This window comes from Nonlabens arenilitoris, from assembly GCF_002954765.1.
GTDB classification, from domain to species: Bacteria; Bacteroidota; Bacteroidia; order Flavobacteriales; family Flavobacteriaceae; genus Nonlabens; species Nonlabens arenilitoris.
The window spans coordinates 3,122,029-3,179,699 of record NZ_MTPW01000001.1; the positions used below are offsets into that span (position 1 = coordinate 3,122,029).

A 57,671-nucleotide genomic window follows, 5' to 3' on the forward strand; every position below is an offset into this window, starting at 1 on the left:
ATCTCATAAAAACATCTCTAGTAATGCCATCACTAGTGCGACTAGATTACCTATTGATTTAGGTAAATCAAAAGCGCTTAGTTTCTTACCTGTATGTCATATTTATGAACGCATGTTACAATATATGTATACCTACACAGGTACAGGTATTTATTTTGCAGAGTCTATAGAAACGATATCAGACAACTTAAAAGAAATTCAACCAGAAGTGATGAGCGCCGTACCGCGCCTACTCGAGAAAGTATACGATAAAATCATCGCAAAAGGTACAGATCTTACTGGAATTAAAAAGAAACTTTTCTTCTGGGCTGTTGAACTAGGTCTAGAATGGGAACCTTATGGAGCAAATGGTTGGTGGTACGAGAAAAAACTAGGATTAGCAAAGAAACTCATCTTTTCAAAATGGCAAGAAGCATTAGGAGGTAACCTTAAAGCAATCGCTAGTGGTAGTGCTGCACTACAACCACGACTGGCTAGAGTCTTTAATGCAGCAGGTGTTCCAGTTATGGAAGGATATGGACTTACTGAAACATCACCTGTTATATCTGTCAATGACTTGCGTGATGGTGGTTTTAAAATAGGAACAGTAGGTAAAATTTTACCTAATACTGATGTGCAAATTGCCGAAGATGGTGAAATCATCATCAACGGACCACAACGCATGATGGGCTATTATAAAGATCCTGAAAAAACTGCCGAGGCCATCGATGAAAACGGTTATTTCCATACCGGAGATATAGGAGAAATAGATAGCCAAGGTTTCCTTAAAATTACAGATCGTAAAAAAGAGATGTTTAAAACATCTGGTGGTAAATACATCGCACCACAATTAATTGAAAATACAATGAAACAAAGTCGTTTCATAGAACAAATAATGGTGATAGGTGAAGGAGAAAAAATGCCAGCAGCATTTATACAACCTAACTTCGAATTTTTGGCAGATTGGGCACAACGCAAAGGTATAGTCTATGACGACTGGAAAGACTTATGCTCTCAAGAACGTATCATTAACAGATATCAAAAAGAAATAGATTTCTATAATACTAAATTTGGTAACTGGGAACGCATAAAGAAATTTGAGTTAACTCCAGAAGAATGGACCATTGAGGAAGGGCACCTCACTCCTACTTTAAAACTTAAAAGACGTGTTATAAAAGCACGTTATAAAGAATTGTATGACCAGATTTATGGTAATTCAAAAATATAACAGTCATATTTAAAATTGAAGAGCTGCGCCATGTGTGCAGCTCTTTTACTTTCAACTCACAAACATTATATCCATTTGTACGCAATAGTAGATGTAGAAACTACAGGAGGAAAATTTAATGAAGAAGGCATAACAGAAATTGCCATCTATAAATTTGATGGGCACGAAATTGTAGATCAATTTGCTAGTCTTGTAAATCCCGAAAAAGAAATACAACCTTTTGTTGTAAAATTAACAGGTATCAATAATAAAATGCTGGCACGCGCGCCTAAATTTTATGAAGTCGCAAAACGTGTGATTGAAATTATGGATGGTGCCGTATTAGTAGCTCATAACGCTAACTTTGACTATCGCATGTTGCGTATTGAGTTTGAACGGTTGGGATATGATTTTCATACTCAAACCTTGTGCACCGTTGAATTAGCACAAAAGTTAATGCCTGAAGAAGACAGTTACAGCCTGGGCAAATTAACACGATCACTGGGTATTCCTATTACAGATAGACATAGAGCAACCGGTGATGCTCTAGCTACTGTAAAACTTTTTAAAATGTTAATGACTAAAGATATAGACAAAACCATCATATCCACCAGTCTTAAATCAGAAACACGTAAAAAAGTAGAACCCAATCTTAAAAAATTAATAGAAAAATCTGCTTCAACAACAGGTGTCTATTATCTATATAATCAGGATAATGATTTGATTTACTTAGGTAAGAGTAAAAATATTAAAAAGAGAATAACGCAACTTTTTACAAGCTCACAGCCCAAACAAAAAAAAATGCAAAATCTAGTTGCAGATATTTCATATGAGAAAACCGGCAATGAGTTAATTGCATTATTGAAAGAAAATGTTGAGATTAAAAAAAACAAACCTAAATTCAACAAATCATTAAGAAAAAAGAATTTTTCTCATGGCCTCTATTCATTCATAGATCAGGATGGATATATCAACCTTAAAGTAAAAAGTATAGGAAAAGATATGGGTTATATTACCAGTTTCAGTTCTATGAAGTCTGGTAAGAACTTCTTAGAGAAAACAGTCTCGCAACATCAATTATGTAAAAAATTAGTAGGTTTAGAAAATCCAGAAACACATTGCGAAAACTACTCTACTGACAGATGTTCAGGCGCTTGTATAGCTCAAGAAGATATCGATGCTTATAATAACAAAGTGCAAGAAGTAATTAGCATGCACAGCTTTATCAATAAAAATATTATTATAGTAGATACTGGTCGTGAAACTACAGAACGTAGCGCCATTATGATAGAAGATGGAGTTGTCCTAGGATATGGGTTTGTGGACCTACAATTTCAGGTAACGCATCCGCAAGTTCTTAAAAAAGTGATTACTCCACTAACTAATGAATTAGATACCAGACATATCGTACAAAGTTATTTAAGACATAAAAGAGTTAAAAGAATTATAGAGTATTAATATTACGCTTTCGCGAAAGCGTATTGAAAATCATCACCATGGATAACAAAGGAAAATTATACCTTATTCCAGTTACATTAGGAGAAATTAATCCTTTTGAAGTATTACCACTATCTATAAAAAAAGTGGTAGAAAATGTGAATCATTATGTAGTTGAAAATGAAAAAACAGCACGTAGATTTATAAAGAGTGTCGTGCCTTCAAAACCACAACCAGAACTTATTTTATTTTCTATTAATAAGTATACTGACCCATCAGAAATTCCTAGCTTTTTAGAACCATGTTTACAAGGACATGATATGGGTGTAATGAGTGAAGCTGGTGTACCTGGCGTTGCTGATCCTGGAGCTGATGTTATAAAGATAGCTCATCAAAAAGGTATACAAGTAGTACCTTTAGTAGGACCTAGCTCTATATTAATGGCAGTGATGGCTAGTGGACTAAATGGCCAGAATTTTGCATTTTGCGGTTACCTACCTATAGATAATATGGAACGACGTAAGAGAATAAAAGAGTTAGAAAATCGTTCATTTATTGAACAACAATCACAATTATTTATTGAAACTCCATATAGAAATAATAAAATGATGGAAGAATTGCTTCTACAACTTCATCCTAGTACTGAGGTCTGTGTCGCTTGTGATATTACCTTGCCTACAGAGTTTATTAAAACTATGTCAGTGGATTTATGGAAAAAGCAAGTACCAGATTTACATAAAAGACCTACCATATTTATGATACATAAAAAGAACTAAAAAAATAAAATAGATGACGCAACCTTTTAACTAATAAGACATCTATCTATCAAACATAATACTAACTAACTGAATTAAAACAGGAAAATTAATATGTTGATAAGGTCGTGACAAATCCTTTTAACGATGATTTTATAGGTTCATAGAACTCATAAAATTAACTTAATTTCCCAACCTCAAAACTTACTCTTATGAAAAAGATTTTACTCGCTTTTTTATTTATTCTACCGCTTTTATCAAACGCCCAAGGTGAAGCTTCTTGGTGGTTCTTTGGCCATAATGGTGGAGTAGATTTCAATTCTGGTGTACCATTAGGAAATGGATCAGGTTCTTTATTCACATTTGAAGGTTGTTCAACTATATCTGATGAATGTGGTAACCTGTTAATGTACTCTGATGGTTCTACCGTATGGAATAGAAATCATGTATCTATGCCTAATGGAACCGGACTTTCAGGAAATTCAAGTAGTGCGCAATCTGCCATTATAATACCTGATTTACAAGTAAGTAATGTTTACTTTGTTGTAACCATTAGCGCAGGTGCTGGTTTACAATATAGTATCGTTAATATGAATTTAGATGGTGGTTTAGGAGATGTTGTTCCTGGTCGTAAAAACATTCAGATTCAACAAAATACTCAAGAAAAAGTAACCGCTACATTGAACGCTAACGGTGATAGATACTGGATTGTAACTTTTGATGACCCAACTTATACCGCTTACCAAGCTGGTGGTGGTCTTATAGACACTAACCCTACTCGTGTTGTTAGTTCAAGTATTCCAGTAACAAGTGCTTTAACAGATGCTAGAGGATATATTAGATTATCACCAGATGGATCAAAGATAGCTAATACTTCAATAGGTAATGCTGGTAGTGCCTTTTTATGTGACTTTAATAATGCTACAGGTGTTGTTAGTAATCCTGTTACTTTAACAAATGGTTCTAGTGGATCTAATCGTTTTTATGGTGCCGAATTCTCACCTAATTCACAACTTCTTTATCTTAACGCTAATAGTCAAGATACAGGTAACGGTTGCGGAACTTCTAATGTTAGAGAAGTAATACAATATAACATTAATGGTCCAGCAGGATGGCAAACTTCTCCTGTTGCATTAGGTAATGTAACTGGAACAGCAACGGGCCGTGGTGGATTACAATTGGGAATAGATGGTAAAATATACCAAGCAAGAACTTGTCAACCATGGCTAGGTGTAATTAGAGATCCTAACTCGCTAGGAACAGGTGCTAATTATGTTGATGATGGTGTAGCCCTAGCGCCAGGAACGACCTCTAGAGAAGGTTTACCTCCATTTATTACTTCCTTCTTTGAGCCTTCTTTCTTAGCTACTGATGCTAACATGGGTTCTGGTGGTGGAAACAATAACCCAGAAACTGATTTCTGTGATGGGACTCCTATTCAGTTTGACTCTAGTGGTAGTGGTCTTTGTGCTACAGCGACGGTAAATTGGGATTTTGGTGATGGTACTACAGATAATACATTTAATCCAGTACACACATTTCCAGCTCCTGGTGATTATACTGTAACACTTACAGTAACTAGCGGATTCTATTCTAATACAGCTGTTGATGTAATTAGTATTTATGAGATTCCTACCGCAAATCCTGTGAATAATGTGTTTTTATGTGATTCTGATATGAATGGATCTGAAGACAGAGATCTTTCCTCATCAGAAACATCACAAATCATAGGTGCACAGACTAATCCTAATTTTGTGGTTACATATTATTTAACTCAAAACAATGCAGATAATAATACAGGTGCAATAACTTTACCTTACACGTTTAACGTAGGTACAACAACGATTTATGCTAGAATTACAAATGATTTAAATGCAGCTTCTAGAGAATGTTTTGAAACTACCTCTTTTGATGTTATAGTAGCAAATGGTTCTGGTGCCACTGCGCCTGCAGATTTAGTAGTTTGTGATGATGACAATGACGGTTTCTTTACATTTGATTTAACATCTGTAGAAACTGAAGTATTGAACGGTCTGCCAGCAGCGCAGTTTACCATCACTTATCATACAACATTAACAGATGCACAAAATGGCACAGCAAACATCCCTAATCCTGCTAGTTATGTAAATACTATAGCAAATGGTCCTGAAACTATTTTTGTAAGATTAGAAGACATGAATCCAGGTGGATGTAATTCTACTACCGATTTTGATATCTCAGTATTTGATACTCCTACAGCAAATGTTGTTCCTGATTCCGCTCTTTGTGATACAGGAAATGATAATACAGAAGATGTTACTTTAACCTCTTTTGACAGTGATGTTCTATTAGCTCAAACAAATACTAACTATGTAATCACCTACCACTTAACACAAGCAGATGCTGACGCAGATACAGCAGCACTTACTTCTCCTTACAGCATGGTTGGAACAACTACCTTTTATGTGCGTATCGATAACTCGAGTAATGAACCTTGCTATGATACGTCATCTTTCACGATTACATTAGATGCACAGCCAGTTGCAAATGCAGTTACAGAATATCGCTTATGTGATGATGTATCAAATAATGGTTCTGAAGTATTTGATTTATCCACTAAGGATATTGAGGTATTAGGATCTCAAAATCCAGCAGACTTTAACATCATGTATTTTGTATCTCAAGCCGACGCTGATGCTGGTATCGCTGGTGGAGCCTCACCGGTAATGCCTAATTATAGTAGTGCTGGACAGACGATGTATGTGCGTATTGAGAATGCAAATAATGCTTCATGTTATGAAACAACAACATTTGACTTAATTGTAGATGATATACCTGTAGCAGCAGCACCTATGACCTTAATCGTATGTGATGACACCACAAATGATGGTGTAGAAGATATTACCTTATCTCAATTTGATACAGATGTGTTAAACGGTCAAACGCAAACTACTTTTGTCGTTAGCTATCATGGCTCTCAAGCAGATGCTGATAATGACGCAAGTCCACTACCAGCAGTTTATCAGGTAAGTTTAGGTACAACAACCGTTTATGCTCGTATTGACAACTCAGAAAATGAAACATGTGCATCAGTTGTGTCTTTTGATATTATCTTAAATGAGCAAGCGATTGCAAACACAGTTACTGAATATAGAATTTGTGATGATGCTTCAAACGACGGATTAGAAGACTTTGATCTTTCTACTAAAGATGTAGAAGTATTAGGAGCTCAAACAGCAGCAAACTTTAATATAGAATACTTCACCTCTCAAGCAGACGCTGACTTAGGTTCTGTAGGTGGTGCGACACCATTGACAATTCCTTACAATAGTGGCGATGATACCATCTTTGTTAGAATCGAGACTATCGCAAATGCAGACTGTTACAACACCACAAGCTTTGACATCTTTGTAGATGAATTACCTATAGCTGGTACACCAGCAAATGTGATTGTTTGTGATGACCCTTCAAATGATGGTGTTGAAGATGTGAACTTAGCACAGTTTGATGCTGAAATTCTAAATGGACAGACTAATCCTAGTTTTGTAGTTTCTTATCACGCATCACAAGCAGATGCTGACAATGATGTCGCACCACTAGCGAGTCCTTTTACAGTAAGTACCACTACTCCTAACCTTTTTGCAAGAATAGATAATGGAGATAATAACGATTGTTATACAACGACTAGCTTCCAGTTTGTAATCAGCCCTACACCTACTGCAAATACAGTTCAAAATATGATAGCTTGTGATGACGCAGGTAATGATGGTTCTGAAATATTTGATCTATCTATGGCTGATGCTCAAGTCCTTAATGGACAAAACGCTGCTAGCTTTAATATAACCTATCACCCATCACAAGCAGATGCTGATGCTAATACAGCGGCGCTACCTACTTCTTACGCAAGTAGTACGACCACACCAGAAACGGTATATGTAAGAATAGAAAGTAATACAAATACTCAATGTTTTGATACGACTAGCTTTACGCTTACAGTAAGCGTACAACCTACTGCTGGAGTAGCCTTAGATCAACGTGGTTGTGACGATGCTAGTAACGATGGAATTGAGGAATTTGATTTCAGCAATGTAGATACAGAGATATTAAATGGGCAATCTGCTTCAGACTTTACGGTTACTTATCACACCTCACAAGCAAATGCAGATAGCGGTGCTAATGCTCTTACATTCCCATACACTAACGTATCTCAATCGCAAACAATCTATGCAAGAATCGAGAACAATTTAAACACTGATTGTTATGATACCTCTAGTTTTGGTATTGAAGTATTTGCTAGACCTGTAATTGCAAATCAAGGACCTATCACCATATGTGCTGGTATAGATGAAGTACTTGACGCAGGTGCTGGTTATACTAGTTACTTATGGTCTACAGGAGAAATGACTCAAACCATTACCGTTAATCAAGGTGGTGATTATGACGTGACTGTTTTTAATGCAGACGGTTGTGATTCTACAGCAACTATTACAGTAATCGAGTCTGATGTAGCCGTGATAGAACGTATCGATATCGGACAATTTGAAGTAAACACTAATCAACTTACAGCTATCGTGACAGGTAGCGGTGATTATGAATATTCACTAGATGATTTTGTATATCAAGACAGTCCTAGATTCAACAATCTATATCCTGGATACTACACGATTTATGTTAAAGATAAAAATGGCTGTGGAACTGTATCAATGGATGCTGTAATCATAGGTGGACCACCTTACTTCACACCTAATCAAGATGGATACCACGATACATGGCAAGTAATCGCTATAGAAACTGTTCCAGATGCTAACATTTACATCTTTGACCGTTACGGCAAATTGATTAAGCAAATCGATGCACAAGGAATAGGCTGGGATGGAACTTATAATGGAAACCCAATGCCTTCTAGCGACTACTGGTATTTAGTTGAACTAAGCGATGGACGTAGCTTTAAAGGTCACTTTGCCCTTAAGAGATAATCCATTATTCTATAAGAAAAAAGCGAGCTCAGGCTCGCTTTTTTTATAAAGCTAATTATAAACACGCTTTCGCGAAAGCGATAAAATCATAACTAACAATTCCATATTTTTATAGGTGTGAAAAAGAATCTACTCTATATCTGTTTTCTAATACTATCTATAAACACCTATGGTCAGAATCAAGCAAACTGGTGGTTTTTTGGGAACAATGCAGGATTAGATTTCAATACAGGCATTCCCATACCTACTACCATAGGACAATTAAGCACTAATGAAGGTTGTGCATCCATAGCAGATGCTTGTGGTTCCCTACTCTTTTATACAGATGGAATTACAGTATGGAATCAAAATCACATGGTAATGCCTAATGGGATGAATTTGTTAGGTGATCCTTCTAGCACACAGTCTGCATTAATAATACCACAACCAGATACACCAAATATTTACTACATTTTTACAGTAGGTGATTTTAATCCTATGACCGGTCTCAATTATAGTGTAGTTGATATGACATTGGATAACGGTCTAGGCGATGTTGTTCCTGCACAAAAAAATATAAATTTAATAGCAGACAGTACAGAGAAAGTAGCTGCTGCAGTTACAAATAATGGTGATGCATGGATTGTCACTTATGCAGAAGAGATAATAGGCTCGGGTTTATTTGATACTTTTTATGCCTTTAAATTGACCTCTAGTGGAATGGATTTAAGTGCTACCGTAACATCTACATTTAATAATGTACAGGCAGATGATCGTCGCGGCTATTTAAGAATCTCTCCAGATGGTTCTAATATAGTTATGATGACACAGCTGCCCGTAACCACAGGAACTGTAGGTCAGACCGGTCGTGGTGCATGGCTATTTGACTTTAATAATAGCACTGGAATGGTCAGTAATCCTGTTAGACTTCATTTTCCCGTGACACATCAGGCATATGGTGCTGAGTTTTCACCAGATTCTAGAAAAATTTATGTAGATATCAACACACAAAGTAATGGAAATGACGGTGATCGTATTTTATTACAATATAATCTGGATGCCCTTAATTTTGCAAATACACCTTTGACTATTTATAATACAGATCCAGCAGACATTACAGATAACGTAGCACGAGGTGCTTTACAAATAGGTCCAGATAATAAAATTTACTATTCTCGTAAGTCCACTCAATGGTTAAGTGTCATCAATAATCCTGATCAAATAGGAGCTGCAAGCACTTTTATACTCAATGGTGTACAAGTGGCTACAGGGACACAGGTTAATGAAGGTTTACCACCTTTTTATAATGCTTTTTTTAATCCATCTTTCTCTTTTATAGAAGCTTGTGAAACAAATGCAACTCATTTTTTTGCAGACGATATAGCAACCTGTCCTGGTAGTAATGTATTATGGGATTTTGGCGATCCTGCAAGTGGTGTTGATAACACATCATCACAACCAGATCCTTTGCACATATATAATACTGCTGGAACCTATATCGTGACATTGAGCATCAACACTATCAGAGGCAATTATACAACCAGTAAAGAAATTACCATAGTCCCACAACCTATTGCAAATACTGTCAATGATATAGAATTATGTGATGACGTGAGTAATAATGGCATAGAAGCAGTAGATTTCACAACTACTATGTCAACTGTTTTAGGCTTACAATCTAGTTCAGATTATCAGGTAACCATACATGAAACACTAACAGAAGCACAAAATGACTTTAATGCCCTACCAGTCAATTATAACGCGGTCAATGGCACCTATTATGCTAGAATAGATAGTAACGTTTCAAACGGTTGCTATGCTATTACAGCATTCGATATTATTATCAATCCTCAACCTATAATTAATAATATAGATGATTTGTACTTGTGCGATATAGATAATGATAGTGTAGAAAATTTTGACCTTAATATTGCCGGTTTACAAGCACTAGGAACTCAAGACCCTATAGTATTTGATATTTCTTATCACAATAGTATGGGCGACGCAATGACTAATTCAAATTCGATTAACTCATTTTATGATAACAATACGATCAATGAATCAATATGGTTAAGAATTGAAAATGTAAATAATACGAACTGCTATGCCATAGATAACTTTACCATTAACCTAATACAACAGCCAGAAATTATTCCTTTAAATGATTATGAATTGTGTGATGATGAAAGTAATGACGGAATTGAAAGTTTCAACCTACCTACCCTAAATGCGCAAGTTTTAGGTAATCAACCATCAACATTCAACATCAGCTATCATAGTTCTAGTATAGATGCAAATCAAAATATAAATTCATTACCTAATAATTTGAATACGGGAACAACAGTCATATGGGCTCGATTAGAAAATAATCAACAACAAGTTTGTTTTACTATAGAACCTATACAAATTACTGTTTTTCCACATCCGGTTATTGAATTACCTGAAGATATCAACAAATGTATAGATGATATTGTAACCATTACTGCTCCAGCAGGATTTAATCTATATAACTGGAGTAATGGAGAAACGACACGCAGTATACAGATAGAAGCTGCAGGTGATTACACCGTTACAGGGACAGATAGTAATGGATGCACTGCTGCAGATACAATTACCATTTCTAATTATGAGCCTACCATATTTACAAGTATTGAAGTAAGACAATTTACCTTAAGAGACAACCGCATAGAAGTTAGCGTTTCTGGTAGTGGTCCATGGGAATATAGTATCGATGATTTTTTCTATCAATCTTTGCCAGTATTTAGCGATTTATTACCAGGTTTCTATAACATTAATGTACGTTCTTTAAATGGCTGTGATCAATTAACCATACCTACAACTATTATAGCAGCGCCTAATTTTTTCACACCTAATCAAGATGGATTTCATGATTACTGGCAAGTGATAGCGATAGAAACAGAACCAGATGCACAGATTTATATTTTTGACAGATTTGGTAAACTATTAAAACAGCTTTCTCCTACAGGCATTGGTTGGGATGGTACATATAATGGAAACCCTATGCCTAGTACAGATTATTGGTTTAAGGTCATACTCAATGACGGTCAATCTTTCAGAGGCCATTTTAGTCTTAAAAGGTAAGTTTTTAACTTCGCTTTCGCGAAAGCAGAATTCAAAAAATCTTATTTTTACAACACATGAAATTTAAGATACAATCAGAATTTAAACCTACAGGCGATCAACCTAAAGCGATCAAATCGTTAGTAGAAGGAATTAATAATGGTGATAAATACCAGACACTTTTAGGTGTTACGGGAAGTGGTAAAACGTTTACAGCTGCAAATGTTATACAAGAAACACAACGACCTACATTAATCCTTTCACATAATAAAACTCTAGCGGCTCAACTTTACTCTGAGATGAAAGCTTTTTTCCCAGATAATGCTGTTGAATATTTTGTGTCTTATTACGATTATTATCAGCCAGAAGCCTTTATCCCTAGTAGTGGTACTTATATCGAGAAAGATCTTTCCATTAATGAGGATATAGAAAAGATGCGATTAAGCACTACATCTGCCCTATTATCAGGTCGTCGTGATGTAATCGTGGTAGCATCTGTGTCGTGTCTGTATGGTATAGGTAATCCAGTAGAGTTTCAAAAAAATGTAATAAGACTTAAACGTGATCAAATCATAGCGCGCACCCAATTGTTACATCAACTGGTTCAAAGTTTATATTCTAGAACTACCGCAGATTTTAATCGCGGTAATTTTAGAATCAATGGAGATACCATAGATGTCTTCCCTAGTTATGCCGACTATGCGTTTAAGATTCATTTTTTTGGTGATGAGATCGAATTAATTGAAACATTCAATCCAGTTGATGGGAGATTGATGGAACAATGGAAAGAGATTACTATATATCCTGCAAATATGTTTGTCACATCGCCAGATGTTTTACAAAATGCAATACACAGTATTCAAGAAGATCTAGTTAAACAAGTTGAATATTTTAAAGAAATAGGGAAACCACTTGAGGCTAAACGACTGCAGGAAAGAACAGAATTTGATTTAGAAATGATTAGAGAATTAGGTTATTGTTCTGGTATTGAAAATTATAGCCGTTATCTAGATGGTAGATTACCAGGCACACGTCCATTCTGTCTATTAGATTATTTTCCTGAAGACTTTTTAATGGTCATAGATGAAAGTCATGTGACCGTTCCACAAGTAAGTGCTATGTATGGTGGTGATCGGTCCCGTAAGGAGAACCTAGTAGATTACGGATTTCGTTTACCAGCAGCAATGGATAACAGACCTTTAAAATTTGAAGAGTTTGAAATGCTGCAAAATCAAGTATTATATGTAAGCGCCACACCTGCTGACTATGAACTAGAAAAAACGGAAGGAGTATATACAGAGCAAATTATAAGGCCTACAGGACTATTAGATCCTGTTATTGAAGTAAGGCCTAGCCAAAACCAAATTGACGATTTAGTTGAAGAAATTCATAAAAGAGTTGATCTAGATGAGCGTGTTCTAGTAACTACACTTACCAAAAGAATGGCCGAAGAACTTACTAAATATTTATCACGCATTTCAATAAGATGTCGTTACATACATAGTGATGTAGATACTTTAGAACGTGTCGCTATAATGCATGATTTGCGTAGTGGTTTATTTGATGTTCTCATAGGAGTAAATTTACTAAGAGAAGGATTAGACCTTCCAGAAGTATCACTAGTAGCAATACTAGATGCTGATAAGGAAGGCTTTTTAAGAAACAATAGATCCTTAACGCAAACTATAGGTCGTGCTGCTCGTAATGTAAACGGTCTGGCTATTTTATATGCAGATAAGATTACAAATAGTATGCAAATGACTATCGATCAAACGGAATATCGTAGATCAAAACAAATAGCGTATAACGAAGCCCATGGTCTAAAACCTATGGCAATAAAGAAAACTTTAGAAACCGCACTCACCAAAAAGAGAGAAGCTACATATACCATTGAAAAATCATTAAATCTTGCTGCTGCCGAGGAAGAAGCAACTTATTTAAGTAAAGATAAGCTAGAACAGAAGATTAGAGATACTAGAAAACAGATGGAAAAAGCAGCGAAAGAACTTGATTTTATGGAAGCCGCAAGATTGAGAGATCAGATTAAAATGTTACAAGAGAAAGTAAAAGAGGCATAAAACATACAATTCATCAACATTTACTCAATTTTTCAACGATTTAAATCGAGTTTTAACGTTTTAATTCGCTATATAGAAATTAATCACGATTAAGTACACAATTAACCACTACTACCTTATACGAGCCTATGTAAACTGATAGTTTTCAAGTATATTGAGATACTCAAAAATAACTACTCATGCTTAAACCCATCATATTTACAATAGTCTTTTTATTTTCTTGTCTAGGATTTGCTCAAGTAGGTATAGGTACCGTCGCTCCTACAGCAGATTTAGAAATTATGGCTAGAACGACTTTGGCTGCTGGAGAACACAACGGTATTATAATTCCTAAAGTCACTGCATTACCGGCTACTACGGCACCATCTGGGACTATTCTATATCTAGAAGGTGGAGCAAATGCCGGGTTTTATTTTAGTAATGGTAGTTCTTTCCAAAACGTATCAGATATTTTAAGTGCGAGTGGTAATGGTTCATTTTATAATCGAGGTACCACAACAGATGTTACAGTCGATACATCTTCTGATGCTTATAGAATTGGACGCACAGCTTTTGGGCAAGATTCATCCAATGCTGCGATTGTAAGTATAGAAAACGAAACACCTGCTGGCGGAGATAAAAGATTATTAGACCTTGAAAACAGAAACTCGAGTACAGCAGTGGGAACTAACACGTCTTTAATCAACGGAAGCAATACTAGTACACCAGGCGGACAGAAAGCTGGAGCTCTATTTAATATTAGTAGTACGGGATTAGGTAGCCATGTTGGTATCGAAAACACTGTTTTGATAAATAATAGTAGTGTCGTAGAAAATTATGGAATAAACAATATAGTTGATAGTAATTCTACAGCCTCTGCAACTACATATGGAATTAAATCAGAGGTTGGAAACCCAAGCAGTACGGGAATTAGGTATGGAATTTACAGTACCGTAATTAATGATGGATCACAAGATTCGTATTCTGGATATTTTAGAGGTGATAGTTTTGCTATAAGAAATGAAGATGATAGTGACGGATATGACATGCCTACTATCTCTGGAAATGCCGGTCAAGTTTTAACAACAGATGGTACTGGAACAGCTAGTTGGAGTGATGCAAATTCTACAGGTTTTAAGACTAATATTAGAGCAATAAGTACAGGTACTGCATTATCTACAGATCATACATTAATAATTTCTGGAAATATTAATATACCTGACGCTGTAACAAGCAATACAGGACAAGTATACATCATTGTTCTAGCAGATGGAGCTAATAATCTAGTCGTAACGGCTACTGGAAATGACTTTTTGTATCCAGGTGGATCTGGAACTCTCAACACATTTGATCTCAACGACTCTGTCGGTGGATTAAGATCCTTAACAATACAGAGTGATGGTACCAATTGGTACGTGATTGATCTATTAAGAAACTAGTTAACTATAAAAAAATCCCAGCCATTCTAGCTGGGATTTTTTCTTTAAATTAAAAGAAGGATTGATATCTAATCAAAAAGTCTTTTAATGAAGCTTAACGCTTAAATCTAATCGCTTTAATTATTTTAAAGAAATCATGCGCTTCGGCTGTGGTAATGCTTCTTCTTTTTTAGGAAGTACAATATTTAAGATACCATCATTATAATCTGCTGCTATGTTTTCTTTATTCACCGTATCTGGTAGATTAAAGCTGCGTTTGAATGATTTTAATGTAAACTCTTTACGAGTAAATTGCTCTGTTTTTTCTTCCTTATCATTAGTCACTTCAGAAGAGATGGTTAATACATCCTGATCTACCTCAATAGAAATATTTTCTTTTTTAAAACCGGGAATGATCATGTCTAATTCAAATTTATCATCTGCTTCAGATATATTGACGGCAGGATTCCAGGTTTTTAGAGGTGCTGTACCACCCATAAAATCATTTGTAAACATTTCATCAATTAAAGATGGTAACCAATTGTTTGCTGTTGTATGTGCAAGTTTCATAAAATTATTTTTTTAAAGTTCAACTTGCTAACCATTAGACAAAACTAATACCAACGAACAAAACAAGACTTTATGTCATTTTATTTGGGATAATAAATGACAATATGTCTGTTAATTATGATTTCGCTGGTGTATAGACATTAATTCTGATGGTGGAATCTCACCATGTGGATATTTTTCCATGGTATGGAGTAAAGTATCGACTGTGGTTTTACGTATACCGTATTTAAGCGCTGTTTGATATAATAATTGCAATTCAGCACTGTCTACATGACCATCAATATGCATCATTAACATTAATCTATGAAAATGCACTATCCTTTTTACAAATTGTTGAGGAACTGTAATTTTTAATTCTTCAGGATGTTCAACCATATGCGATAACTCTCCTTCATCTAATTCCAGCCGTTTACCTATTGCGTGAATGAAAGCAATTTCCTCCTTCTTTATATGCTGGTCAGCGTGCGCCATAATGATAAGTTCGCTCAATATCGCTTTCTTTTCTTCGAGAGTATAGGTCATGATTCATAATTTACAGATAGCAATTTAATAGATTTATTTGAGTCTATATTTGTAAGCTTATTTATTTAATGAGATGAACCTATGAAATTACTACTTATACTATGTTACTTTACAAGTAATATAATAATTGCACAACAGGTCATCATTGATTCTGTACAATATAATGATGGATATAGAAAAATAAGGTTATACCTTCCTGATAACTATCAGAAAACTCAATTTCCTCTTCTAGTGATGATGGATGCACAAAATTTATTTGACACGTCAACGAGTTATTCTGGAGAATGGAACGTAGATGAAAGCATCTCTTCCTTTCCTATAAATGATCAAGCTATAGTCATAGGAATTGATCATGGTAATGAACTACGAATGGAAGAATTAACACCTTTTAAAAATGAAAAGTATGGTGGTGGAAATGCCGAAGTTTTTCTTTCATGGATGATGAAAGATGCAATTCCTAAAACAATACTAAAGCATCAATTAAACATTAACTCTGATAAGATAGCGATTGCAGGTAGCTCTCTAGGAGGATTGTTTTCCTTCTATGCGGCAGTTCAACATCCAGACTTTTTTCAAACAGCAGGTATCTTCTCGCCTTCTTTTTGGTGGAGTGAGAAAAGTTTTGAATTGATCCATCAACATTCTAATTTAGATAATCAACATTATTTTTTCGCAGCTGGAACAGAAGAAGGAGAAGATATGTTAGTAGATTTAAAACGTATGCATGACATAGCTCTTCAAAAAGGTGCTACAGTTACCTATCTTGAAGAAAAAGGAGCACAACATAACGAGGCTCAATGGCGAGCGACTTTTCTTCCTTTTTACCATACATGGATCCATAGCTTATAATGTAAAAAATGGTTAGTTGTGATTATTTTAACCAGTAAATCTAATTTCTTACCCTAAATTGAGGTAATGAAATTCATTTATTTAAGAATAAAATCCTTCATTAATAGTATAACAGGTAGTATCGCTTTCTACCCAACACTATATGCTGTAATCGCCCTTGCGTTTGCCTTTATAATGAAATGGTTAGAGTCACAAGGTATTTCTAGATATCTACAAAACTCATTCTCTCCATTAGTAGTGAATGATGTTGATACAGCAAGAAATATACTAACTACACTTATCGCTGGTGGGATAAGTATTTTAGTATTTTCTTTTTCTATGGTGATGCTATTATTGAGTCAGGCTGCTACTAATTATTCTCCCAGAGTATTACCTAGTCTGATATCAAATAAAACGCATCAATTTATTTTGGGAGCTTTTTTATCCAGTATCATCTATAATATCATCACTATTATAGGTATCGAGCCTACCGGAAAGGATTATCAAATTCCAGGCTTCTCAGTACTTATAGGTATCATTACAGCTTTAATAGCTCTAGCAGCGTTTGTCTACTTTATACATAGTATTTCTTCTAGCATTCAAATCAACAACATACTTAAAAACATTTACCAAAATTCAAAACATCAATTAGAAATTGAAATTGAAAACGATAATGATCATAACGAATTTCCAGACTCTAATAATTGGAAAACCTATAATTCAGTTCAATCAGGTACTATTCAAAATATAAGTTCAACTAGCTTGAAAAGTTACTGCGCTGAACAAGACATTCAAATAGAAATATTATTTCATAAAGGAGAGTATCTAATCATTGATAGCCCTTTATTTAAATGCAATAAAGAACTAGACCAGAACGAAACTGATGAAATACTTAAAAATTTTCTATACCAAGAATCAGAAATTGTAAAAGACAATTATACACTAGGCTTTAAACAAATTACAGAAATAGGAATTAAGGCAATGTCTCCTGGTATCAATGATCCAGGAACAGCTATTAATACTATTAATTTTCTTACAGATTTATTTGCATTAAGACTACAAAGGTCTGATCATTCTATATTAACCGTTGATAATCGACCTTTTGTAAAGCTATCAATAACACCTTTTGATTATTTAATGCACAATATTCTAGCACCATATAGAAATTATTGTAGTCATGATTTTACCGTAATGATGTCATTAATTCAAATGATCAATCGATTAAAAAAATGTAAACATAATAACAGTGAGTATTCAAACATATTGAATAACCAGCTAGAATTAATGATGAATGACGCAGAACAAGAAATTAAAAATCCTAAAGATTTAGAAATTCTCAAAAATTCAATTGATTAATACTGCTCCTTATCATTAGGAAAATCAACGTCCTTTACATCCTTAACATACTGACTTACAGCATTTCCCATATCTTCATATAGGTTTAAATAACGTCTTAAGAAACGTGGATTAAACTCATGTGTCATCCCAAACATGTCGTGAGAAACTAGCACCTGACCATCCACACCACTACCAGCACCTATTCCTATTACTGGAATAGTTAAACTATCTGCTACTTCTTGTGCAAGTGCTGCTGGCACTTTTTCTAAAACTATGGCAAAACAACCCCATCGTTGTAAGGCTAGAGCATCTTCCTTGAGTTTTTCAGCCTCTGCCTTTTCTTTTGCTCTAACCGTGTAAGTTCCAAATTTATAAATAGATTGTGGCGTTAAACCTAAATGTCCCATAACAGGTATACCTGCATGTAAAATACGTTTAATAGAATCCTTTACCTCACTTCCACCTTCTAACTTAACAGAGTGACCACCACTTTCTTTCATAATACGGATCGCACTACGCAAAGCTTCTTTAGGATCACTTTGATAACTACCGAAGGGTAAATCCACAACTACTAAAGATCGCTCAACCGCTCTCACCACACTGCTTGCATGATAAATCATTTGATCCAGCGTTATAGGTAACGTTGTCTCATGTCCTGCCATAACATTACTAGCACTATCTCCTACTAGAATAACATCTATACCAGCACTATCTATAATGCGCGCCATGGTATAATCATATGCCGTTAACATTGATATTTTTTCATTATTACGTTTCATCTCAGTAAGCGATTTTACTGTGATCCTTTTGTATTCTTTTTTTGCAGTTGACATAATTTTGGCAATATATATTTAGTAAAAATACTAATATTACCACACTAAACTAGACAACATGAGAAGCTCTTTACTTTTGATAGGATTTATAGTTATTGCTTTCGCGAAAGCGTTTTCACAACAACCTACTGTCAATGATAGCGTTACAGTCACAAAAAACATATCTGAAAAACAAAAACCTGCTGAAGCGGTTAGAGATTTTTTTGACTTTTTTCATAAAAAAGACACCGTTTCTATGAAATTGATGATGGTTGATCATATCATACTTAATTCACTTATTATTTCTGAAACTAAAGGAAGAAAAATTATCCATACACCTGTGGATTCTTTTTTAAAAAGTATAGCACAGATTCCTGATAGTGTAAGCTTTGAAGAACGATTAATTCAAATAAAAACTACTAATAGTAAGGACATAGCTACTGTAAATGCGAGTTATGAGTTTTATATGAATGAAGGTTTTACCCACAACGGTACAAATGTATTTACCTTACTCTATATAGATGATAAATGGAAAATAGCTTCCATAACGGACACTAGACAATATCCATAATCTCTACATCCAATTTTTTGTAGATTGAATAACATGATTATTAATGTCATTTTGCATGACATTAATCTCCTTTTCTATCAAATATTTTAACTGTCTAGAGCCACCAGCAGTATGTAATTTAAGATGAGCTTCTCCTCGTTTTTTTATAAAAATACTGCGCCATTTTTCTATAGCTTGAGTTTTATAAACTGGTGATATAATTACTGAATTGAATAACCATCCTTTATAAAACACAACAAAATCGTCGTCTCTTATTACTCTACTATTTTTACCGTACTGATAGCCCATAAATCCTATGGCTATTATAAAGCACACGGGAATTATAATAGCCCAGTAGTATTGAAAAAAGATAGCCATCGCCGCTAATGGTAGACCGAATATACTAGCGATATACATATCTAATCGTGCATGCGACCATGGATTAGTTAATAATTCTTTTTCTGATTGTTCTATAGATTCTTCAAATATTAAATGTTGTAATTGAGATTGTAATGCAGGATGACATGCTGGTACTTCAACACTAGATATTATATTATTTTGAGATTGTGCTTGATAGATACGTGCTGTTTTAAAATTCAACAGTTTACGTAAAGGATTGGAATGAAATTCTAATATTTGTATTTTAGATAGTGGAATTTTTATTTCCTTTTTATTCAACAATCCCATACGCACTTCAAGATGATCATCTTTTAATATCATTTTATAATCATAAAATTTATTAATAGACATTAACAAACTAACTACAATAGAAGCTATTAAAAACATAACAACTGCACTTAAAATGACAACCAGTATAGAGTATCCAAAAGCTTCAGGTTGTTTTACCGCTTGCTCTAAATCCACATCCACGGATTCAAAAATATCACCAAAAAAGTTCTCTACTACATCTTTTATTTTATACCAAAACCCTATGATAACACCGATGGCTAGACCACCACTACGTAAATGATTTTGAGTTATCCCAACCTTTAAAAGGTCTATAAAACTTAATTCTAATATAAGTTTAGAATCTATCGTTGACGTCATGTCATTGTTGCTAACTATGGAGTCAGCAGTCTCAATAACATTAGAGTCAATTATTAAGTGCTGTTTTTTTAAGCCTAACAGATCCTTAAATTGTATTGCAAAATGTCGATTTAATGCTGGAATTTCTAATTCTTTAGCCTTAGAACCAGCAGTATCTATCTCGACCGCTACTATACCTAATAGGCGCTGACCAATATTTTGTGTGATATTTATAGATTGAATGCGCTCTAATGGAATGGCTTTACGTTTTTTAAAGATCCATCCTTTTTCGATTATAAGCTCATCACCAGTCACATAAAATTTAAAAAACCAGTATTGAACAATGGGACCTACTAAGGTAACCATGATTATAAATGCAGAGACAGCAATAACTCCCAAAGTACTATTCCACGACCGCATTGAAAAAGCTGCAAAAAAGACAAATGCAATAAGACCTTTAATTCCTTTCAGTAAATAGAATAAAATAGATAATTTACTTTGTCTGGTAGGCTGTGAAATATCAAGCATGTTGTGCCGTCCTTTGTGAAATGTATTCTTTAATAAATCTGGCTTTATCTGGGTCTAATCCAGATATGCTTAAATCACTACTTGATCCACCAGCTGTATAAATATCTAATTCACATAATTTAAAATACCTATCTATGGGACCATGATTAATTTCAGTGTGTTGAATACGGTTAAAAGGTATCGTTATTTGATGATGAAACAACCAGCCATATCTATAAGTAATATCATTTTCTCGCAATACATAACCTCGAACAAAGAACTCTTTGTAAGAAATAAAAATGCTAATTATGAGTAATAACACCCAAACACTTCCTGTCGTTTTCCATATCCAAGGATGATTTTCAACTATAAAAAATGGGATTATCACACCGGCTAGTGATGGAATGAAATAGAACAATTTTGCAACTAATTTTTTATTTAAAAATCGTTTGGGATGTTTTTCAAAACTACTTTGTTCTATTGAAGGTAGTTGATAAGATAATAATTGTTCATTAGTCATATTGATTGATGAGTCTAATTAATTACAGAAATGTTACAAAGTCATATTTATCCTTTTAAATACACCCTATTTACCTTTAATTGACATAAATGTAGATTTAGCAATCCGACAATCCGACGTTTACTGCTAGTCCACCTTCACTTGTTTCCTTGTATTTTGTATTCATATCTTGGGCCGTTTGCCACATGGTTTCAATGACCTTATCTAAAGGAACCTTAGCATTTGCAGCGTCTGTATCTAAAGCCATTTCACAAGCATTAATGGCTTTTATAGCGCCCATAGCGTTACGCTCAATGCATGGCACTTGAACTAATCCACCTATAGGATCACATGTCATTCCTAGATGATGCTCCATAGCGATTTCACTAGCCATAAGTACTTGTGCAGGTGTTCCACCCATTAACTCTGTTAAAGCACCAGCTGCCATGGCACTACTTACACCTATTTCTGCCTGACAACCACCCATTGCTGCGCTAATGGTAGCTCCTTTTTTAAATAAAGAACCTATAGCGCCTGCAACTAATAGGTATTTCTTAATGTCTTCAAAATCTGCATCATGATTTTCAATGACTAGATAATACATCATCACCGCTGGTATTACACCAGCACTACCATTGGTTGGTGCCGTTACCACACGACCTAGTGAGGCATTCACCTCATTAACCGCAAGTGCAAAACAGGAAACCCATTTTAATATCTCACGAAATTTCACTTCAGTAGCGCGTATAGCATCTATCCATTCATACTTATCTGAATATTCAGCACCTTTTTTAAGTTTTAAATGTGTATCAAATGCGCGACGTCTAACATTTAGGCCACCGGGAAGTGTTCCTTCTGTATGGCAGCCTATATACATAGAATCTAGCATCACATCCCATATTTCTTTAAAACGTTTATCTATTTCTTCTTCTGTATGCAGGTATAATTCGTTTTCTAAAATAATATCTGATATATCTCGTCCTTCCCTATCACAATAATCCTGTAAATCTTTTGCTTTTTCTATAGGTCGTGGAAAACATTCAAAATCTAATCTTTTTTGCTTAGCTCGTTTACGTTCTTCTTGAATAACAAAACCTCCACCAATGGAATAATATTTTTCTGAAACGGTTTTTCCATTTTCTAAAAAAGCTCTAAAACGCATACCGTTAGGATGATATGGCAAAAACTTCTTATTAAAATGAATATGAGTACTAGGATTAAAATCAACAAGATGCACACCATCAATCTGAAGTTTCTTATGCTCTTTAAGGTAAGCAACTTCCACAGGTATTTGATCAATCTCACAAGTTTCAGGATCTGCATCAAGCAGTCCCATTATTACAGCGATGTCTGTAGCATGACCTATACCTGTTAATGATAATGATCCATATAAATCTATCTCAATCCCTTTAACTAATGCTATTTTATTAGTATCCTGTAATTTTTTAATAAAACGTCTTGCTGCACGCCATGGTCCTAATGTATGTGAGCTAGACGGTCCTACTCCTATTTTGAGCATGTCAAAAACACTTATGGATTCTATTTTTTTAGCAGTTTCTATCATATATTAAATATTGCTATTTTATTAGCACTATAACGTTATTTGCGGTGTCAAATATAGGAGATATTACACGATATAAATGGATGATTTCAATTAAGAAAATCATACCATTAATAGATCCTTATTTATCACTAATTATAAAATGCCAAAGTAAGAATGTTGACCTTCAGACGACTTTCCAGAAGACTATATTAATGTATAAATTTGCTATATGAAAATAGAAATATTAAGACTTGCTATAGATTTTGGTCTAGTGGTGTTAATCTGGATGGTACAATTATTAATTTATCCAGGATTTAAATATTTTGGCAGTAAGGGATTAGGCAGCTGGCATCACATATATACTCGAAATATTACATTTATAGTAGCTCCTATTATGATTGCGCAACTTATCATAATGTCTTATTTCTGGATAGATTATCCTGCAATGCTCGCTCCAAATATTTTATATACCATCTTAGTTTCTTTAACATGGATAACGACAATGCTTTTTTTTATTCCTATGCACGCCAGCATTGATAAGAACCCAACTGATCTAAAACTATTGAATAAATTAACCAACTGGAACTGGATGCGTGTTTTTTTATGGAATACTATTTTAACCCTTGATTTATTTTTATTGTTTTAGATATTTTGGAAGACACTTAATACGAATTGGCCTTTTTTAATAGATGGTGTAAATTCATGCATATATCCAGCCTGAAATTTAAAAGTTTCGTTGAACTTATAGCCTATTCCAGCATATGACCAATTTCTGTCAAAGTATTCTACGTTACTAATTCCTGTACTAGTTTGACCATTTATAAAAGTTTCATTCCATAAGGCTAAATAATATGTTTTATTAATAATTTGTCTATTATTAAATGGCACATTTACAAAGAGCATATATCTAAAACGAGTACGGAAATCTTGATTTTCCACAAAGCGTTCTTCTATCCTTATCCGATGCTTGATCTCGAAAAAATCTGACACCTCACTATCCCACCAAATATCTTGGTGTAAACGATGCTCATAACTAGTCGCATCACTTTGACCACGAGCACCACTGTTAAAATATCCGTATCCAGTATACAATTTAATTTGAGTTCCTTTTGGTTGATACCCTATAGCTGCACGACCAATAAATTGCTGAAAATCATTTGGAATTTCATAAGATCTATACTGAAAGTCGATAGCAACTTTTAAACGATTGCCAATATCTGTATTTATAAAATATTGATTCCATAATCCAGTTTCACTAATAGATTTTTGACCTGACATAATAAAACATGATATTGACACCATTAATAAAAGAACTATCTGACGCATAATTTATTTTTAATTAACAAATTAAAGACTCTGATTTTAAAAATAGTGTATCATTAACCCGATTCTAACAGTAAACTTTGATTTATTTATGTTTATCTTGATGACATGTTTATCATCGGTTACAGCTGGCGTCATAATTTACTAATAACGAATCCTTCTTACAATCATTTGTATTAACTAAATAAATTGAAGAAACTATTTTATGATTTTAATTTTATTTTAAATAATCAAAAAAACTAACCTATTTAGTTATATAGTCGCAATAACTACCGCGCAAATTATAAGCAATAATACTTTTAATTTTTTGAGACTGCATTAAATGCTCTTGAGCTATTCGATTAAATAAGTTCAAATAATTAATTAAGCTATAACACATGCGATATTAATACATCCATATCTTATGCTTGTTTGGAAAAGTTACGCTATTATTAGTATGAAATGAACTAACCTCTAAACTAATTGTAAAGCACATAATGGACTATAGATCGAAGAAAAAATTGATGATATCTTAGAGTGTTTTATCAAGCGTATTAATTGATCAAAAAAAAGTTATGATGGTTTAATTTTTCAATTAGAATCTTTCGGTATTGATTCCATAATGATTCTGAGATTATCAAAATTAGAATATTGAAATTAACTCATAGCTTTTGCTATATCTCTAAGTTTTGAAATGGAAACACATTTTCTAGATATGCTTAAAAGAGATCAGATGGTCTCGAGTATCCAGTAGTAACATTGAAAATAGAATTACTTACGAATTGGAAGTGACTAAAGAAAAATTTAATTTTTTGAAAATTGGCTCTAAGTCCCTAACGATTATTAAATATTAGATGATATAAAAGTTAAACTTTAGATTATATTGATTAAGAAGTCAAATATTAATTGGATACAGAAACCGTATTTCCCCAGTCTGCAATAGATTTAATTAAAGGTATAAGAGTTTTACCTAAGTCAGTTAGTGAATATTCTACTTTTAATGGTGGTTTAGTGGTGTAAACCTTACGTTCTACGATACCATCTTCTTCAAGAGTTTTAAGTTGTAAACTCAGTGTTCTCTCAGTAACTGCAGGCATTTCTTTTCTTAACTCATTATAACGCAATGGTCCTTCAATAAGATGATATATGATAACCGTTTTCCATTTCCCACCTATTATGCCCATGGTAAGACTGGCACAACATGGATATTCTTTACCTTTAAATGAATACATAAACTTTTCTAAAAATTAAACGATCTTGTTTCATCATCATTGCAAAGATATAATACTATACATACTTTTGCAGCTATACTAATTATAGTTTAAAAATAACACAATGAGTTTTATAAACGCAATGCAAGAACGTTATACAACCAAGCAGTATGATAGTTCAAAAAAAATAGATGGAGATACAATAAATCAGTTAAAAGAAATTTTAAGATTGAGTCCATCTTCAATCAATAGTCAACCATGGAAATTTACCTTTGTATCGGATCAAAATACTAAAGAAGAATTATCTAAAGTCTCATGGATTAACACCAGTAAAGTGGTTGATTGTGATACACTTGTCGTTTTTAGTAGAATTGATAATCTTGATTTATTTGAAAAACAAATAGAGACTGAACTACCTAAAGGTGCTGTTGATTATTATAAAGAAAACGTAAAGCCACAGCCAGTAGAAGCTACTAAAGCTTGGTTTGATAAACAAGTTTACCTTGCATTAGGTGTTTTTCTCAGTGCTTGTGCAGACATGGGAATTGACGCTACACCTATGGAAGGTCTTGAACCTAAAAATTACGATAAAATCTTAGGCCATAGTGACTATGCAACCCTTGTAGCAGTTGCCATAGGATATAGAGATCAAAATGATTTTAATCAACCCAGTAAAAATCCTAAATCCAGAATTGCCATCGATAAAGTTATTAAAAGCGTTTAATTAAATACCCCATTTTATTTTATAGCCCAAATGATCTGATTAGATCTTTTGGGCTTTTTAATAACTTCTTGCTCTTTCATTTTAAAGCTCTATACTTCCTTTTTACCTTTACATAAATTCATTATTTATGTCTTCAGAGCTATCTGTTTTATTCTTTGTTTTACTAGGCATCATTATAGGTGCTGTAGTCACGTGGTTATTTATGAAAACGCGTTTTGCAGGATCATTAAATCTTCTTGATTCTGAAAAATCTCAGTTACAAAATCAGCTTTTACAACAAAAAGAAGCTCTTTTAGAACGTGATCAATTACGATTAGAATCTAGTAACCTCAAAGCTCAGTTAACTTCTAAGCTGGAAATACAACAAGACCTGAATCAAAGACTTGATAAACTTGAAAAACAATATATAGAAGTTAATCGTGAAAAAAGCAACTTAGAAATACTTCTTGCTGAACAGCGTACGTCATTTGAAAAAGCAAATGAAAAACATGCAGAAGCTCAACAGGAAATTGAAAAGCTCAACGAGAAATTCACTAAAGAATTTGAAAATTTAGCTAATAAAATTCTAGATGAAAAAAGCAGCAAATTCACCGACCAAAACAAAAAAATATTGAACAAATATTAAGCCCGTTACAAGAGAAAATATTAATGTTTGAAAAACGTGTTGAAGACACCCATAAAGACACCATTGAAAGACAAAGTATTCTCAAACAACAAATTATAGGTCTTAAAGAGCTCAATGAGCAAATGAGTAAGGAAACAACTAACCTTACTAAAGCATTAAAAGGAGATGCTAAAATGCGAGGTAATTGGGGTGAGCTAGTACTAGAAAGAGTTCTTGAAAAATCTGGCCTTGAAAAAGGATCTGAATATGAAGTCCAGCAAAGTTTTAAGACTGAAGAAGGTAAAACAGTATTCCCAGATGTAGTCATTAATCTTCCTGGTGGTAAAAAAATGATTATAGATTCAAAGGTATCGCTTAATGCTTACGAACGTTTTGTAAATGAAGAAGATGAGGAATTACAAGATCGTCATTTAAAAGAGCATGTTAACGCTCTTAAAAAACATGTAAATGATCTATCTGGTAAAAACTATCACGAGCTGTATCAAATAGAGAGCCCAGACTTTGTCTTACTTTTTGTGCCTATAGAACCAGCTTTTGCGATGGCTCTTAATGCAGACAGTAATCTATATAGTGAAGCGTTTGATAAAAATATAGTTATCGTAACGCCTACTACTCTATTAGCCACATTGCGTACAATAGATACTATGTGGCAAAATGAGAAACAACAAAAGAATGCCTTAGACATCGCAAATGCTGCTGGTGGACTGTATGATAAATTTGTGCTCCTTACAGAAGATCTTATTAAAGTAGGTAGTCAATTAGATACCGTTAAGAAAAGTTACTCTTCAAGTATGAACAAACTGACTGAAGGGTCTGGTAACCTTATAGGACGTGTTGAACGCCTGAAAAAATTAGGCGCCAAGGCTAATAAAAATCTTAATGAAAAACTCCTCAATCGAGCTATAGATAATGATCCAGACTTTTTAGATGGCAGTGATGAAGAACCTCGTTTAAACCAATAATTATTACACAATAATGTAATATATATTAATTATTACACTTTTATGTAATAATATTGAATATTACGTATTAATGTAATATATTTGAATTATTACTTAATCACGTAATAACATTAAGAATACAATATGGAAGTAGTAATAGCAGGCGATATTATAGGTTCTAAAAAGAATATCCCAGATGACTACCTAAGTGTTATAGAACCCATTCTCAAACACTACTGTAAAAAAAATATGTATCAAATTTATAGAGGTGATAGTTTTCAAGGATGGATACATACTCCAGGACAAGCACTGTACGCTAGTTTACACATAAAAGCAGCTCTTAAAGTAAGAGACACACTAGATGTGCGTGTTGCCATAGGTCTAGGCGATATTAATCTTATCGATCAAAACATAGCTTTATCTACAGGAACTGCCTTAACTCGATCTGGAGAACTGCTTGATTCTTTAAAAGACAAAGATCAAAACTTAATGGTAAGCAGTGGCAACCCATTAGATCGTTATATGAATACAGCTTTAAAAATGGCACTTTTATCACTAGATCATTGGACCGCAAACGGAGCTGCAGTTATTAACCAAATAATGAGTAAACCTCATATCACACAAGAAGAACTAGGACAAAAATTAGGCATAAAACAAGCTACAGCTAGTAGAAGATTAGATAGAGCACACTGGAAAGAGATTCAAGAATTACTTCATTTATTTGATCAATATTATAAAGACATCAACGATGCTACTACTTATTAAACTTTTAATTGCTCATTTATTAGGTGACTTTATTTTACAGACCAATTCTTTTACTAAGAAAAAAGAAAAGCATCAACTTAAATCTCCTCATTTATACATTCATGCGATAATCCATGGCCTTTTAGCATTATTGTTTTTAAATGATCTAAAATGGTGGTGGGCAGCAGTAATAGTGACCATTACACATTTTATCATTGATGCTGGTAAATTAAAACTAACCACAAAGAAAAATGCGAGATGGTTATTTCTTATCGATCAATTATTACATATACTAGTCATTTGTCTTTTATATACATTTCTAGCACAAATCGACTTACTAGAAGATATTGTTATAACAAAGAATACATGGTTATTCATGTTATGTGCCATATTCCTTACCAGCCCAGTGGGAATCATGCTTAAAGTGTTTTTTACTCGATGGAAACTAAATGAAAAAGATACTGGTATTGACTCTTTAAAAAATGCTGGTAAATGGATAGGAATGATAGAAAGACTACTGGTTTTTGTTTTTATTATCTCGGGTAATTTTAGCGCGGTAGGCTTTTTACTAACTGCAAAATCTGTTTTTAGATTTGGAGATTTAAGTAAAGCAAAAAATATGAAGCTAACAGAGTACGTTTTAATAGGCACTTTGCTTAGTTTTGGAATTGCAATCCTAGTAGGTTTGCTATTTAATAGTTTAATGATATGAAAAAGATTTTAGGTGTAATACTTGCAACCATATTAATAATGGCCATTTTATGGTACAGTTTTCTATATTTTGCTAGTTATTCAGACGGGTACAGGTCTGGCGAATTAATTAAATTTTCTAGTAAAGGTTATCTAGTTAAAACTTGGGAAGGAGAAATTTCTCAAGGTATTAGCGGTGCTCAAATCTTCTCATTTTCTGTAATGGATAGTGAACCTGAAGTGATTGAAAAACTACAAGAATATCAAGGTAAATATGTGAAATTAAAATACGAAGAGAAATTCGGAACCTTTTTCTTTTGGGGTGATACTAAGTACTTTATCACTGAGGCTACCTTAGAAAACTCACCTCATTTTAATAAATAAAATTGTTTCAAATACGCTTTCGCGAAAGCGTATACATCATAACTCACTACTATGAAAGAGCTATATAAATCACCTGAGCAATCCAGAGTGATGCTTTCTTTGTTAATGCTACCATCGCACGCCAATTTCTCAGGAAAAATACACGGTGGTTATGTTCTTTCATTAATAGATCAAATTGCCTTTGCGTGTGCCTCTAAACATAGTGGTGTATATTGTGTAACAGCCAGTGTTGATGTAGTTGATTTTAAAGCACCTATCGAGGTAGGCGAAATGGTAACGTTGAAGGCAACAGTGAATTATGTAGGTAAATCGTCAATGGTCGTAGGGATACGAGTCGATGCAGAAAATATTCAAACAGGTGAATCTAAACACTGTAACTCTTCTTTTTTAACCATGGTGGCCAAAGATGAAGAAGGAAATACAGTCACCGTTCCTGGCCTTAAAATAAGTAATGAAACTCATGTGCGTCGATTTGCAAGAGCGATTAAAAGAAAACAAATTAAAAAGAAAAGCGCCCATGAAATTGCACAGGCAAATTTCTCAGACGCTAGTTATAAGGAAGAATTAAAGAATTATAATGTTCAAATATCTCTTTAAAAGAATAGCTACTTAATTACTGTTTTTCATGTATCCTTCTTTTTTGTAATTAATAAGCAACGGCGTTTTCCTGTTGGAATTCAAACACATAGCCCTGTAATTTTTGTAAAGTATTTAATTTTTGATCTGTATTGATTAATAATGATATATTATTATTACTACCTCCATAAGAGATCATGCGCACTGGTACATCTTGTAATATTTGAAATAAATGCGGAGTGTCTTGATGATAAATGATGTTATTACCTACCAGACATACGATACTCATACCTTGATCTACATCTACACTAGCAATCTTCTCTAGTTCTTCTACTATAGCATCTAGATGTAAAGGATTATCTATGGTAAGGGAAACAGCTATTTCTGACGTGGTGATCATATCTATAGAAGTCTCGTATTTCTCAAAAATTTCAAATACTTTTTTAAGAAAACCATGTGCCTGTAACATTCTTGCAGACTTTATCTTAATAGCATAGATACCGTCTTTTGCCGCGATAGCTTTAATGCCTTTTCCATGTACATGATGTGTTATTAAAGTTCCATAAGAATCTGGAGACATGGTATTTTTTAAACGTACAGGAATATTGAGATCTTTTACAGGTATAACCGTTTGAGGATGTAAAATTTTAGCACCGAAATAAGCAAGCTCTGCAGCTTCATCAAAAGATATATTTGAAATAGCAGTCGTGTTTTCTACAAAACGCGGATCATTATTATGAAAACCATCAATGTCTGTCCATATTTGCACTTCGTCTGCCTCTAGGGCTGCTCCCACTATAGAAGCTGTATAATCACTACCGCCACGTTGTAGATTAGATACATTTCCCTGAACATCTAGACATATAAAACCTTGAGTAATGTAAATATCTGCCTCACTATTTTCATTTAAAACTCTTTCTAGATTTTGTTTGATATAAAAAGAATCTGGCTCGTCATTATTATCGATGCGCATAAAATCTAAGGCAGGTAATAATGCGGCGTTTATACCTTCTTGTTTTAAAAATCTACTGAATAGAAAGGTAGATAACAGCTCTCCTTGAGCAACTATTTGATTATAAATCAATGTGGTATGCTTTGAACTGACAAGCTCTATCAAATCCGTAAAAATATCATTTACATATTTTTGAGATTCACTTACAAGCGAGCTATCATTTAACAATTCCTCTATAGTATTTTGATAACTACTAGCTAGTCGCTGTATAAGAACAAGTGCAGATTCCCTTTCTTTTAAGCGTATCTTTTCAGATATTTCTACTAAAGCATTTGTAGTACCAGACATAGCAGATAACACCACCACTTTTTTAGTACCATCATTAATGATATTTTTTACATGATTCATGTTTTCTACAGAACCTACTGAAGTGCCACCAAATTTTAAAACTAGCATTTAATTAATTTTTTGATAAAAATACAGCCACTTCTATGGTGCTAGAAAAAATATAACAAAATTAGTTTAATTTTGCACAAGATGTTAAATAGTTAACAATATGAAAACGATAGCTGATTGTGTTGAAGAGATTTTAGTCACTCAACCATTTCTAGAAGAAGCATTATCTAGACGCATCATTAATTTCTCTGCCCTAGCCGAAGAGTTACAAGAGCCAATAAGTGGCATGCTTAGAAAACCAGTGAAAACTGGCGCGATTATGATGGCGTTAAGACGTTACAATCCGCCCAAAGATTTAAGGCATTCTAATAACTTAAAGTCTATTTTAAAAAATCTAGGCGATATAACGGTTCGATCTAATCTTGTAGATTTTACTTTTAAAAATTCTAGCACTTTATTCATAAGTCATAGCAAGATTTTAGAATCGATAAATACAACTATTTTTTATGGATTTTCTAAAGGGATTCATGAAAGTAACCTAGTTATTTCCATGAGTGAGAAAGAAAAAATACAAACTCAATTTGCCGATGAGATTATGACCAGTACTCAAGAAAATTTAAGCGCCATAAGTATCGCTTTACCAGAAAACAATACTCAAGTCCCTGGATTATATTATCAAATATTTAAACGTTTTGCGTGGGAAGGCATCTCGCTGCATGAGGTTATTTCTACCACAAACGAGTTCAGTGTACTTGTAGAAAACGATACGGTAGACAAGGCATTTTCGGCAATTAAAAAGTTGGGGCATTAATGACTAAATGATACTAAAATAAGTCACCTTAATATAGTATTGTGATGACCATTTAGCTTTGATAAAAGTGAAGAACAACAAACACTGTTTTAAAATACACGTACAAGATTAAATCCAAAGAAAAATCTACCATCTGTCCAATCTCCTGTTCCTTGACTTAAAAAGCCATTAGTTAACATAGGTTGAGAATTTGTAAAATGTAGTTGGAAAACATGGCCACCAGTCTCTAGATCAAACCCAACACTCAATGGGTTAACAAAAGGACTACCATCTGCCCTATTTAAATGATATCCATAGTCTGCGTTAATAGACCATCGATTAGTCAATTTATAGCGTGCACCTAATCCTAGAGCATATTGCGTATTATCTTGAGGATCATAACTTACAAAATTTTCATGAAAAAGTGTTGGGCTTATTTGAGCAGATAATTTCTTAGATATCTTACGAGCAATAATCACTTGCGCTGTATAGCCCAATCTATTTTCAAATTCAATTTTAGGCAACACTTCTTTATCTAATCCCGTATTAATATCAACAGCTGTAAAAGCAGATATACTAAAAGGAAAACCCGTTGTTTCTTGCTCTTTGAGTTTAAATTTACTGGCTAATTGATAGGTTTTGTTAAAAGAACTACGGCTGGCTTCTATATGCATCCAGTCTGTTAAGCCATATACAAATTGAAAACGAGTCACCGCTTGGTCCAATCCAAAGAGATCATCAAAACCATTCTCTACACTTCCAAAACGATGTGAAATGATTAATTGAAATTCATTTTTTGCAACCAGTTTTGTCGTTTCAAAATTGACCACTTTAAGAGATTTCCAGGTAGATGTGACGGTAGTACTCTGATCTGGCTCAAGTCCATCTAATAAATCATCCTGAGCATAGAAAAGAATAGGTAGTAAATAGAAAAGGTAGGTTAGGTTTTTCATAACGGTAAAAAGCCGCTTCTTATCAACTAAAAAGCGGCTCGGATTAAAGGGGAAGAATTATTTTTTTATAAATCGCTCTGTTGTAACAGCACCATTTACAGTAACATTAGCTAGATAAATACCAGATTTTAAATTAGAAACATCCAGCTGATTTTCTTGATTTAAATTCACTTGCTTAATAAGTGAACCATTCATATTATATATTTCTAGCTGACCTTGATCTAATTGGTTAAGGTCAATATTTAAAACATCATCAGCTTCGGTAGGATACATGTTAAAACTAGTAATCAATAAATCTATATCATTAGAAAGAACTTGCATAGAATTACCTGAAACCATTTGATCTCCACTATTTCCAGAAGCATTATTAGCTTGTATGGTAGCATAATAAAAAGTTACTGGTCCAACGCTCATATTAGGTGCTCTCCATGAAAAAGTCCATGTAGGACTATTAGTGGCTGAATGGGTTAATCCATCTGTAGTACCACCATTGCGTAATTGACTTCCAGTACCAGCAGTCCAGTTCCCTACTTTCACACCATTTTGATCTTCGGCGGTGATATTAAAACCAAATTTATTAACGGATGATCCATTGATAGCTAAGGTTAAATTGTAGGTAGTACCTGCAGTATAACTCGTGGGCACACCAGTTAATACAGGTGTTCCACCATGGTTTGCGCCTGGTGCATGACAAGAAGTACAGTTTGAGTTTGAATCTCCTGGTGATCCAGAAAAGTTACCACCTTGACCACTTGTGAATCCTACTAAAACCAACAGTACTATTGGTAGTGCTGTTAATAGACTGTAAAAAGAGTAATTTTTTTTCATAGCTTTTTAATTTAGTTCGACAGTATTGCTTGATCGATTTTTACTTCTTCAAGAAGTTCATCATAACCTAAGCATCTACCTTTAATTATTATTAATTGGTTTTCTTTTAGTTTTTGATCAGCAACCATTTCAATAAAAATTTGCTCATCTAGTATAATAGTATTCTTTTCTACATTAGTTACTTTACCTTTTACTTCTATTATTTGATCTAAAGCTCTCTGATCGTTTTGTAAATCTTGATCTGTAAATAACCCTATTAATGCTTGAGATGTAAAAGAGGCTGATGATTCACTTTGCTCAACATCAACATGATCTTGATACAAATAATTGTATCCGATAATGGCGATAAGACCAATTAATAAAAACCCAAAAAGTAATTTTTTTATCATTTGTTGAAACAAATATTGTTTAAATTTATAACAATTAAATCACAAGAGTATATATTTAGCTCAAAATTTAACTGCATGAAATACAATCTGTTATACATTATTCCCGCTTTTATCCTTATTTCTTGTACAAATACAAGCACAGATGATCTTACAGATAATGAGCCTATTACAGAACTAGTAACCTACAATATGGATATAGCACCTATCATACAAAATCAATGCACTCAGTGCCATAATACAACCAGTCCATCTGGTGGTTTAGTATTAGAGAATTATGACGATGTACGTATGAGTACAGAGACTGGCTCATTAATTGATAGAATTACAAGAAACATAGGTGATCCATTGATCATGCCACAAAATGGTCAGTTACCACCTACCAGTATTAACCTGATCACGCAGTGGCAAACTGATGGTTATTTAGAAAATTAATATGAAAATTATATATCTCGCGTTTTTAGCCTTAGTTAGTATATCATCTATTAGCTCAACACAAACCGATCGATATCAAACTAGAACCGGATCCATAAGTTTTGAAGCATCTGTTCCCACTTTTGAACCTATTAAGGCAGTTAATAAAAGTACCACAGTGGTACTAGATATGAAAACAGGAAATATCGCTGCGCTTGCTTTAGTTAAAGGATTTAGATTTCCTATTGCCCTTATGCAAGAACATTTTAATGAAAATTACATTGAAAGTGATGATTATCCCAAAGCAATTCTTAAAGGCTCTCTTTCTGACTTTGATGCCAATACATTGTCACAAAACATTTCTACGACATTCATTTTTGATGGAACCATTGAATTACATGGAAAGAAAAAAATAATTTCATTTCCGATTTTACTGAATCCATCTGGTGAAAACATAAAATTAGAATCTAATTTTAATTTGAAACCAGCAGATTTTGATATTGAAATCCCATCTATAGTTTCTAATAAAATAGCCCAAGAAGTTCAAGTCTCAGTAAATGCCATATTAAACAAGAAGTAATTATTAAGAGGTAAAAAAGCCTCGTAAACATTTGTTTGCGAGGCCTTTTTTTATTGCATTATAAATTTTTTATTCTACTTTCTTAGCATTCATTTCATAAAAGAAAAAATCATCATTAGGTACGTCAAAAGAAATACCAGTCACTGTACCATAAGCATCTTTCTCAAAGGTGACAGTCCCAAAAGAATACCAAGCTTGCGGCTCATCCCAATTGATTTCATAAGAATCATAATTAAAATGAGTTAAATGGCTATTCAATAGCGGCGTGTGTTCCCATTCTAATACAAGATCTTTTCCTTGTTGCTTTACATAAAAGTTTCCATAAATATCAGCATGATAAGTTCCTACTATTTGAGATCTTTCTAAAGTAGGCTGCGTTCCTTTTATTTGTTTTGATTTACGATCAGCAATTCGATTATCTGATTTTTTCCAGTTGTCATAACCTTCTAGCATCTCTGTGCTCCAGTCTTTCTTATCTCTACTTAAAAAACGATCAAAAACAGCATAGGCAATTGCATTAGTAGGCGCTTTAGGACCATTAGTTAGTACGACTACTCCTAGCTTTTCATCAGGCAACATTTGTACTGTAGAAATCATTCCATCATATCCACCACCATGGCGCACTCTGAAATGGCCGTGATAATCTCCTAGAAACCATCCTAGACCATATCCTGCATACTGAGAACCAGTACTGTTCCTCTTAACCTGATTGACACCAAAACTGTTATGCAAGTTCCACATATTATTACGGTTTTGAATAGTGAATAAAGTATCGTTTGATGCTGTCACGCCATGATTCATATTAGTAATCATCCATTTACTCATATCGTGAACACTAGAAATAATACCACCAGTAGATTGAACATTGTCCCAGGCTACCCATGGAATGACATAATTCTCATTTTTATCATTCATTGCGTGTGGACTAGCAACGTTTTTATTGTTACCAAAATCTTGAACACTAACCACCGTATCATCCATACCTACCGGTTTTAGAATGCGGTCAGTCACATTTTCTTTAAAAGACTTTCCAGTAATTTTTTCTATTAAATCACCAGCAGTAATAAACATTAAATTTGAATATCCATATCCATCCCTAAATTCATAAGCCTGTGGTACAAACTTTATACGACGTACCACTTCTTCAGTACTTAGTTCAGACTTATACCATATTCCATCACCAGAAAAAGTTCCTAAGCCTACGTTATGACTCAGTAAATCTTCAACTGTTATCATACCACTTATAGTAGGATCATAAACTTCAAAATATGGTAAATGACGCTGCACTTTATCATCCCAATTGAGCTTTCCTTCTTCCACTAATTGAGCGATGATAGCCGCTGTAAATGCTTTTGTATTACTAGCTATAGCATATAGAGTATGCTCGTCCGGTGATTTGCGTTTGCCTACCTCCATGACTCCATATCCTTTCTCAAATACAATCTCACCATCTTTGACAATTCCTACGCTCACACCAGGAATTCCCCAATCTTTAACTGTTTTTGATATGTAGGCATCAAGTTCTTTTAAGTCTACATCTTGCGCAATAGAGGTGGATACTGCAAATAAAAACAGTAGAATGAATAGTTTTTTCATTTCAATAATTTTAATGTGATAGAAAGATAGTTGTTGTTATGCTTTCGCGAAAGCGTAACATAAAAAAGCCTCCTAAAATATAGAAAGCCAAATATTAAGATTTTAAACTAAACCTAGAGTTATTAGCTTTAAGCCTATTGATGAGTCTCCTTTCACGAGGATAAGTCATCCACATACCGATAACGCCAAAAAATAATAATCCTAATACATTATTTGTTTTGTTTTGCTCTCTGTTAGGCGCCATATTAAGGACAAACCATATGGCGTATGCTTTAATCGGTAGGCCTAAAACCAATATATGATAAATTTTCAATTCGAAATTAGTAGAAAAAAAGTCTTTTAAATATATGTCCCAAACGGCAAACACCAAGTACACTAAACTGTAAAGAATAATTAAAATTCTCAGGTTTCTAGCGTGCTTTAAAACTTTGTTTATATTTTCTTTTTCCATAATCTTCAACAATTATTGTAAAATAAAAAACCTTGCTTCATAAAGCAAGGTTTTTAAAAATGTTTAAGAATCTAGTATTTATTTACTCAAGTACATTCTTCTACGAGCATAAAGCTCATAAAAATCATCATCCTTTAAACTGTCTATAAATAAGATACTTTCACCTGTAGACTTCATCTCTGGTCCTAAACGTTTATCAACATTAGGGAACTTATTAAAAGAGAAAACAGGTTGTTTAATTGCATATCCATCTAGTTGAGGATTGAAATCAAAATCTGTTACTTTATTGTGTCCTAACATGACCTTAGTAGCATAGTTTACATAAGGCTCACCATAAGCTTTTGCAATAAAAGGAACCGTACGTGATGCACGTGGATTTGCCTCAATGATATAAACTTTATCATCTTTAATAGCAAACTGTATATTGATTAAACCTACAGTGTCCAGTGCTAGTGCAATCTTCTTAGTATGATCTTTAATTTGTTGCATGACTAAATCACCTAGAGTAAATGGTGGTAGCAATGCGTTTGAATCTCCAGAATGCACACCACAAGGTTCTATATGCTCCATGATACCAATGATGTAAACATTCTCTCCATCACAAATCGCATCAGCCTCTGCCTCTATAGCTCCATCTAGATAATGGTCTAGCAGTAGGACGTTATTAGGAATCTTACGTAGAATGTCCACGACATGCTCTTCTAATTCTTCTTTATTAATAACGATTTTCATTCCTTGACCACCTAATACATAGGATGGTCTTACTAAAATAGGAAAATCTAATTGCTCAGCCACTTGAAGAGCCTCAGCTGGTGTGGTAGCCGTTGCAAACTCTGGATAAGGAATATCGTTTTCTTGTAACATTTTTGAGAACAGCCCACGATCCTCTGCTAGATCCAGTGCTTTATAGCTCGTTCCCATAATTTTAATACCGTAACGTTCTAACTTTTCTGCAAGCTTTAAGGCTGTCTGACCACCTAATTGAACGATAACACCTTCTGGCTTTTCATGACGTATAATATCATAAATATGCTCCCAGAATACTGGTTCAAAGTACAACTTATCTGCTGTGTCAAAATCTGTAGAAACCGTCTCAGGATTACAGTTAATCATGATGGTTTCATAACCACATTCTTGTGCTGCATAAACACCATGTACACAACAGTAGTCAAACTCAATACCTTGCCCGATACGGTTAGGTCCTGAACCTAGTACGATTACTTTTTTCTTATCTGATACGATACTTTCATTTTCTGCATATCGTTTCCCATCTGCGGTTTCCATTTCTGCCTCAAAAGTCGAGTAATAATATGGTGTTTTCGCAGGAAACTCTGCCGCACAAGTATCTACTAGTTTATAAACACGGTTGATGTTTAGCTCATCACGTTTTGTGTAAACTTCACTTTCTAAACAGCCCAGCATGTGTGCTATCTGACGATCTGCAAATCCTTTCTGTTTAGCTTCTAGTAGCAGCTTTCGCGAAAGCGTATTGATATCAAACTTAGAGATTTCAATTTCTAGTGAGTGTAATTCTTCAAATTGCTTGAGGTACCACATATCAATCTTTGTGATCTCATGAATACGGTCTAGGGAAATTCCCATCGCAATGGCATCGTATAGAGCAAATACTCTATCCCAACTAGCGTGTGTTAGTTTATCAATTACTTGGTTATAATCTTTATAACCTTTTCCATCTGCTCCTAGTCCGTTACGCTTAATTTCAAGCGATTGTGTTGCTTTGTGCAATGCTTCTTGAAAAGAACGGCCTATTCCCATCACTTCTCCTACAGACTTCATTTGTAAACCTAGAGTACGGTCAGAGCCTTCAAATTTGTCAAAATTCCATCGTGGTATTTTTACGATAACATAGTCTAATGTAGGCTCAAAAAGAGCGCTGGTAGATTTTGTGATTTGGTTATCTAGTTCATCTAGTGTATAACCTATAGCTAGTTTTGCTGCAATTTTTGCAATAGGATATCCTGTTGCTTTTGATGCTAGTGCACTAGAACGACTCACACGCGGATTGATCTCAATAGCGATGATTTCTTCTTTTTCATCTGGACTTACCGCAAATTGCACGTTACATCCACCTGCAAAGGCACCGATACTGCGCATCATATGAATAGCCATATCACGCATTTTTTGGTACGTGCGGTCTGATAGTGTCATGGCTGGTGCTACTGTAATAGAATCACCAGTATGGATTCCCATAGGATCCATATTTTCTATACTACAAATAATAACGACGTTATCATTATCATCACGTAATAACTCTAGTTCATATTCTTTCCAACCTAGTAATGCTTTATCAATCATTACTTCATGAATAGGAGAAGCTTCTAAACCACGAGTTAGTAACTCATCATAATCTTCTTCTTTATAAACGATAGCTGCACCAGCACCACCTAATGTAAATGAAGAACGTATACATAATGGGAAACCGAATTCTTGTGCAATCTCTTTACCTTTTAAGAATGAAGTAGCAGTAGCTTGTGGAGCCATCCCTACGCCTATCTTACCCATCAGGTTTCTAAATTGTTCGCGATCTTCAGTGACATTAATAGCGTCTATATTAACACCTATTAAGTCTACATTATGATCTTCCCAGATTCCTTTTTCTTGAGCTTCTATACACAAGTTAAGAGCGGTCTGTCCACCCATAGTAGGTAATACCGCGTCTATTTGTGGATGTTCTTTTAAAATTTTGCGTATGGAATTAGTGTTTAAGGGTAATAGATAAACATGATCTGCCATGCTAGGATCTGTCATGATCGTAGCTGGATTTGAATTGATCAAAATGGTTTCTATTCCGTCTTCTCTTAAGGAACGTAGGGCTTGTGTTCCAGAATAATCAAACTCACAGGCTTGACCTATAACAATAGGTCCACTTCCTATAATAAGTATGGATTTGAGATCGGTTCTTTTAGGCATGATAAAGGTGCTTTTTTAGGTGGCTTAAATATCGTTGATAAAAATCAGTTTTACTTATGGTTATGCTGTAAGATATGAGAAGTAATAAACAGGTTTTCTACTAATTACTAAGGTGTTACTCATTTCCCGACGAGACATAAAAAAAGGCGTTACTTCTATAAAAAGTAACGCCTTATATATATTAATTAGAGAATCATTATCTCTTGTGTCTTAATTCAGTAGATACAGATAGTTTCTTACGTCCTTTAGCTCTACGACGCGCAAGAACCTTACGACCGTTTGCAGAAGCCATACGCTCTCTGAAACCATGTTTGTTTCTTCTTTTTCTCTTTGACGGTTGGTATGTTCTTTTTTGTGCCATAGCTTATATTCTGTAACTCTATATAGTAATGAGGTTTTAACCTCCATTTTTAATCGGGTGCAAATATAAGAAGTCTTTTTACTCGGACAATAGGTGATGTGATTTTTTTTGAAATAATTTTTAGTGCTTAGTCTTCCAATATTAGTTTGAATGGAAAAATATAATCATCATACTTTTTACTGTTATTTTCTAATTTAGAGATTACCCAATAATATTCTTGATTTGAGAATCTATATTTCATTTCAAAATATATCGGATTTTCTTCTTTTACCTTAAACCAAGGTATAGATATAGAATTAGACAAGGGTTTAAGACCTATACAAAAATATTCTTCATATGGAATATAGAGATCTAATTGAGCTAAATCAATTCTGTACCATCCTTTACTTCGAATAGTTTGGACACCAATTTCATCTTCAATTATATTTTCAATAAAAATATTATCAGAATCTGTTACTCCTGATAGAATAGGAAGAAATTCTGCTCCTTTAATTTTATAACTTTCTCCTGACTCTTTAAAATTACCCATAAAGTAAAACTCTAAAGCGATAATTTTTTTTCCTCTTATTTCATCGGACTTTAAGGCTAACATTTGAGTCTGGCCGTTTAAAATCTGTCTTCGATTTTTTAAACCATCTTTTTTAATTATTAATTCTTTTTTTCTTTTGAGGTTGTCAACTTTAAAGTATCAAGGCTTAACTGCGCACGCGTATAATATAAATTATCAATAAGATTTTTAGTAAACAACTGCTCTTTATAAAAGGAATAGTTGATAAAGGTAGAGTCTGATTTATTTAATAATTCTTCAAATTTCCTAAAGTTTATTTTGTCTACAATTAACTCTTCATTACCTTTTTTATAAGAACTAATCGTGTACGCATTTATAGTATCCATATCTTTTATGAAATAGATATCTTGTGCATTTACCATATTGGCAATGAAAAAAACTCCTACCCATAGATAATAAGGGTAGAAGTTTATTCTTTCAGGATTAGTCTTCAACAGCTTCACAAGGAACTAATCTATTAGGAAATCTTCTGGTACCACCTATAAAAAATCGGCGTCTTTGTAACGTAACCGTTGCATAAAACCCAATTGACTCACCATCAACAAATTCTTCATGACAAGGTTGATCAACACTTACGATATCCCAACACCAAAAACAACCTTCCGTCTGATTATTATTACCAGCAGCCCCAATATCAATAGGACTATTTTCTAAAGTAAGTAAAAGAAAGTTTTTAGTATCTTCATCAAACTCTGCTGCTAATTGACTTTCAATAGCATCTAAATTAGATTCATTTGGCTCTGCACTAAAATCAACCGTGCTTACATAATCTTTAGCAACATTTACAGCAGCTAATTGATCCGTAATTAATGTATTATCTGCTATAAATCGATCATACTTAAACACCCATACAGCTTGTTTTTGTTCATTAGTTAATGCATCAAATTGAGCCATTCCACTCTCAGTATTCCTTAGAATACTCCAGTAGGTTGTCTCTGCATCAAAAGTTATTGACTTTTGAAAATCATTATTTTCTTGAACAGATGTTTCTGTCTCACAAGATGTGATAAACATGGTGAAAAAAAATATGCTTAAAATTAGGCTTATTTTTTTCATTTTTAAAGTTTTAATTTCTCTAATGAGAATTTGGTTAAAATAAAATATCATCATTGTGGCTGTAGCTAACGATTGATTTTAAGCAAATTTGAAAAAAAATGAAAAATGAAAAAGCATTAGTAAAAATAAGAATTCTATCAATTAACTATGATACCTATTAGCGGAACTGAAAGCCACTTTTCTGGTATTTCCCGATTAAATGAATCTTTGTAATCTTTTATCGCCCACCTATTATAATCTAGCCAATATTTAGATGAATGAGTTGTTTTATAAAAATATAAATTTTCTCTTGTTTTAAATGCTTGAAATTCAACAAGACTCTCCTTATATCTAATTGGTTCACCAGCGAACTTTAAGCCTTCTATAATTACAAAAACACCTTCATAAGGAAATTCTAAATCCTCATTCATTACTACTGTAATCAGACCTTTTGACTGTTCATCAACCTTTACAAGATAATCATGATTATTTAAAATCTTATCTGGATAAATTCTATTTTGTAAAGTATCAACAGAATAAAGCTTTACTCTCAAGATCATAGGTTGAGATACTTTTTGGATTTTAAAATTTATTGATCTGATCGCTAAATGCTCTTCTTGAGAGTTTTCTATGTAAACTCCCATGTTACTGGATAAACCAATTCCTATCTTGCGGCCATTGTTTCTCTCATCAATATATCCAACATCAATAGCAGGCTTTGTAGAGATAAAAATTTCCTGTAAATTTTGAACAGATCGTTTTAAATAAAATATATCGTTATCGATAAAATCTTGCTTAGAAATGATCAAATCATCATATCCGATATTAGAAACTTGTAATGAATCTAGCCTTATCGTATTTTTTAGAATAAAAACTCCATTTTCTCCAGTATATGTTCCTTCAATTATCTTTGATCCAGACCAAGCTAAAATCGTAGAAAATTCTAATGGCTTATTACTATCAAATTCAAGAACTTTTTTCTGAATTTGACAATTTCCTATTATACAGAAAGAAAATAGAGTTACTAAAAATATCAATCTTAACATTCACACGCTCTTGTTACTTGAGTGCCGTCTTCATTACTAACCGGTTGATCTCTAACCGTTGTAATCCAAAATGCACGATAAGAGCGATACTGACCTTCTGAACAACCACCATCACCGTTAGAATTAGGACCACATGCACCCCATGAATAACTAGAACCAAAAAAACGATTTCTTCTTCTTGGTCTTTCATCTTCAGTACTTTTTTGAGCAACATCAGACGCCTCATTCTCTAAGCTAAGAAATAAAAAATATGTTGTGTTTTCATCAAATTCTGCTGCTAATTGACTTTCAATAGCATCTAAATTAGATTCATTTGGCTCTGCACTAAAATCAACCGTGCTTACATAATCTTTAACAACATTTACAACAGCTAATTGATCCATAGTCAGCGTATTATCTGCTATAAATCGATCATACTTAAACACCCATACAGCTTGTTTTTGTTCATTAGTAAGAGCATCAAATTGATCCATTCCACTCTCAGTATTCCCTAGAATACTCCAGTAGGTTGTCTCTGCATCAAAAGTTCCTGACTTTTGAAAGTCATTGTTATCTTGTGCAATGTTTTCTTGTTCACAAGATGTGATAAGCATAGTAAATAATACCATGCTTAAAATTAAGCTTATTTTTTTCATTATTAAAGTTTTTTTGTTCTCTTAAATGGAACATGGTTAAATCAAATAACCTCTATATCACTGCAGCTTATATGGTTATATGTTGTAAACTTAAAAAAAAAAAAAACGGAAAATAAAAGTGAAAAAGCACAAATAACAACTTGATAACTTAAACTTAATCAATAAATGACAAATAAATGGGTAACAAAATTTAATAAGCAGGAACAGGCATTCGTGTTTTAAAATAGGATATTAGTAGTCCTTAAATCTATATCTTTGCATTCTTAAATTTAAAACTACCATGTTTAACAAAAACATCAAAATCGTCATCGCTGTATTAATCGTAGCGTTTGCCGTATATCAATTTACTTTAAACGAAATCATGAATGGTATCTTCTTGATACTACTTGCTGGAATATTCATCTTCTTATATTTTAAAAATGAGATGATCTTACTAGCTTTTTTAAAGCTTAGAAAACAAGATTTTCCTGGCGCTATGAAATGGCTAGAAAAGATTAAAGATCCTGAAACAGCACTAGTTACTAAGCAACAAGGTTACTATAACTATTTGCAAGGCTTAATGATCTCACAAACAAACATGACCAAAGCAGAGAAGTATTTTAAGAAAGCTATAAGTCTAGGACTTAGCATGGATCAAGATCTTGCGGTAGCAAAACTTAATCTGGCAGGTATCGCTATGACCAAGCGTAGAAAACGTGAAGCTACTACTCTACTTACTGAGGCAAAAAAATTAGATAAGCACAACATGCTGGGTGATCAAATCAAAATGATGAAACAGCAAATGAAGAAGATTTAAACTCCTAAAGATTGTATTTAACTGAAAGCCTAATCTCGCGATTAGGCTTTTTTGTTTGGTGAAATTAATGGCAATGCAATCAACATCAATTTATTTCAGCTTCTTCTTATCTAACAATGATAAAATTTTATAATGATCAGATTCCGAAATAAATTCGGAATCACAATTAATCAGAGGCATTTAAAACTCAAACACCTTACCATCTGCTGCGAGTTCTACAGTTGGGAAAATTTCTTGCGCTTCTTTTCTAAACAATTCATAGTCGCCATAGCGTGTAGAATAGTGACCTAGTATAAGCATTCCTACATTCGCTTGTTTTGCTATATCTGCTGCTTGTGCTGCCGTGCTATGTTTAGTACGTTCACAGAGATCTTCATGTGATTTTAAAAAAGTAGATTCGTGATATAACACTGTCGCATTTCTAATAATCGGTACAATATCTGGCTTGTACATCGTATCACTACAAAAAGCATAACTCTTTGCCGCTACAGGATTAAAAGTTAATAGATCGTTAGATATTACTTCACCACTGGCCAATTCAATATCATGCCCTTGTTTAACCTTGCGATAATAGGCTTGATCCACACCATATTCTTCACATGCTACAACATCTAATTTACGATCTAGCGGTTTCTCTTCAAACAGATAACCATTGGTATACACACGATGATCCAGCGGTATGGTAGTCACCGTTACCTTATCGTCTTCATAGATGAGTTGGGACTCTTTGGACTCGCTTTCGCGAAAGCGTAAATCAAAAGTAGTATAGCTCTTAGTAAGCTTAAGTTGTAATAAAATGATTTCTCTGATTCCTTTAGGACCATAAATCGTCAATGGCGTATCTCTACCTAATAAGCAAAAGGTGGATATCACACCTATCAATCCAAAAAAATGATCACCATGCAGGTGAGATATGAAGATGTTTTTAATGCGAGAAAACTTTACTCGACTAGTGCGCATCGCCATTTGTGTACCTTCACCACAATCTATTAAGAATAGATTACCTCTTATCTCAAGCACTTGAGATGTAGGTCGGGTTGATGCGGTAGGTGTTGCACTATGACAACCTAGAATGGTTAACTTCAATAGATAAGGTTCTTTATAGACTTAGATGCTTAAAATCCTAAATCGCGTTCAATTTCTTCCATCTCAATCACGTCTTGGGCTTCTTGCAAAGTAGGCACCACCATTAATTCTTCAGGAATCTCGTCGATTGATAACGCGGCATTCACCATCACAAACGATTGTTTTGTAGATCTATGTTGATTACTTAAAGCAAGAAATTGTAATAAGTCTGCTAAAGTAGCGTCCGTATATTGTATCAAATCTACGATTACATTTTTGCCTTCAAACTGATCAAATATCGTTGGTAAAAACTGAGCAAATCCATTGATGTTATCGTACTCATCTCTCAGTAATATATAATTATCGTGCGTTTCACTAATCATTGCGTTGAATTTTTGAAGCAATTAAGTACAGTACAGCCATACGCACGGCTACACCATTTTCTACTTGATTTAATATTATAGCCTGATCAGAATCTGCTACATCACTAGTAATCTCCACACCTCTATTTATAGGACCTGGATGCATGATCACTATTTTCTTTTTAAGACTGTCCAGCAATTCCATATTCACTCCATACTGTTGCACATACTCACGCACACTAGGGAAATAAGATATGTCCATACGTTCATTTTGAACACGCAACATGTTTGCCACATCACACCATTCTAGCGCCTTACGAAGATTATACTCTACCTTAACGCCTAGCGAGGCAATATGCGTAGGGATTAAAGTGGCAGGACCACATACCATGACCTCGGCACCTAGTTTTTGAAGACAGTAAATATTAGAAAGGGCTACACGACTGTGTAAAATATCACCTACGATCACAATCTTTTTACCTTCTAACGTACCTAGTTTTTCTCTTATACTATAAGAGTCGAGTAAAGCCTGTGTAGGGTGTTCATGAGCACCATCACCAGCGTTTACAATACGTGCATCGACGTGTTTTGATAAAAACACACCAGCACCAGGATTAGGATGACGCATTACGACGATATCCACCTTCATTGCTAGGATATTATTAACGGTATCGACCAGCGTTTCTCCTTTTTTAACAGAGCTTTGCGCTGCGCTAAAGTTGATGACATCTGCACTGAGACGTTTTTCTGCTAGTTCAAAGGATAGTTTAGTTCTAGTAGAGTTTTCAAAAAACAAATTAGCAATAGTAATATCTCTAAGTGACGGCACCTTTTTAATAGGCCTATTAATCACTTCTTTAAACTGATCTGCAGTGGTATGAATAAGTTGGATATCCTCTTTAGTGAGGTCTTTTATTCCTAATAAATGGTCCACACTTAATTCACTCATTAGTTTTCATTTTTTAATAGGTAAACGGCATCTTCACCAGCATTTTCTGTCCACATTACTTTTACCTTTTGATCACCTATCGCATCTACCTGTCTACCATTATAATCTGGTTGTATAGGTAAATGTCTTGAAAATCTACGATCGATAAGAGTAAGCAATTCTATAGAAGCTGGTCTACCAAAAGATTGTAATGCGGTAAGTGCAGCTCTTATACTGCGACCGGTATAAAGTACATCATCAACGATTACGACCTTTTTACCTTCTACTAAAAATTGTATATCCGTAGAATTTGCTTTAAGTGGCTCTTCTCCACGACGGAAATCATCGCGATAAAATGTAATATCTAGCAAACCGGTATTTAATCCTTTAATTCCATAATGCTCTTGTAGCAAAACGGATAATCTGTTTAATAAAAATCTACCTCTAGGTTGCAGACCTATAAGGGCAGTATTTTCAAAACGATTATGATTTTCAATTAATTGGCAAGCCAGTCTGTGAAGAATAATATCCAGTTCTTGCGCGTTGAGAAGTAATTTTTGACTCATTAATTGCTGCTGATTAACCACAAAGATACACTTAAAAAGAAAAACTAGGAATATAAAATGGTCCTATTGACAGTAGTATGACAACAGAATTTTTAATAGTTAAGTGTTATACAAAAAAAATCCCTTGTCTAGTAGACAAGGGATTTATTAAATATATAAGAAGTAAAAGATTACTCTTCTTCAGTAGACGCTGCTGGAGCTGCTACTTTACCTTCCATACGATCTTTAAGAGCTTGAAGCTTAGAGTTTGCATCACCTAATGTAGGCTTATCAGTTGACTCTTGAGATTTTGCAGCTGCCTGCTTAACAATCTTAGCCTCTTCTTCTTTATGGATAACCATGTGAGAAGCAACTACTCTCTTAAATTCTTTATTGAATTCGATAATCTGGATTTGAGCAGACTCACCTTTCTTCAATTTAGTACCATCTTCTTTTTCTAAGTGACGAGTTGGAATGAAAGCAGTGATGTCTTCATTAAATTCAACTACTGCACCTTTATCAACCATATCAGTAATAGTAACGTCGTGAGTTGTTCCTATTCCAAATTCAGCCTCATACTTATCCCATGGGTTATCCATAGTTTGTTTGTGACCTAGTGATAATTTACGTCCTTCTACATCTAGTTCAAGAACAACTATATCCAGTTTATCTCCAACTGCGCAGAACTCGCTAGGATGCTTGATCTTCTTAGTCCATGATAAGTCAGAGATGTAGATTAATCCATCTACTCCTTCTTCTAACTCAACAAATACACCAAAGTTTGTGAAGTTTCTTACCACACCAGTGTGACGAGAACCTACAGGATACTTAGTCGTAATATCTGTCCATGGATCTGGGTGAAGTTGCTTCATACCTAGAGACATCTTACGATCTTCTCTATCAATAGTAAGAACTTGTGCATCAACCGTATCTCCTACTTTTACAAAGTCACCAGCACTTCTTAAGTGTGTAGACCATGACATTTCAGAAACGTGGATTAATCCTTCAACACCTTCTTCGATTTCAACAAAAGCACCATAGTCAGCAATAACGACTACTTTACCTTTTACGTTGTCACCTGGCTTGATCTTGTCAGATAGAGCTTCCCATGGGTGTGGCTCTAATTGCTTAAGACCTAACTGGATACGAGACTTATCTTCATCAAAGTCTAGGATTACTACGTTAAGTGTTTGATCTAGTTCTACAACCTCGTTAGGGTGGTTAATACGTGACCAAGAAAGGTCTGTAATGTGAACTAATCCATCTACACCACCTAGATCTACAAATACACCATAAGAAGTAATGTTTTTCACAACACCTTCTAATACTTGTCCTTTTTCTAGACGAGAGATAATTTCTTTTTTCTGCTCTTCAATATCTGCTTCAATAAGCGCTTTGTGAGATACTACTACGTTTTTAAATTCGTGGTTGATTTTTACAACCTTAAATTCCATAGTCTTATCAACATATGCATCATAATCACGGATAGGCTTCACATCGATTTGTGAACCTGGTAAGAATGCTTCAATACCGAATACGTCTACAATCATACCACCTTTAGTACGACATTTTACGTAACCGTTAACGATTTCTCCTGTATCGTGTGCATTGTTAACGCGTTCCCAAGCCTTGATAAGACGTGCCTTACGGTGAGAAAGAACTAATTGTCCTGTCGCATCTTCACGTACATCTACAAGAACCTCAACTTTATCACCTTCTTTAAGGTTTGGGTTGTAACGGAACTCATTTAAAGAGATAACACCTTCAGACTTTGCGTTAATGTCAATAATTGCATCGCGATCTGTGATCTTGATAACAACTCCAGTCATTACATCATTATCGATAGTGTCTACAAAGTTATCTTCTACAAGCTTTTCAAAAGCTTTTAATTGATCTTCATCAACTTTTTCGATTCCTTCGCTGTAACGTTCCCAATCAAACGTATCTAAAAATTCAGTTGGGTTCGTTTGTTGTGCTGTAGCGGTTGGTGCAGTGTGCGCCTGTGTTTCTTCAGTAGAAACTTCTGCTACTTTTTTGTTGTCTTCAGCCATGTTTGTTTGCTGATTAAAATTTGTATTCTAAAAAGGCGTGGAAACTAATAGAACTTTTTTAGAAGAATTATTTATAAAGTTTTGATTCCCAATCGGTTTCCTTATTCTCGATTTGGGTTTGCAAAAGTACAATACTTTTTTCTAAAATCATAACCCTTTTTACATCTAATTATCTGGCAGTAACAATGGTTGTTATCGCTTTCGCGAAAGCGTAAATAATATCTGTAGACTAGGCAGTTAACTATTCTACACTAATTCAAGGTGAATTTTTACTCATTACTGTTTGAAATTATAATAATTCAACCTTACATTCGCCCACCCAAATATTAAAAAATATTCTACATCGTTGTTATTATATTTCTATTTAACGACAGATGCACAATAACCTCGCAGATTGGACCATGAGAAGACTTATAAGCCAAAAGTACTTTTCATTATCTGTGAGGTTTTTTTTATTATTCTTAAATAATCGTATTATTGATAAGACCATTATTACTGATTATGACCTCAAAAGCCTCTACTCCAATAGAATATATCGATCAGCTTCCTGAAGACCGTAAAAAGCCAATTTCTGACTTGAGAAATGTTATTCTTAAAAATATACCGGCAGAATTAGAAGAAGGTATGTTATATGGTATGTTAGGTTATTATGTACCTCAATCGGTTTATGAACCAGGATATCATGTAGGTAAAGACTATTCTCCATTACCATTTATTAATGTTGCTTCACAGAAAAATTTTATAGCACTGTATCACTCTGGAATTTATGCACATCCACCTCTAATGGAATGGTTCAAAGAGCAATATCCAAAACACTCTAAATATAAACTGGATATGGGGAAAAGCTGTATCCGTTTTAAAAAGGTCAATGATATTCCGCTAGAGTTGATTGCAGAACTATGTACTAAGATGAGCGTAAAGGAATGGATTGGGATTTATGAATCTGTAATCAAGAAGTAAGAAATGAAAAAAGGGAAAGAAGATAAAATACCTAAACCATTACTTATTATTAATAACTTTATCCTAGTTATTGGTAGTATCGCTGATATAATAGGTTTGATATTCTTTATAAAGTATATGATGGAGATAGATCTAAAATATAATAAAACCGAATCTGCATATTTATATATGACAGTTTCTGCAAATCCTTTTGTAAAGTTGATTTAAATGACCTTTTATCTATAGAACTAGCAGATTGCGCATCACTTCGACCAGCTCAGAGCAAGCAAGTGTCTAATGACAGTTTCCAAAATTATTATTGATTTTCACAAAGCAGATTCCTTCGCTGCGCTCGGAATGACATTATTTAACTATCGCATCGCCTCTTCAGCCCATTGAACGAGTTGTTCAAACTGCTGTGCTCTATTCATCTCGCTAGTGTCTAGTAATTTTGCGTCTGCTGTTTGTGTTAGCGGACTGTCTTCTCTTGTAGAATCGATGTAATCGCGTTCTATGACGTTTTTTAAAACTTCTTCATAAACAACCTCATCACCACGATCTATTAGTTCATCATAACGACGTTGTGCACGTACTTCTGGTGCTGCGGTCATAAATACTTTAAGTTCGGCATCTGGGAAAACTACGGTTCCGATATCACGACCATCCATGACCACACCTTTTTCTTTTCCCATCTCTTGTTGTTGTGCAACAAGCTTTGCTCTTACTGCAGATACCTCAGCTACTAGACTTACAATACTGCTTACCTCGAGTGTACGTATTTGCTTTTCAATGTTTTTACCATTTAAATAAACATCTGCGCGATCTGTTTCTTCATTGCGCTGGAAGGATACCTTAATTTTATCTAAGGAATCGATAAGTTCTTGTGCATGTAGTTGATTATCTCGGTAGATGTTTTCGCTTAAAGCGTAATAAGAAATAGCTCTATACATAGCACCTGTATCCACATAAATGTACTTTAATCGCTGCGCAAGTTGTTTTGCAGCAGTACTCTTACCGGTACTGGAATGTCCATCTATCGCTATCGTAATCTTATCGCTCATTATTGTAAATTTATATTAACCCCAAAAAGGCTGGTATGTGATGCCAGTGTATATCGCGCATGTGTATAACTGAATCGCATTTTATTAATTTTTAAAGAGAATCCTGCACTTACACCAGAAAATGCTCTGGTGTCTTGAATACTCAACTCTTGTGCCCTGCGAAAATTATACCCAAGTCGCACTTGAAAGGCTTGTTCTGGAAAAATTTCTACTCCAAATACTGTATGACGCAGTGCATTATTGAAAAATCCAGGTTTATCTTCAATGACATTACCGTCTAGATCTGTTTGCGCATTGGCATCATTTGAGAAAGCAATATTCCATTGCTGTAAATTTTCTAAAGTCACGTGAAGACGTAAAGGCAGATTTCTCATATTATTTGAAAATCCTAAAGCAACCTCTAATGGCAGTTTTTCATAAACTTCATTATAAGGTGTAAACTGCGTACCGATGTTGCGCACGACTAAAGCTACTCTGATATCTTTATCTTCATTATAGTACAGTGCACCAAAGTCGATCGCGCCACCTAATGAGGTATATCGCTCTAGCTTTGAAGAGATGACTTTTACATTTGCGCCTAGATAAATATCTGAAAACGGAATATTATAAGCATATCCAGCAGATATCGCTACTTCATTACCGCCAAATTCACCTGTAGAAACTCCTTGCTCGTTATAGCCATCAAAAGTCCCATAATCTAAATAGGTTACACCTACATGAAAAGTCTGCACATGTCGATCCCATGTGTAAGCATATGCCGCAGTACCATAATTAACATCACCTAGATAGTTAGCATAATTTACTTGTAACTGATTATCCATTTTAGGATTAATCGTCGCTGGATTAAATATTCCAGAGGTAGGATCATAATCCACACCAGTGAGTACACGACCACCTAGAGCAGCTTGTTTTGTACCAGCTGGTAGGTTGAGAAATTGGTACGTAGTTCTTCCTCCTATTTGCGCTTGCGCGAAAGCAGCAGACAACATCAGTACCAATAAAATCGATATATGGGATTGAAATCTTTTCACTTCTATTCTAACGACTGCAAGTTTAATTTATTTTTAAGCGTGTTGCTAGTTATTGAATAAGGAATTTTAGGAATAGTCATCTTTTTAAACATGTTGAACTCAAGAGGTATAAAACAGATTTACTGTATTTTAACCTATTCAACCTTAGATTGCTGTCGCTCACTTTGCACACCTTTCCTATTCCTAAGAAAAATGCTTGTCTTATTATTTTATAAAAGCACGAATGTCAGGCTGAGCTTGTCGAAGTCGTTTTCCATAGCGTAAAGCCAACTACGACAAAATCTGATTGACAAATAGGAATAAAAAATCCCCAGCGTAAACTGAGGATTTTGAAATTTAAAATACTAAAACTATTTAACTCAACTTCTTAGCATTTTTAACCTTTTGCTTAGTAAGCGCTAGTTCTAGCACGTCACTCATATCACTAACGTAGTGGAATGTCAGACCTTTTAAGTATTCTGGTTTGATCTCTTCGATATCACGTCTGTTTTGTTCACATAGCAAAATCTCTTTAATACGTGCACGCTTAGCCGCAAGAATCTTTTCTTTGATTCCGCCTACAGGTAGTACTTTACCACGTAGGGTAATTTCTCCAGTCATGGCGATGCTTTTCTTCACTTTACGTTGTGTAAACAAAGAAACTAGCGAAGTTAACATGGTGATACCAGCACTAGGACCATCCTTAGGTGTTGCTCCTTCAGGCACGTGAATGTGGACGTTATATTTTTCAAACACTTCTGTAGGTATCCCTAGCTCATCTGCATTTGCCTTAATGTACTCCATAGCTATGGTAGCACTTTCCTTCATTACTTTACCTAGGTTACCCGTTATGGTAAGACTTCCTTTTCCTTTAGAAAGAATAGATTCTATAAAAAGAATATCACCACCTACACGAGTCCATGCTAGTCCGGTTACTACACCAGCCACATCGTTATTCTCATACTTATCACGTTCCATACGTGGTGCACCTAAAACCTCTACAACCGTTTCATTAGTCACCTTAAGATCATAAGGCTCTTCCATGGCAATACTTTTTGCTGCATAACGCACCATTTTTGCCATTTGCTTATCTAGCGAACGCACACCACTCTCGCGAGTATAACCTTCTACTATTTTTTCTATCTGTGGCTTAGCTATTTTTAAATGCTCTTTGGTAAGACCATGTTCTTTCAATTGCTTAGGCAACAAATGCTGTTTCCCTATCTCTACTTTTTCTTCAATAGTATAACCGGTCACATTGATAATCTCCATACGATCACGCAACGCTGGCTGAATTGTATTTAAAGAGTTACATGTCGCGACAAACATCACTTTACTTAAGTCAAAGCCCATTTCTAGAAAGTTATCATAGAACGCATTATTCTGCTCTGGATCCAGTACTTCTAGCATTGCACTTGATGGGTCACCGTTATGAGAAGAACTAAGCTTATCAATCTCATCCAGTACAAAAACCGGATTAGACGTTTTTGCCTTTTTAATACTTTGTATTATACGACCTGGCATCGCACCTATATAGGTTTTACGATGTCCACGGATCTCTGCCTCGTCACGCAATCCACCTAGGGATATACGCACATATTCACGTCCTAGTGCCTCGGCCATAGATTTTCCTAGAGAGGTCTTCCCTACTCCAGGTGGTCCATAAAGACATAAGATAGGTGACTTCATATCATTACGCAGTTTTAAAACCGCTAGATATTCTATAATACGTTTCTTTACTTCATCTAGACCGTAGTGATCACGATCTAAGATCTTTTTAGCACGTTTAAGGTCAAAGTTATCTTTTGAAAACACATTCCACGGTAGATCTAGGAATAAATCTAGATAGTTGCGTTGTATAGAATACTCTGCCACTTGCGGATTCATGCGTTGCATTTTTGCAAGCTCTTTCTCAAAGTGTTCTTTTACCTTATCATCCCATTTCTTAGACTTGGCACGTGTGCGCATTTCATCCAGCTCTTGATGTGCAGACACGCCACCACCTAGTTCATCCTGTATGGTTTTCATTTGCTGGTGCAAGAAATACTCACGCTGCTGCTTATTAATGTCTGAGTGTACCTTAGACTGAATATCATTTTTAAGCTCCAGTTTTTGTTGCTCAATATTCATAAAACGCAAGGTCTCTAGTGCACGATCTTTAAGGTCATTCATTTCTAGCAACTGTTGCTTTTCTGACACCTTAAGGTTCATGTTAGATGACACAAAGTTCACTAAGAAAGAGTTGGACTCTATATTCTTAATTGCAAAGCTTGCCTCACTAGGAATATTAGGACTTTGCTTTATAATCTCTAGAGACAGTTCTTTAATAGAATCTATGATAGCATTAAACTCTGTATGATCTGGTAGTGGTCTTGCCTCTGGTATGTCTGTGGTTTTAGCGGTGATATAAGGCTGCTCTGTCAGGATTTCGCCCATCTGGAAACGCTTCTTACCTTGTATAATCACTGTCGTATTACCATCAGGCATTTTTAAAATACGTAAGATGCGAGCGACCACTCCTATTTTGTGCAAGTCGTCTGCACCAGGCTCTTCAATAGATTCATCTTTTTGAGCGACGATACCTATGACCTTATTGGCTGCGTTTGCCTCTTGCAACAATTTAATAGAGCGATCTCTACCAGCAGTGATAGGAATAACGACACCTGGGAAAAGTACCATGTTGCGCAATGGTAATATGGGCAACTCTTCAGGAACAGACTCATTATTCATCTCTTCCTCATCTTCTGTACTTAATAATGGAATCAACTCTGCCTCGTGATCTAGATCACCTAGTGACAAGTTGTCTATTTTAATCTTCTTTGGATTGAACATATGCTTTCTTCTCGCCACTATGTCACAAAACACAGCAGCTTTTCAATTATTTTATTTTTATTTTATAGCAATAGATAGTTGTTGTTACGCTTTCGCGAAAGCAGAATAACCAGCACTAAAACACTTTAAATCAATATTTTAAACACCTTACAACACAAGGCTATGGTACTGGTCTACTTTAAACAAAGTATATTGCTATCATTAGTTTTTCAAATTCAGTGCCAGTCCACTGTAACAAGTTGAAAAAAGCTGCATCTTTAAGACGTAACACTAACCAAGTGACATTAACAGAAACTGAAATATCCGTATACGACTTGTGCGAGCAAGGCGATCAAAGGGCACAAATGAAAGTGTATGACAGCTACTCACGTGGCATGTATCACGTGGCATTGCGCATCCTTAAAGACAGTGGCGAGGCAGAAGACGTCATGCAAGAAAGCATGATTGCGGCTTTTCATAAAATGAGCCAGTGGAATAGAGAGGCAACCTTTGGCAGCTGGTTAAAACGCATTGTGATTAATAACAGTCTATCGCGATTGCGCAAGACTAAAAAAATGGAAACCGTATCCTATGATGATGTAGCCTATCATCTAGAATCGCAAGCAGATGACCAACAAATCGATATGGAAAACGCTGGAATGACAGCAAAAAAAGTACTGCTGGTCATGAACGAATTAAAAGATAATTACAAGCAGATTTTAACGCTGCATCTTATAGAAGGTATGGATAATGAAGAAATATGTGAGATCATGAAGATATCAAATGCGATGTGTCGCACGACGATCTCACGTGCCAAAGAAAGTTTAAGAACTAAAATTAAAGCTCATGAGTAAATCAATGGAAGACTGGTTTAAAGAGCAAGACTTTAATACCACAGAGTTACCTAGCGGTCACCGCAATAGATTTCTAGAACGTTTACAAGCGGCTCAAGAAGATGAAAAAGTGATCCCTATAGATCGAGATGGCCAGGCAGAAGGTCATGTCGATGCAAGAAAAAATACATGGTTTAAATGGTCTCTAGTCGCAGGACTGGCGCTATTAATGGGACTGGCTGGTTTCAATCTGGGATCTAGTAATGATACAGACCTGGCTAGTGTGTCACCAGAAATGGCTAATGCACAAGACTTTTTCTCTAACACCATTGCCGAAGAGTTAAAACAACTAGAGTCTGAAAGCAGTCCAGAGACGGAACGATTAATTGCTGATACTAAAGTACAGTTACTAGAACTAGAAAATGATTATCAACAATTGAAACTAGACCTAGATAATAGCGGTAACAGTCGCAAGGTAATTGCAGCGATGATACAGAATTTTCAAAACAGAATAGCATTGCTGGAAGCAGCACTAGAACATATAGAATCTCTTAAACAACTTAAACTGAATACAGATGCAACCATATTATAAAATATTATTACTAGCTTTTTTATTGCCACTGGCAGTAGTTGCTGGTCCTGTAAAAGGTAAATACACTAAAAAGAAAAGTCTTAAAAAATCCTACACGGTAAATAAAGACGCCATGCTTTTATTAGATAATAAATATGGTAGCATGACCATTACCACATGGGATCAACCTACAGTATCGATTGAGGTTTATGTAGAGGTTACTGGTGATGATCAAGAAGATGTAGAAGAAAAACTGCGTGAGATTGACGTTAACTTTGAATCTAGCGCAAGCCGTGTGAGTGCAAAAACGATGGTAGACGCTAGACGCAAGAACTGGAGCTGGAGCAGCTGGTTTGGCTCTAGTAATAACGTGAGTGTAGAAATTAATTATGTGGTTAAAATGCCTGTGACTAACGACCTAGATGCTCGTAATGATTATGGTACACTATCCCTAGATAAACTACTAGGTCACGCACGATTAAATTGCGATTATGGTAGAATGGATATCGGTGAGTTA

54 protein-coding genes and 1 pseudogene (2 of these 55 only partly in view) are annotated in these 57,671 nt (G+C 34.5%); 26 read left to right on the plus strand and 29 right to left on the minus strand.

Annotated elements, in window-relative coordinates; genetic code table 11:
• The 7 genes from BST92_RS13950 to BST92_RS13980 form a co-directional block, all read left to right on the plus strand.
• Positions 1–1,207, plus strand: partial view of an AMP-dependent synthetase/ligase gene (locus tag BST92_RS13950; RefSeq protein ID WP_105072290.1) — the 3' portion only. Its footprint begins 575 nt before the window's first position; only the last 1,207 of its 1,782 coding nucleotides appear in the window; its start codon lies beyond the left edge, outside the window; it ends in the stop codon at positions 1,205–1,207.
• A gap of 75 nt (positions 1,208–1,282) precedes the next feature.
• Positions 1,283–2,644 carry an exonuclease domain-containing protein gene (locus tag BST92_RS13955; protein WP_105072291.1) on the plus strand — a complete coding sequence of 454 codons (1,362 nt, stop codon included), beginning with the start codon at positions 1,283–1,285 and terminating at the stop codon, positions 2,642–2,644.
• A gap of 38 nt (positions 2,645–2,682) precedes the next feature.
• Positions 2,683–3,399 (plus strand): SAM-dependent methyltransferase, encoded by a 717-nt coding sequence (locus BST92_RS13960; protein WP_105072016.1) that lies wholly within the window; start codon positions 2,683–2,685, stop codon positions 3,397–3,399.
• 191 nt (positions 3,400–3,590) lie between these two features.
• Complete coding sequence (locus BST92_RS13965) at positions 3,591–8,333, plus strand: T9SS type B sorting domain-containing protein (RefSeq protein ID WP_105072017.1); 4,743 nt, start codon at positions 3,591–3,593, stop codon at positions 8,331–8,333.
• A 117-nt stretch (positions 8,334–8,450) separates the two neighbouring features.
• The gene (locus BST92_RS13970; protein WP_105072018.1) at positions 8,451–11,414 is read left to right on the plus strand and encodes a T9SS type B sorting domain-containing protein; all 2,964 of its coding nucleotides are present in this window, start codon (positions 8,451–8,453) and stop codon (positions 11,412–11,414) included.
• 56 nt (positions 11,415–11,470) lie between these two features.
• Positions 11,471–13,471: an excinuclease ABC subunit UvrB gene (gene uvrB, locus BST92_RS13975; protein WP_105072019.1), complete on the plus strand. Its 2,001-nt coding sequence runs from the start codon at positions 11,471–11,473 to the stop codon at positions 13,469–13,471.
• A gap of 179 nt (positions 13,472–13,650) precedes the next feature.
• Complete coding sequence (locus BST92_RS13980) at positions 13,651–14,889, plus strand: hypothetical protein (protein WP_105072020.1); 1,239 nt, start codon at positions 13,651–13,653, stop codon at positions 14,887–14,889.
• 120 nt (positions 14,890–15,009) lie between these two features.
• Here the strand turns inward: BST92_RS13980 and BST92_RS13985 are convergent, their stop codons facing one another.
• Entirely contained in the window at positions 15,010–15,438 is a 429-nt protein-coding gene (locus tag BST92_RS13985) for an Hsp20/alpha crystallin family protein (protein WP_105072021.1), read from the minus strand.
• 111 nt (positions 15,439–15,549) lie between these two features.
• Positions 15,550–15,960 carry a hypothetical protein gene (locus tag BST92_RS13990; RefSeq protein ID WP_105072022.1) on the minus strand — a complete coding sequence of 137 codons (411 nt, stop codon included), beginning with the start codon at positions 15,958–15,960 and terminating at the stop codon, positions 15,550–15,552.
• 81 nt (positions 15,961–16,041) lie between these two features.
• On the opposite strand from BST92_RS13990, the gene BST92_RS13995 reads away from it, so the two are divergent.
• Positions 16,042–16,809: an alpha/beta hydrolase gene (locus BST92_RS13995; RefSeq protein WP_105072023.1), complete on the plus strand. Its 768-nt coding sequence runs from the start codon at positions 16,042–16,044 to the stop codon at positions 16,807–16,809.
• 66 nt (positions 16,810–16,875) lie between these two features.
• Positions 16,876–18,144, plus strand: coding sequence for a DUF2254 domain-containing protein (locus tag BST92_RS14000; protein ID WP_105072024.1), 1,269 nt, complete (start codon positions 16,876–16,878; stop codon positions 18,142–18,144).
• On the opposite strand, the gene panB is transcribed toward BST92_RS14000, so the two are convergent.
• Positions 18,141–18,959: a 3-methyl-2-oxobutanoate hydroxymethyltransferase gene (gene panB, locus BST92_RS14005; protein ID WP_105072025.1), complete on the minus strand. Its 819-nt coding sequence runs from the start codon at positions 18,957–18,959 to the stop codon at positions 18,141–18,143. The two genes, BST92_RS14000 and panB, sit on opposite strands and share 4 nt — an antisense overlap.
• A 58-nt stretch (positions 18,960–19,017) precedes the next feature.
• Here panB and BST92_RS14010 point away from each other — a divergent pair, with 58 nt between their 5' ends.
• Positions 19,018–19,509, plus strand: coding sequence for a nuclear transport factor 2 family protein (locus BST92_RS14010; RefSeq protein ID WP_105072026.1), 492 nt, complete (start codon positions 19,018–19,020; stop codon positions 19,507–19,509).
• A 3-nt stretch (positions 19,510–19,512) separates the two neighbouring features.
• On the opposite strand, the gene BST92_RS14015 is transcribed toward BST92_RS14010, so the two are convergent.
• The 3 genes from BST92_RS14015 to BST92_RS14025 form a co-directional block, all read right to left on the minus strand.
• Entirely contained in the window at positions 19,513–21,042 is a 1,530-nt protein-coding gene (locus BST92_RS14015; protein ID WP_105072027.1) for a PH domain-containing protein, read from the minus strand.
• Entirely contained in the window at positions 21,035–21,541 is a 507-nt protein-coding gene (locus tag BST92_RS14020; RefSeq protein WP_105072028.1) for a PH domain-containing protein, read from the minus strand. The genes BST92_RS14015 and BST92_RS14020 overlap by 8 nt, the downstream gene beginning before the upstream one ends.
• A 97-nt stretch (positions 21,542–21,638) precedes the next feature.
• Positions 21,639–23,084, minus strand: coding sequence for an L-serine ammonia-lyase (locus BST92_RS14025; RefSeq protein ID WP_105072029.1), 1,446 nt, complete (start codon positions 23,082–23,084; stop codon positions 21,639–21,641).
• A 208-nt stretch (positions 23,085–23,292) separates the two neighbouring features.
• On the opposite strand from BST92_RS14025, the gene BST92_RS14030 reads away from it, so the two are divergent.
• Positions 23,293–23,709: a hypothetical protein gene (locus tag BST92_RS14030; RefSeq protein ID WP_245910951.1), complete on the plus strand. Its 417-nt coding sequence runs from the start codon at positions 23,293–23,295 to the stop codon at positions 23,707–23,709.
• Here BST92_RS14030 and BST92_RS14035 read toward each other — a convergent pair.
• Both BST92_RS14035 and BST92_RS14040 read right to left on the minus strand, forming a co-directional pair.
• The gene (locus BST92_RS14035; RefSeq protein WP_105072030.1) at positions 23,706–24,389 is read right to left on the minus strand and encodes a DUF2490 domain-containing protein; all 684 of its coding nucleotides are present in this window, start codon (positions 24,387–24,389) and stop codon (positions 23,706–23,708) included. The two genes, BST92_RS14030 and BST92_RS14035, sit on opposite strands and share 4 nt — an antisense overlap.
• A gap of 878 nt (positions 24,390–25,267) precedes the next feature.
• Positions 25,268–25,597, minus strand: coding sequence for a winged helix-turn-helix transcriptional regulator (locus tag BST92_RS14040; RefSeq protein WP_105072031.1), 330 nt, complete (start codon positions 25,595–25,597; stop codon positions 25,268–25,270).
• Positions 25,598–25,700: 103 nt separating this feature from the next.
• Between BST92_RS14040 and BST92_RS14045 the strand changes: the two genes are divergently transcribed.
• The 6 genes and pseudogenes from BST92_RS14045 to BST92_RS14070 all read left to right on the plus strand — a co-directional run bounded on the left by BST92_RS14045 (position 25,701) and on the right by BST92_RS14070 (position 30,281).
• Positions 25,701–26,300: a nitroreductase family protein gene (locus tag BST92_RS14045; protein ID WP_105072032.1), complete on the plus strand. Its 600-nt coding sequence runs from the start codon at positions 25,701–25,703 to the stop codon at positions 26,298–26,300.
• Positions 26,301–26,427: 127 nt separating this feature from the next.
• A pseudogene (locus BST92_RS14050) lies at positions 26,428–27,887 on the plus strand (DNA recombination protein RmuC).
• A gap of 123 nt (positions 27,888–28,010) precedes the next feature.
• The gene (locus BST92_RS14055) at positions 28,011–28,631 is read left to right on the plus strand and encodes a winged helix-turn-helix transcriptional regulator (RefSeq protein ID WP_105072033.1); all 621 of its coding nucleotides are present in this window, start codon (positions 28,011–28,013) and stop codon (positions 28,629–28,631) included.
• A complete protein-coding gene (locus BST92_RS14060) occupies positions 28,615–29,322 on the plus strand; it encodes a DUF3307 domain-containing protein (protein WP_105072034.1) in 708 nt (235 codons plus the stop codon). The genes BST92_RS14055 and BST92_RS14060 overlap by 17 nt, the downstream gene beginning before the upstream one ends.
• The gene (locus tag BST92_RS14065; protein WP_105072035.1) at positions 29,319–29,684 is read left to right on the plus strand and encodes a 6-phosphogluconate dehydrogenase; all 366 of its coding nucleotides are present in this window, start codon (positions 29,319–29,321) and stop codon (positions 29,682–29,684) included. The genes BST92_RS14060 and BST92_RS14065 overlap by 4 nt, the downstream gene beginning before the upstream one ends.
• Before the next feature lie 51 nt (positions 29,685–29,735).
• Entirely contained in the window at positions 29,736–30,281 is a 546-nt protein-coding gene (locus tag BST92_RS14070) for an acyl-CoA thioesterase (protein WP_105072036.1), read from the plus strand.
• A 49-nt stretch (positions 30,282–30,330) separates the two neighbouring features.
• On the opposite strand, the gene BST92_RS14075 is transcribed toward BST92_RS14070, so the two are convergent.
• Positions 30,331–31,668, minus strand: a complete 1,338-nt coding sequence (locus BST92_RS14075) for an aspartate kinase (RefSeq protein WP_105072037.1) — start codon at positions 31,666–31,668, stop codon at positions 30,331–30,333.
• A gap of 100 nt (positions 31,669–31,768) precedes the next feature.
• Here BST92_RS14075 and BST92_RS14080 point away from each other — a divergent pair, with 100 nt between their 5' ends.
• Positions 31,769–32,419 (plus strand): hypothetical protein, encoded by a 651-nt coding sequence (locus tag BST92_RS14080; RefSeq protein WP_105072038.1) that lies wholly within the window; start codon positions 31,769–31,771, stop codon positions 32,417–32,419.
• Positions 32,420–32,508: 89 nt separating this feature from the next.
• Here the strand turns inward: BST92_RS14080 and BST92_RS14085 are convergent, their stop codons facing one another.
• Genes BST92_RS14085 through BST92_RS14095 form a run of 3 tightly spaced genes read right to left on the minus strand, consistent with a single transcriptional unit; the run spans position 32,509 to position 34,568 of the window.
• A complete protein-coding gene (locus BST92_RS14085; protein ID WP_105072039.1) occupies positions 32,509–33,351 on the minus strand; it encodes a DUF5777 family beta-barrel protein in 843 nt (280 codons plus the stop codon).
• 57 nt (positions 33,352–33,408) lie between these two features.
• Positions 33,409–34,179, minus strand: coding sequence for a choice-of-anchor V domain-containing protein (locus tag BST92_RS14090; protein ID WP_105072040.1), 771 nt, complete (start codon positions 34,177–34,179; stop codon positions 33,409–33,411).
• A gap of 11 nt (positions 34,180–34,190) precedes the next feature.
• Positions 34,191–34,568 carry a hypothetical protein gene (locus BST92_RS14095; RefSeq protein WP_105072041.1) on the minus strand — a complete coding sequence of 126 codons (378 nt, stop codon included), beginning with the start codon at positions 34,566–34,568 and terminating at the stop codon, positions 34,191–34,193.
• A gap of 75 nt (positions 34,569–34,643) precedes the next feature.
• Here BST92_RS14095 and BST92_RS14100 point away from each other — a divergent pair, with 75 nt between their 5' ends.
• Positions 34,644–35,000 carry a hypothetical protein gene (locus BST92_RS14100; RefSeq protein WP_235183301.1) on the plus strand — a complete coding sequence of 119 codons (357 nt, stop codon included), beginning with the start codon at positions 34,644–34,646 and terminating at the stop codon, positions 34,998–35,000.
• Between the two features lies 1 nt (position 35,001).
• On the plus strand, positions 35,002–35,559 hold the full coding sequence (locus tag BST92_RS14105) for a YceI family protein (RefSeq protein WP_105072042.1): 558 nt from the start codon (positions 35,002–35,004) through the stop codon (positions 35,557–35,559).
• A 69-nt stretch (positions 35,560–35,628) separates the two neighbouring features.
• On the opposite strand, the gene BST92_RS14110 is transcribed toward BST92_RS14105, so the two are convergent.
• The 9 genes from BST92_RS14110 to BST92_RS14150 form a co-directional block, all read right to left on the minus strand.
• Positions 35,629–37,155 carry a serine hydrolase gene (locus BST92_RS14110; RefSeq protein ID WP_105072043.1) on the minus strand — a complete coding sequence of 509 codons (1,527 nt, stop codon included), beginning with the start codon at positions 37,153–37,155 and terminating at the stop codon, positions 35,629–35,631.
• Positions 37,156–37,249: 94 nt separating this feature from the next.
• On the minus strand, positions 37,250–37,606 hold the full coding sequence (locus tag BST92_RS14115; RefSeq protein WP_105072044.1) for a hypothetical protein: 357 nt from the start codon (positions 37,604–37,606) through the stop codon (positions 37,250–37,252).
• A 78-nt stretch (positions 37,607–37,684) separates the two neighbouring features.
• Complete coding sequence (gene carB / locus BST92_RS14120) at positions 37,685–40,537, minus strand: carbamoyl-phosphate synthase large subunit (RefSeq protein ID WP_105072045.1); 2,853 nt, start codon at positions 40,535–40,537, stop codon at positions 37,685–37,687.
• A 196-nt stretch (positions 40,538–40,733) separates the two neighbouring features.
• Positions 40,734–40,898, minus strand: coding sequence for a 50S ribosomal protein L34 (gene rpmH, locus BST92_RS14125; protein ID WP_042249657.1), 165 nt, complete (start codon positions 40,896–40,898; stop codon positions 40,734–40,736).
• A gap of 127 nt (positions 40,899–41,025) precedes the next feature.
• Positions 41,026–41,490, minus strand: a complete 465-nt coding sequence (locus tag BST92_RS14130; protein WP_105072046.1) for a hypothetical protein — start codon at positions 41,488–41,490, stop codon at positions 41,026–41,028.
• A gap of 56 nt (positions 41,491–41,546) precedes the next feature.
• Entirely contained in the window at positions 41,547–41,828 is a 282-nt protein-coding gene (locus tag BST92_RS14135; protein ID WP_146105167.1) for a hypothetical protein, read from the minus strand.
• A gap of 61 nt (positions 41,829–41,889) precedes the next feature.
• Positions 41,890–42,522 carry a bacteriocin fulvocin C-related protein gene (locus BST92_RS14140; protein ID WP_170061761.1) on the minus strand — a complete coding sequence of 211 codons (633 nt, stop codon included), beginning with the start codon at positions 42,520–42,522 and terminating at the stop codon, positions 41,890–41,892.
• Positions 42,523–42,659: 137 nt separating this feature from the next.
• Complete coding sequence (locus BST92_RS14145) at positions 42,660–43,547, minus strand: peptidase associated/transthyretin-like domain-containing protein (RefSeq protein ID WP_105072049.1); 888 nt, start codon at positions 43,545–43,547, stop codon at positions 42,660–42,662.
• Entirely contained in the window at positions 43,541–44,182 is a 642-nt protein-coding gene (locus tag BST92_RS14150) for a bacteriocin fulvocin C-related protein (RefSeq protein ID WP_105072050.1), read from the minus strand. Before BST92_RS14150 ends, BST92_RS14145 begins: the two co-directional genes overlap by 7 nt.
• 280 nt (positions 44,183–44,462) lie before the next feature.
• On the opposite strand from BST92_RS14150, the gene BST92_RS14155 reads away from it, so the two are divergent.
• Positions 44,463–44,978, plus strand: a complete 516-nt coding sequence (locus BST92_RS14155) for a hypothetical protein (protein ID WP_105072051.1) — start codon at positions 44,463–44,465, stop codon at positions 44,976–44,978.
• Between the two features lie 180 nt (positions 44,979–45,158).
• Here BST92_RS14155 and BST92_RS14160 read toward each other — a convergent pair whose 3' ends face one another.
• From BST92_RS14160 to rpsA, 5 genes are all read right to left on the minus strand, one after another.
• Positions 45,159–46,064: a ribonuclease Z gene (locus tag BST92_RS14160; protein WP_105072052.1), complete on the minus strand. Its 906-nt coding sequence runs from the start codon at positions 46,062–46,064 to the stop codon at positions 45,159–45,161.
• A gap of 29 nt (positions 46,065–46,093) precedes the next feature.
• Positions 46,094–46,426: a hypothetical protein gene (locus tag BST92_RS14165; RefSeq protein WP_042290540.1), complete on the minus strand. Its 333-nt coding sequence runs from the start codon at positions 46,424–46,426 to the stop codon at positions 46,094–46,096.
• Entirely contained in the window at positions 46,419–47,354 is a 936-nt protein-coding gene (locus tag BST92_RS14170) for an aspartate carbamoyltransferase catalytic subunit (protein ID WP_105072053.1), read from the minus strand. Before BST92_RS14170 ends, BST92_RS14165 begins: the two co-directional genes overlap by 8 nt.
• Complete coding sequence (pyrR, locus tag BST92_RS14175; RefSeq protein ID WP_105072054.1) at positions 47,354–47,899, minus strand: bifunctional pyr operon transcriptional regulator/uracil phosphoribosyltransferase PyrR; 546 nt, start codon at positions 47,897–47,899, stop codon at positions 47,354–47,356. Before pyrR ends, BST92_RS14170 begins: the two co-directional genes overlap by 1 nt.
• Positions 47,900–48,069: 170 nt before the next feature.
• Complete coding sequence (gene rpsA / locus BST92_RS14180) at positions 48,070–49,929, minus strand: 30S ribosomal protein S1 (protein WP_006795042.1); 1,860 nt, start codon at positions 49,927–49,929, stop codon at positions 48,070–48,072.
• Positions 49,930–50,430: 501 nt separating this feature from the next.
• On the opposite strand from rpsA, the gene BST92_RS14185 reads away from it, so the two are divergent.
• Both BST92_RS14185 and BST92_RS14190 read left to right on the plus strand, forming a co-directional pair.
• The gene (locus BST92_RS14185) at positions 50,431–50,889 is read left to right on the plus strand and encodes a DUF1801 domain-containing protein (protein ID WP_105072055.1); all 459 of its coding nucleotides are present in this window, start codon (positions 50,431–50,433) and stop codon (positions 50,887–50,889) included.
• Between the two features lie 3 nt (positions 50,890–50,892).
• Positions 50,893–51,096 (plus strand): hypothetical protein, encoded by a 204-nt coding sequence (locus BST92_RS14190; protein ID WP_105072056.1) that lies wholly within the window; start codon positions 50,893–50,895, stop codon positions 51,094–51,096.
• A gap of 143 nt (positions 51,097–51,239) precedes the next feature.
• Here BST92_RS14190 and cmk read toward each other — a convergent pair whose 3' ends face one another.
• From cmk to lon, 3 genes are all read right to left on the minus strand, one after another.
• Complete coding sequence (cmk, locus tag BST92_RS14195; protein WP_105072057.1) at positions 51,240–51,929, minus strand: (d)CMP kinase; 690 nt, start codon at positions 51,927–51,929, stop codon at positions 51,240–51,242.
• Positions 51,929–52,960 carry a type IX secretion system protein PorQ gene (gene porQ / locus BST92_RS14200; RefSeq protein ID WP_105072058.1) on the minus strand — a complete coding sequence of 344 codons (1,032 nt, stop codon included), beginning with the start codon at positions 52,958–52,960 and terminating at the stop codon, positions 51,929–51,931. The genes cmk and porQ overlap by 1 nt, the downstream gene beginning before the upstream one ends.
• Before the next feature lie 354 nt (positions 52,961–53,314).
• A complete protein-coding gene (gene lon / locus BST92_RS14205; protein ID WP_105072059.1) occupies positions 53,315–55,771 on the minus strand; it encodes an endopeptidase La in 2,457 nt (818 codons plus the stop codon).
• Positions 55,772–56,010: 239 nt separating this feature from the next.
• On the opposite strand from lon, the gene BST92_RS14210 reads away from it, so the two are divergent.
• The 3 genes in view from BST92_RS14210 to BST92_RS14220 are tightly spaced (each overlapping or abutting the next) and all read left to right on the plus strand, a layout consistent with a single transcriptional unit that may run on beyond the window.
• On the plus strand, positions 56,011–56,604 hold the full coding sequence (locus BST92_RS14210) for an RNA polymerase sigma factor (protein ID WP_342747880.1): 594 nt from the start codon (positions 56,011–56,013) through the stop codon (positions 56,602–56,604).
• Positions 56,597–57,175, plus strand: a complete 579-nt coding sequence (locus BST92_RS14215; protein ID WP_105072060.1) for a hypothetical protein — start codon at positions 56,597–56,599, stop codon at positions 57,173–57,175. Before BST92_RS14210 ends, BST92_RS14215 begins: the two co-directional genes overlap by 8 nt.
• On the plus strand, positions 57,159–57,671 hold the 5' portion of the coding sequence (locus tag BST92_RS14220) for a hypothetical protein (protein WP_105072061.1). Its footprint extends 576 nt past the window's final position; only the first 513 of its 1,089 coding nucleotides appear in the window; it begins with the start codon at positions 57,159–57,161; its stop codon lies off the right edge, out of view. Before BST92_RS14215 ends, BST92_RS14220 begins: the two co-directional genes overlap by 17 nt.

Bases quoted from the DNA above. Each gene is read 5' to 3' on its own strand.
- BST92_RS13960 (WP_105072016.1), top strand. From the start codon at position 2,683: ATGGATAACAAAGGAAAATTATACCTTATTCCAGTTACATTAGGAGAA.
- BST92_RS13965 (WP_105072017.1), top strand. From the start codon at position 3,591: ATGAAAAAGATTTTACTCGCTTTTTTATTTATTCTACCGCTTTTATCA.
- uvrB (WP_105072019.1), top strand. From the start codon at position 11,471: ATGAAATTTAAGATACAATCAGAATTTAAACCTACAGGCGATCAACCT.
- BST92_RS13980 (WP_105072020.1), top strand. From the start codon at position 13,651: ATGCTTAAACCCATCATATTTACAATAGTCTTTTTATTTTCTTGTCTA.
- BST92_RS13985 (WP_105072021.1), bottom strand. From the start codon at position 15,438: ATGAAACTTGCACATACAACAGCAAACAATTGGTTACCATCTTTAATT.
- BST92_RS13990 (WP_105072022.1), bottom strand. From the start codon at position 15,960: ATGACCTATACTCTCGAAGAAAAGAAAGCGATATTGAGCGAACTTATC.
- BST92_RS13995 (WP_105072023.1), top strand. From the start codon at position 16,042: ATGAAATTACTACTTATACTATGTTACTTTACAAGTAATATAATAATT.
- BST92_RS14000 (WP_105072024.1), top strand. From the start codon at position 16,876: ATGAAATTCATTTATTTAAGAATAAAATCCTTCATTAATAGTATAACA.
- panB (WP_105072025.1), bottom strand. From the start codon at position 18,959: ATGTCAACTGCAAAAAAAGAATACAAAAGGATCACAGTAAAATCGCTT.
- BST92_RS14010 (WP_105072026.1), top strand. From the start codon at position 19,018: ATGAGAAGCTCTTTACTTTTGATAGGATTTATAGTTATTGCTTTCGCG.
- BST92_RS14015 (WP_105072027.1), bottom strand. From the start codon at position 21,042: ATGCTTGATATTTCACAGCCTACCAGACAAAGTAAATTATCTATTTTA.
- BST92_RS14020 (WP_105072028.1), bottom strand. From the start codon at position 21,541: ATGACTAATGAACAATTATTATCTTATCAACTACCTTCAATAGAACAA.
- BST92_RS14025 (WP_105072029.1), bottom strand. From the start codon at position 23,084: ATGATAGAAACTGCTAAAAAAATAGAATCCATAAGTGTTTTTGACATG.
- BST92_RS14030 (WP_245910951.1), top strand. From the start codon at position 23,293: ATGAAAATAGAAATATTAAGACTTGCTATAGATTTTGGTCTAGTGGTG.
- BST92_RS14035 (WP_105072030.1), bottom strand. From the start codon at position 24,389: ATGCGTCAGATAGTTCTTTTATTAATGGTGTCAATATCATGTTTTATT.
- BST92_RS14040 (WP_105072031.1), bottom strand. From the start codon at position 25,597: ATGTATTCATTTAAAGGTAAAGAATATCCATGTTGTGCCAGTCTTACC.
- BST92_RS14045 (WP_105072032.1), top strand. From the start codon at position 25,701: ATGAGTTTTATAAACGCAATGCAAGAACGTTATACAACCAAGCAGTAT.
- BST92_RS14055 (WP_105072033.1), top strand. From the start codon at position 28,011: ATGGAAGTAGTAATAGCAGGCGATATTATAGGTTCTAAAAAGAATATC.
- BST92_RS14060 (WP_105072034.1), top strand. From the start codon at position 28,615: ATGCTACTACTTATTAAACTTTTAATTGCTCATTTATTAGGTGACTTT.
- BST92_RS14065 (WP_105072035.1), top strand. From the start codon at position 29,319: ATGAAAAAGATTTTAGGTGTAATACTTGCAACCATATTAATAATGGCC.
- BST92_RS14070 (WP_105072036.1), top strand. From the start codon at position 29,736: ATGAAAGAGCTATATAAATCACCTGAGCAATCCAGAGTGATGCTTTCT.
- BST92_RS14075 (WP_105072037.1), bottom strand. From the start codon at position 31,668: ATGCTAGTTTTAAAATTTGGTGGCACTTCAGTAGGTTCTGTAGAAAAC.
- BST92_RS14080 (WP_105072038.1), top strand. From the start codon at position 31,769: ATGAAAACGATAGCTGATTGTGTTGAAGAGATTTTAGTCACTCAACCA.
- BST92_RS14085 (WP_105072039.1), bottom strand. From the start codon at position 33,351: ATGAAAAACCTAACCTACCTTTTCTATTTACTACCTATTCTTTTCTAT.
- BST92_RS14090 (WP_105072040.1), bottom strand. From the start codon at position 34,179: ATGAAAAAAAATTACTCTTTTTACAGTCTATTAACAGCACTACCAATA.
- BST92_RS14095 (WP_105072041.1), bottom strand. From the start codon at position 34,568: ATGATAAAAAAATTACTTTTTGGGTTTTTATTAATTGGTCTTATCGCC.
- BST92_RS14100 (WP_235183301.1), top strand. From the start codon at position 34,644: ATGAAATACAATCTGTTATACATTATTCCCGCTTTTATCCTTATTTCT.
- BST92_RS14105 (WP_105072042.1), top strand. From the start codon at position 35,002: ATGAAAATTATATATCTCGCGTTTTTAGCCTTAGTTAGTATATCATCT.
- BST92_RS14110 (WP_105072043.1), bottom strand. From the start codon at position 37,155: ATGAAAAAACTATTCATTCTACTGTTTTTATTTGCAGTATCCACCTCT.
- BST92_RS14115 (WP_105072044.1), bottom strand. From the start codon at position 37,606: ATGGAAAAAGAAAATATAAACAAAGTTTTAAAGCACGCTAGAAACCTG.
- carB (WP_105072045.1), bottom strand. From the start codon at position 40,537: ATGCCTAAAAGAACCGATCTCAAATCCATACTTATTATAGGAAGTGGA.
- rpmH (WP_042249657.1), bottom strand. From the start codon at position 40,898: ATGGCACAAAAAAGAACATACCAACCGTCAAAGAGAAAAAGAAGAAAC.
- BST92_RS14130 (WP_105072046.1), bottom strand. From the start codon at position 41,490: ATGTTAGCCTTAAAGTCCGATGAAATAAGAGGAAAAAAAATTATCGCT.
- BST92_RS14135 (WP_146105167.1), bottom strand. From the start codon at position 41,828: ATGGTAAATGCACAAGATATCTATTTCATAAAAGATATGGATACTATA.
- BST92_RS14140 (WP_170061761.1), bottom strand. From the start codon at position 42,522: ATGAAAAAAATAAGCCTAATTTTAAGCATATTTTTTTTCACCATGTTT.
- BST92_RS14145 (WP_105072049.1), bottom strand. From the start codon at position 43,547: ATGTTAAGATTGATATTTTTAGTAACTCTATTTTCTTTCTGTATAATA.
- BST92_RS14150 (WP_105072050.1), bottom strand. From the start codon at position 44,182: ATGAAAAAAATAAGCTTAATTTTAAGCATGGTATTATTTACTATGCTT.
- BST92_RS14155 (WP_105072051.1), top strand. From the start codon at position 44,463: ATGTTTAACAAAAACATCAAAATCGTCATCGCTGTATTAATCGTAGCG.
- BST92_RS14165 (WP_042290540.1), bottom strand. From the start codon at position 46,426: ATGATTAGTGAAACGCACGATAATTATATATTACTGAGAGATGAGTAC.
- BST92_RS14170 (WP_105072053.1), bottom strand. From the start codon at position 47,354: ATGAGTGAATTAAGTGTGGACCATTTATTAGGAATAAAAGACCTCACT.
- pyrR (WP_105072054.1), bottom strand. From the start codon at position 47,899: ATGAGTCAAAAATTACTTCTCAACGCGCAAGAACTGGATATTATTCTT.
- rpsA (WP_006795042.1), bottom strand. From the start codon at position 49,929: ATGGCTGAAGACAACAAAAAAGTAGCAGAAGTTTCTACTGAAGAAACA.
- BST92_RS14185 (WP_105072055.1), top strand. From the start codon at position 50,431: ATGACCTCAAAAGCCTCTACTCCAATAGAATATATCGATCAGCTTCCT.
- BST92_RS14190 (WP_105072056.1), top strand. From the start codon at position 50,893: ATGAAAAAAGGGAAAGAAGATAAAATACCTAAACCATTACTTATTATT.
- cmk (WP_105072057.1), bottom strand. From the start codon at position 51,929: ATGAGCGATAAGATTACGATAGCGATAGATGGACATTCCAGTACCGGT.
- lon (WP_105072059.1), bottom strand. From the start codon at position 55,771: ATGTTCAATCCAAAGAAGATTAAAATAGACAACTTGTCACTAGGTGAT.
- BST92_RS14215 (WP_105072060.1), top strand. From the start codon at position 56,597: ATGAGTAAATCAATGGAAGACTGGTTTAAAGAGCAAGACTTTAATACC.